Annotated in this window: 44 protein-coding genes; 20 read left to right on the top strand and 24 right to left on the bottom strand. The window is 53.9% G+C overall.

Translation table 11 applies throughout. The features are described from left to right. Positions 1-281: hypothetical protein (locus ABF287_RS12200; RefSeq protein WP_347185280.1), on the bottom strand; the 281-nt coding region annotated here is incomplete at its 3' end. Positions 282-571: 290 nt separating this feature from the next. Here ABF287_RS12200 and ABF287_RS12195 point away from each other — a divergent pair. From ABF287_RS12195 to ABF287_RS12185, 3 genes are all read left to right on the top strand, one after another. Then, positions 572-1,180, top strand: coding sequence for an aminodeoxychorismate/anthranilate synthase component II (locus tag ABF287_RS12195; protein ID WP_347185279.1), 609 nt, complete (start codon positions 572-574; stop codon positions 1,178-1,180). Further along, positions 1,177-2,208, top strand: a complete 1,032-nt coding sequence (gene trpD, locus ABF287_RS12190) for an anthranilate phosphoribosyltransferase (protein ID WP_347185278.1) — start codon at positions 1,177-1,179, stop codon at positions 2,206-2,208. Before ABF287_RS12195 ends, trpD begins: the two co-directional genes overlap by 4 nt. Before the next feature lie 147 nt (positions 2,209-2,355). Beyond that, positions 2,356-3,042, top strand: coding sequence for a hypothetical protein (locus ABF287_RS12185; protein ID WP_347185277.1), 687 nt, complete (start codon positions 2,356-2,358; stop codon positions 3,040-3,042). Positions 3,043-3,163: 121 nt separating this feature from the next. On the opposite strand, the gene ABF287_RS12180 is transcribed toward ABF287_RS12185, so the two are convergent. From ABF287_RS12180 to ABF287_RS12160, 5 genes are all read right to left on the bottom strand, one after another. Continuing rightward, the gene (locus ABF287_RS12180; protein WP_347185276.1) at positions 3,164-4,552 is read right to left on the bottom strand and encodes a TRAP transporter large permease; all 1,389 of its coding nucleotides are present in this window, start codon (positions 4,550-4,552) and stop codon (positions 3,164-3,166) included. Between the two features lie 5 nt (positions 4,553-4,557). Beyond that, positions 4,558-5,247: a TRAP transporter small permease gene (locus ABF287_RS12175; RefSeq protein WP_347185275.1), complete on the bottom strand. Its 690-nt coding sequence runs from the start codon at positions 5,245-5,247 to the stop codon at positions 4,558-4,560. Positions 5,248-5,409: 162 nt separating this feature from the next. Next, complete coding sequence (locus tag ABF287_RS12170) at positions 5,410-6,411, bottom strand: TRAP transporter substrate-binding protein (RefSeq protein WP_347185274.1); 1,002 nt, start codon at positions 6,409-6,411, stop codon at positions 5,410-5,412. Between the two features lie 286 nt (positions 6,412-6,697). Then, positions 6,698-7,939, bottom strand: coding sequence for a sigma-54 dependent transcriptional regulator (locus tag ABF287_RS12165; RefSeq protein ID WP_347185273.1), 1,242 nt, complete (start codon positions 7,937-7,939; stop codon positions 6,698-6,700). Further along, complete coding sequence (locus tag ABF287_RS12160; protein WP_347185272.1) at positions 7,936-9,750, bottom strand: ATP-binding protein; 1,815 nt, start codon at positions 9,748-9,750, stop codon at positions 7,936-7,938. The genes ABF287_RS12165 and ABF287_RS12160 overlap by 4 nt, the downstream gene beginning before the upstream one ends. Positions 9,751-9,852: 102 nt before the next feature. Here ABF287_RS12160 and ABF287_RS12155 point away from each other — a divergent pair, with 102 nt between their 5' ends. The 5 genes from ABF287_RS12155 (at position 9,853) to lexA (ending at position 14,676) form a co-directional block, all read left to right on the top strand. After that, positions 9,853-11,046, top strand: a complete 1,194-nt coding sequence (locus ABF287_RS12155; protein ID WP_347185271.1) for a cytochrome P450 — start codon at positions 9,853-9,855, stop codon at positions 11,044-11,046. A 59-nt stretch (positions 11,047-11,105) separates the two neighbouring features. After that, entirely contained in the window at positions 11,106-11,906 is an 801-nt protein-coding gene (trpC, locus tag ABF287_RS12150; protein ID WP_347185270.1) for an indole-3-glycerol phosphate synthase TrpC, read from the top strand. Between the two features lie 21 nt (positions 11,907-11,927). After that, a complete protein-coding gene (gene moaC / locus ABF287_RS12145; protein WP_347185269.1) occupies positions 11,928-12,416 on the top strand; it encodes a cyclic pyranopterin monophosphate synthase MoaC in 489 nt (162 codons plus the stop codon). After that, positions 12,413-13,582 carry a molybdopterin molybdotransferase MoeA gene (locus ABF287_RS12140; protein WP_347185268.1) on the top strand — a complete coding sequence of 390 codons (1,170 nt, stop codon included), beginning with the start codon at positions 12,413-12,415 and terminating at the stop codon, positions 13,580-13,582. Before moaC ends, ABF287_RS12140 begins: the two co-directional genes overlap by 4 nt. 383 nt (positions 13,583-13,965) lie before the next feature. Continuing rightward, a complete protein-coding gene (gene lexA, locus ABF287_RS12135) occupies positions 13,966-14,676 on the top strand; it encodes a transcriptional repressor LexA (protein WP_347185267.1) in 711 nt (236 codons plus the stop codon). Between the two features lie 128 nt (positions 14,677-14,804). Here the strand turns inward: lexA and ABF287_RS12130 are convergent, their stop codons facing one another. Then, positions 14,805-16,970 carry a ComEC/Rec2 family competence protein gene (locus ABF287_RS12130; protein WP_347185266.1) on the bottom strand — a complete coding sequence of 722 codons (2,166 nt, stop codon included), beginning with the start codon at positions 16,968-16,970 and terminating at the stop codon, positions 14,805-14,807. 202 nt (positions 16,971-17,172) lie between these two features. On the opposite strand from ABF287_RS12130, the gene gltX reads away from it, so the two are divergent. Together gltX and gltA are read left to right on the top strand one after the other, a co-directional pair. Then, positions 17,173-18,606 (top strand): glutamate--tRNA ligase, encoded by a 1,434-nt coding sequence (gltX, locus tag ABF287_RS12125; protein ID WP_347185265.1) that lies wholly within the window; start codon positions 17,173-17,175, stop codon positions 18,604-18,606. Positions 18,607-18,851: 245 nt separating this feature from the next. Then, complete coding sequence (gene gltA / locus ABF287_RS12120; protein ID WP_347185264.1) at positions 18,852-20,150, top strand: citrate synthase; 1,299 nt, start codon at positions 18,852-18,854, stop codon at positions 20,148-20,150. A gap of 127 nt (positions 20,151-20,277) precedes the next feature. On the opposite strand, the gene ABF287_RS12115 is transcribed toward gltA, so the two are convergent. The 12 genes from ABF287_RS12115 to ABF287_RS12060 all read right to left on the bottom strand — a co-directional run bounded on the left by ABF287_RS12115 (position 20,278) and on the right by ABF287_RS12060 (position 29,205). Further along, positions 20,278-21,054 (bottom strand): enoyl-CoA hydratase-related protein, encoded by a 777-nt coding sequence (locus ABF287_RS12115; RefSeq protein ID WP_347185263.1) that lies wholly within the window; start codon positions 21,052-21,054, stop codon positions 20,278-20,280. A 154-nt stretch (positions 21,055-21,208) separates the two neighbouring features. After that, positions 21,209-21,658 (bottom strand): cytochrome c-type biogenesis protein, encoded by a 450-nt coding sequence (locus ABF287_RS12110; RefSeq protein WP_347185262.1) that lies wholly within the window; start codon positions 21,656-21,658, stop codon positions 21,209-21,211. Further along, on the bottom strand, positions 21,655-23,625 hold the full coding sequence (locus ABF287_RS12105) for a heme lyase CcmF/NrfE family subunit (RefSeq protein ID WP_347185261.1): 1,971 nt from the start codon (positions 23,623-23,625) through the stop codon (positions 21,655-21,657). Before ABF287_RS12105 ends, ABF287_RS12110 begins: the two co-directional genes overlap by 4 nt. A 199-nt stretch (positions 23,626-23,824) precedes the next feature. After that, positions 23,825-24,247: a hypothetical protein gene (locus ABF287_RS12100; RefSeq protein WP_347185260.1), complete on the bottom strand. Its 423-nt coding sequence runs from the start codon at positions 24,245-24,247 to the stop codon at positions 23,825-23,827. Continuing rightward, positions 24,244-24,381: a hypothetical protein gene (locus ABF287_RS12095; protein WP_347185259.1), complete on the bottom strand. Its 138-nt coding sequence runs from the start codon at positions 24,379-24,381 to the stop codon at positions 24,244-24,246. The genes ABF287_RS12100 and ABF287_RS12095 overlap by 4 nt, the downstream gene beginning before the upstream one ends. Positions 24,382-24,387: 6 nt before the next feature. After that, entirely contained in the window at positions 24,388-24,570 is a 183-nt protein-coding gene (locus ABF287_RS12090; RefSeq protein WP_347185258.1) for a hypothetical protein, read from the bottom strand. Next, complete coding sequence (locus tag ABF287_RS12085; RefSeq protein WP_347185257.1) at positions 24,560-25,177, bottom strand: holin family protein; 618 nt, start codon at positions 25,175-25,177, stop codon at positions 24,560-24,562. The genes ABF287_RS12090 and ABF287_RS12085 overlap by 11 nt, the downstream gene beginning before the upstream one ends. Next, a complete protein-coding gene (locus ABF287_RS12080; protein WP_347185256.1) occupies positions 25,168-25,779 on the bottom strand; it encodes a holin-associated N-acetylmuramidase in 612 nt (203 codons plus the stop codon). The genes ABF287_RS12085 and ABF287_RS12080 overlap by 10 nt, the downstream gene beginning before the upstream one ends. Positions 25,780-25,852: 73 nt before the next feature. After that, positions 25,853-26,296, bottom strand: a complete 444-nt coding sequence (gene ccmE, locus ABF287_RS12075; protein ID WP_347185255.1) for a cytochrome c maturation protein CcmE — start codon at positions 26,294-26,296, stop codon at positions 25,853-25,855. A 28-nt stretch (positions 26,297-26,324) separates the two neighbouring features. After that, positions 26,325-27,353 (bottom strand): N-acetyl-gamma-glutamyl-phosphate reductase, encoded by a 1,029-nt coding sequence (gene argC, locus ABF287_RS12070; protein ID WP_347185254.1) that lies wholly within the window; start codon positions 27,351-27,353, stop codon positions 26,325-26,327. A 102-nt stretch (positions 27,354-27,455) separates the two neighbouring features. Further along, a complete protein-coding gene (locus ABF287_RS12065) occupies positions 27,456-28,268 on the bottom strand; it encodes an aspartate/glutamate racemase family protein (protein ID WP_347185253.1) in 813 nt (270 codons plus the stop codon). Between the two features lies 1 nt (position 28,269). Continuing rightward, complete coding sequence (locus ABF287_RS12060) at positions 28,270-29,205, bottom strand: lysophospholipid acyltransferase family protein (protein ID WP_347185252.1); 936 nt, start codon at positions 29,203-29,205, stop codon at positions 28,270-28,272. Positions 29,206-29,507: 302 nt separating this feature from the next. On the opposite strand from ABF287_RS12060, the gene ABF287_RS12055 reads away from it, so the two are divergent. The 5 genes from ABF287_RS12055 (at position 29,508) to grxD (ending at position 34,367) form a co-directional block, all read left to right on the top strand. Next, positions 29,508-30,407, top strand: coding sequence for a LysR family transcriptional regulator (locus tag ABF287_RS12055; protein ID WP_347185251.1), 900 nt, complete (start codon positions 29,508-29,510; stop codon positions 30,405-30,407). 490 nt (positions 30,408-30,897) lie between these two features. Continuing rightward, on the top strand, positions 30,898-33,057 hold the full coding sequence (gene purL, locus ABF287_RS12050) for a phosphoribosylformylglycinamidine synthase subunit PurL (protein ID WP_347185250.1): 2,160 nt from the start codon (positions 30,898-30,900) through the stop codon (positions 33,055-33,057). A gap of 97 nt (positions 33,058-33,154) precedes the next feature. Beyond that, entirely contained in the window at positions 33,155-33,640 is a 486-nt protein-coding gene (locus tag ABF287_RS12045) for a hypothetical protein (protein ID WP_347185249.1), read from the top strand. A 77-nt stretch (positions 33,641-33,717) separates the two neighbouring features. After that, complete coding sequence (locus ABF287_RS12040) at positions 33,718-33,948, top strand: BolA/IbaG family iron-sulfur metabolism protein (RefSeq protein ID WP_347185248.1); 231 nt, start codon at positions 33,718-33,720, stop codon at positions 33,946-33,948. A gap of 56 nt (positions 33,949-34,004) precedes the next feature. Beyond that, positions 34,005-34,367 carry a Grx4 family monothiol glutaredoxin gene (gene grxD / locus ABF287_RS12035; protein ID WP_347185247.1) on the top strand — a complete coding sequence of 121 codons (363 nt, stop codon included), beginning with the start codon at positions 34,005-34,007 and terminating at the stop codon, positions 34,365-34,367. 79 nt (positions 34,368-34,446) lie between these two features. On the opposite strand, the gene ABF287_RS12030 is transcribed toward grxD, so the two are convergent. Both ABF287_RS12030 and ABF287_RS12025 read right to left on the bottom strand, forming a co-directional pair. After that, positions 34,447-34,848, bottom strand: coding sequence for a cell division protein ZapA (locus tag ABF287_RS12030; RefSeq protein ID WP_347185246.1), 402 nt, complete (start codon positions 34,846-34,848; stop codon positions 34,447-34,449). Between the two features lie 2 nt (positions 34,849-34,850). Further along, on the bottom strand, positions 34,851-35,366 hold the full coding sequence (locus ABF287_RS12025) for a hypothetical protein (RefSeq protein ID WP_347185245.1): 516 nt from the start codon (positions 35,364-35,366) through the stop codon (positions 34,851-34,853). A gap of 358 nt (positions 35,367-35,724) precedes the next feature. On the opposite strand from ABF287_RS12025, the gene tkt reads away from it, so the two are divergent. From tkt to gap (ABF287_RS12005), 4 genes are all read left to right on the top strand, one after another. After that, on the top strand, positions 35,725-37,746 hold the full coding sequence (gene tkt, locus ABF287_RS12020) for a transketolase (RefSeq protein ID WP_347185244.1): 2,022 nt from the start codon (positions 35,725-35,727) through the stop codon (positions 37,744-37,746). A gap of 72 nt (positions 37,747-37,818) precedes the next feature. Beyond that, the gene (locus ABF287_RS12015) at positions 37,819-38,910 is read left to right on the top strand and encodes a hypothetical protein (protein ID WP_347185243.1); all 1,092 of its coding nucleotides are present in this window, start codon (positions 37,819-37,821) and stop codon (positions 38,908-38,910) included. A 230-nt stretch (positions 38,911-39,140) separates the two neighbouring features. Then, positions 39,141-40,142 carry a type I glyceraldehyde-3-phosphate dehydrogenase gene (gap, locus tag ABF287_RS12010; protein WP_347185242.1) on the top strand — a complete coding sequence of 334 codons (1,002 nt, stop codon included), beginning with the start codon at positions 39,141-39,143 and terminating at the stop codon, positions 40,140-40,142. Positions 40,143-40,554: 412 nt separating this feature from the next. After that, positions 40,555-41,556, top strand: coding sequence for a type I glyceraldehyde-3-phosphate dehydrogenase (gap, locus tag ABF287_RS12005; RefSeq protein ID WP_347185241.1), 1,002 nt, complete (start codon positions 40,555-40,557; stop codon positions 41,554-41,556). A 265-nt stretch (positions 41,557-41,821) separates the two neighbouring features. Here the strand turns inward: gap (ABF287_RS12005) and coaD are convergent, their stop codons facing one another. The 3 genes from coaD to ABF287_RS11990 form a co-directional block, all read right to left on the bottom strand. Further along, positions 41,822-42,319 (bottom strand): pantetheine-phosphate adenylyltransferase, encoded by a 498-nt coding sequence (gene coaD / locus ABF287_RS12000; RefSeq protein ID WP_347185240.1) that lies wholly within the window; start codon positions 42,317-42,319, stop codon positions 41,822-41,824. A gap of 150 nt (positions 42,320-42,469) precedes the next feature. Then, positions 42,470-42,904, bottom strand: a complete 435-nt coding sequence (locus ABF287_RS11995; protein ID WP_347185239.1) for a CBS domain-containing protein — start codon at positions 42,902-42,904, stop codon at positions 42,470-42,472. A gap of 60 nt (positions 42,905-42,964) precedes the next feature. Next, a complete protein-coding gene (locus tag ABF287_RS11990; protein ID WP_347185238.1) occupies positions 42,965-43,855 on the bottom strand; it encodes a LysR family transcriptional regulator in 891 nt (296 codons plus the stop codon). 152 nt (positions 43,856-44,007) lie between these two features. Between ABF287_RS11990 and mmsA the strand changes: the two genes are divergently transcribed. Beyond that, complete coding sequence (gene mmsA, locus ABF287_RS11985) at positions 44,008-45,300, top strand: CoA-acylating methylmalonate-semialdehyde dehydrogenase (protein WP_347185237.1); 1,293 nt, start codon at positions 44,008-44,010, stop codon at positions 45,298-45,300. The last annotated feature ends 34 nt before the right edge of the window (positions 45,301-45,334 follow it).

Below are 45,334 nucleotides of genomic sequence, written 5' to 3'. Positions count from 1 at the left end.
GGCTGAGGCTGAGGCTGAGGCTGAGGCTGAGGCTGAGGCTGAGGCTGAGGCTGAGGCTGAGGCTCAGGCTGAGGAATGAGCCCTCCAGGCGTCTTTGGCAAGCGGTCAGATACCTCTTCCGCAGGCATCAATGTTGGCTGGGTTCTTTTGTTTACTGCCGCACCAGAACCTTGCTGGACAGGCGACAAAGACACGGGGTCCAAAACCACATTGGCAATAGCCACCAAGCCCACGCTTGCAACAGAGCCCCAGAGCAACCCTGATAAAAATCCGCGTCCCATTCGTCGTCGCCTTTTACTTTTATGCGTGCACAATATTGCTTTCGACTGTCAGCACAGGCACGCGGTCGTGAAATTTGGCGCAAATGCGGCGCCAAAACGCTTAAGACACGACGAAAATCAAGTACCTACCCTTGACCCTTCGCCTGCCTTCGTGAACATGTATAGCGCGTGCTTGAACTGGGTTCATCCCCTTTTACGCATACAACGCACGATGGATCACGTTAGACCGCAATTTGGTCAAATCGAACCCAATCTTCGTGCTTTCGACAACCGTTTTGGAAAGACCTATCATGCTGCTCTTGATCGATAACTACGACAGTTTCACATACAACCTTGTGCATTACATCGGCGAGCTGGGCGTGACCTCAAAGGTTGTCCGCAACGATGATTTGACAGTGGAACAGGCCTTGGCGCTTAAGCCCTCTGGCATTTTGCTGTCCCCTGGTCCCAAAACACCGAAAGAGGCTGGTATTTGTGTGGATATGATCCATGCGGCAGCCGAAGCAAAGATTCCGCTCTTTGGCGTTTGCCTTGGGCACCAATCCATTGGCCACGCGTTCGGAGGCAATGTTGTGCGTTGCCACGAAATCGTCCACGGCAAAATGGGCAATATCCAACACGAAGGCAAAGGCGTGTTTGCAGGTCTGCCTTCGCCTTTGTTGGCCACGCGCTATCATTCTTTGGTCGTGGACCGCGCCACCCTACCCGATTGTTTGGAAATCACAGCCGAATTGGAAGATGGTACAATCATGGGTCTGCGTCACAAAACCCTGCCGATTGAAGGCGTGCAGTTTCACCCAGAAAGCATCCGGTCCGAACACGGCCACGAAATGCTGCGCACATTCTTGAACCAATTCGCCAATACCACCGAAGTCGCTTCTCAAAAGGTGTCCGCATGAGCGATCCAGTGCAGTTTGACGCAATGAAGCCCTTTATCGGTGCCGCTGCTGACCGCCCTTTGACCCGCGCGGAAGCTGATGAGGCCTTTGGCATTTTGTTTCGCAACGAGGCCTCTCCCGCACAAATCGCGGGACTTCTGGTGGCCTTGCGCACCCGCGGTGAAACTGTTGATGAAATCGCCGCCGCTGCCGCCACCATGCGCGCGCATTGCGTGGCTGTTTCCGCCCCTGCGGGCGCGATGGATATCGTCGGCACAGGCGGTACGGGCAAAGCGACCTTGCAAATTTCCACCGCGACCGCCTTTTGCACCGCAGGTGCTGGCGTGCCCGTGGCCAAACACGGCAATCGCAAACTGTCTTCGAACTCTGGTGCTGCTGACAGTTTGGGCGTCAATGGCATCAATGTCATGGTCGGCAAAGACATAGTTGAAAAAGCGATTAAAGAGATTGGCATCGGCTTTATGATGGCCCCGATGCATCACCCCGCAATGAAACACGTCATGCCCGTGCGCATTGATCTGGGCACCAGAACAGTTTTCAACATCCTAGGGCCGCTGACCAATCCGGCAGGCGTCAAACGCCAACTCACAGGCGCGTTTTCCCCTGATTTGATCAAACCCATGGCCGAAGTCCTCGGCGCGCTTGGATCAGAAAAAGCGTGGTTGGTGCATGGCTCTGACGGCACGGATGAAGTGACGATCACGGGCGAGACTTCTGTGGCGAAACTCGAGGGCGGCGTGGTCACCATGGGCACGCTGCATCCCGAAGACGCTGGCCTGCCCGTGTATGAATTCAAAGACATCGAAGGCGGCAGTCCAGAATCCAACGGCGCGCGGATGCGGGCTGTTCTGGCAGGTGAGGAAACCGGTGCCTACCGTGACGCTGTGCTGCTCAACACCGCTGCCGCTTTGGTAATTGCCGATAGGGTCAGTGATTTGAAAGCAGGCGTTGAAGTGGCGAAAGAGAGCATTGAAAGCGGTGCAGCATTGGCGAAACTCGAAGGCTTGGCGGCGTTGACGTCTGAATAGAGCATTTGTTGTATCGCTGCTGTCAGGTTTGAGGCCTATTTGCCTTTTCAACGCTGGTCTGATTTTGTCGCGTTGTAGGCGATTAAACATGTAAGTGCGAAGTTTTGAGAAATTAAGTTACCGTAAAGGGCACTGAGGTATCAATAGATGCTGAAGCTAGATGAAGAGTTGGAGGCGTTTGATCGCACTCTAGCTGAAATAAAAAGGGTGCTAGCATCACTCACCCCCCAAGACCTAAACCAAAAAAGCATCGCGTGGGTTTTTGCTATTTTGAAGCGCAGCCAAGATATGATCTATACGGCTGATGCGAGCATAAAGGTCGGACATTACGTTTCCGGGTGCCTATTGATCAGAGGCTTGATAGAAAATGCCGCAATATTGAATGGTTTCGAAAGACACTGCCGTCAAAAATTGGACTGCACTGAAACAAATGTTTACGTCGATGAAATTGCAATGAAATTTATCCTTTCGTCGCGAGCAAACACATCCCGCGAACAGGCGGTTAATATTCTTACACACCTAGACAAATATGCCAAAGAGACCAATCCGAGCATCCGAGCATCCGAGCATCCGAGCATCCGAGAAACTTACGACCATCTATCCAATTGGTGCCATCCTAATTTCGAGGGGACGTTCAATCCGTTCGTAGAAATTATCGACGGGCAAATGCGCCCAAATGATAAGCCATCAGTGCTAGATACAGTTTCTATTTCTTCGTGCCTTCCAATCTCCATTGCGTCAGTAAGAATTGAGTCGGTCAAAGCAATTGCAGCAACGCTCCCTAGCGACATAAGGCAAAAGATAGAGGCGGGTTACTCGAACCCCCAAGCCTGACAGAGACCTTCACAAGTCTAACGGCAGCTTCGTCCCACAGAGCAGATGTTTTACTCCAAAACCAAAAACGGCGCGCCCTGTTTCCGAGGCGCGCCGTTTTGGTTTTTCAATGCTCCAATCGCTAATTGGTTATGATCTCAGGTCCCATAAGCGAGTTCGGCAGGTAGGTCGAAATCATCGGTATGTAGGTGACCATGATCAAGAAGACGAACAAGATTGCGAGGAATGGCAGAGCAGCGCGCACAACCGCCATCATCGGCATGCCTGCGACACCTGAGGTCACGAAGAGGTTGAGCCCCACAGGCGGTGTGATCATGCCGATTTCCATGTTCACCACCATGATGATGCCGAGGTGGATCGGGTCAACGCCCAGTTCAATCGCAATCGGGAACACCAGTGGTGCGACGATGACGATCAGGCCTGAGGGCTCCATGAATTGCCCCCCGATGAGCAAGATCACATTGACCATCACGAGGAACATGATTTTGCCAAAACCAGCAGACAACATCGCTTCTGCGATTTTCTGCGGGATTTGTTCATCGGTCAAAACATGCTTCAAAATCAGCGCATTGGCGATGATGAACATCAACATGATGGTCAACTTGCCCGCTTCAAACAGCGTGTGGCGCGTGTCTTTGTGGAAAAACGCCGTCACGATGGCTTGTGGCTTTTTCAGCAAAGAAATGCTCTCGTTTGAGCCTTTGAGTGGGCCCATATCGCGGTAGACGAAAGAGGCGACAAAGAACGCGTAAACAGAGGCCACAGCGGCCGCTTCGGTGGGGGTAAAGATCGCGCCTGTGATGCCTGGCACGCCGTAGATGCCGACCATGATGATGACGATCAACATCAAGCCCCAGAAAGCGTCCTTGAACGAGGTAAAGATCTCGCCCCAGCCCTGCCATTCGCCTTTGGGAAGGTTTTTCACCCGCGCGATGACATAGATGGCGATCATCAACATGGAGCCCGCCAAAAGGCCTGGGATCACCCCTGCCAAGAACATGCGGCCGACAGAAACATCCGTGGCAGAGGCGTAAACAACCATCACGATGGACGGCGGGATCAAGATGCCAAGCGTACCAGCATTACAGATCACACCAGCGGCGAAGTCCTTGGTGTAGCCCACCTTTTTCATCGCAGCGATCACGATCGTCCCGATAGCAACAACAGTCGCAGGCGAAGAGCCAGACAAGGCCGCAAAGATCATACAGGCAAAGACACCCGCGATGGCCAGACCGCCATGCATGTGGCCGACACAGGCGATGGAAAAGCGCACGATGCGCGTCGCCACGCCGCCTGTGGACATGAAACTAGAGGCCAAGATGAAGAACGGGATCGCCAGCAACGTGTAGTGACCCGCCATGGCTTGGTACAAAGACTGCGCCACCGACGCGAGAGAGGTGTCTGAAAACATGAGCAAAAAGATCATGGACGACAGGCCAAGGGACACAGCAATCGGCGCACCGATCAACAAAAGGCCCAAGACCATGGTGAAAAGAAAGACGACATCCATTGGTACTATTCCTCGTATTCGCCGCGCGCTACGCGTTCGACTTCATCTTCTGCTTCATGGGACACGATCAGGCTGGATTGCTCGCCTTTGATGATGCGGATCGTCGCTTGGACAACGCGCAGCAAGATCAAGCCACAGCCAAAGGGAATGATGGTATAGGGCACAACGCGCGGCAGCTTGTCATACGCCTCGCCATAGTTGATCGCGTCCTCCAACCAGCGGAAAATCCCCAGCATCGGCACTTGGTCGGTGATGTAGAACGCGCGGTCGCGGGTGTTCTCGGTAAAACCGGTTGGGAACCAGCGGCCTTCGGTGGGTTGCAAGGCTGCGAATGGCGCCCAGTAATCCCACGCACCTTTCATCAGCAAAGCGGCATAAGCCAAACAGGCTAGCGCCGCGAGTATCGCCGCAACACGACGACCACGATTGGGCAACATATTGGTGATGGCATCGACGCCAAGGTGGGTGTTCTTTTTAAAGCCGTATGAAATGCCCAGCATGACGAGCCACGCGAACAAGATCAAAACGACCTCAAGACCCCAAATCAGGCTTTCGTTAAACACGTAACGCAGCACCACGTTGAAGAACGTGATCAGGGTCATCGCACCCAAAATGCCAGCGATAATGTTTTCTTCAAGCGCATCGAAAAAGCGCGCGACGGCGCTTTGCGGCTTATTGTCAGATTGATGTGACATCTGTGTCCCCCACATCCTCGAAAATTGATGGGCCTCATGCCACCGCTGCGACGCAAAGGTCGTGCGAGGTCTGTTATGTCGGCAACCGCTGAGGCCGAAACGGTGCCTATAAAAATGGCCCCAACACTTTGGTCGGGGCCAAGTTAGTGTCAGATCAAAGTCTTAGTGCTTTGCGTTAATCGCTTGTGCTTCGGCGATGTTTTCGGCGCCTACGTCGCCTTCAAACTGCGCCCAAACCGGCTTCATCACATCGACCCAAGCTTGACGTTGCTCAGCTGTCAGCTCGCGGATAACGCCGCCTGCATCCAGAACCGCTTGGCGGTTGTCTTTGTCGACTTCAGCAATCGCTGCGTTCCGCTCTTTGGTCACTTCGTCCATGATGGTCGCGAGCTGATCACGGATATCCGCGTCGAGGCCGTCCCACCAGTCAACAGATGTCACAACCATGTAGTCCAAAAGACCGTGGTTTGTTTCTGTTGTACCGTCTTGAACTTCAAAGAACTTTTTGCCGTAGATGTTGGACCAAGTGTTTTCTTGACCGTCCACAACACCCGTTTGCAACGCGCCGTATACTTCAGAGAAGGACATCGGTTGTGGAGAGGCGTCGAGCGCTTCCATTTGCGCGACCAAAACGTCAGATGGCTGTACGCGGAACTTGAGGCCAGCGGCGTCAGTTGGGTTGATCAAAGGCACATTCGCAGAGAATTGCTTCAGACCATTGTGCCAAAAGCCAAGACCCAAAAGACCACGACGCGTCATGGATTCTTTCATGGCCTGACCTGTTGCAGAGCTTTGGAACTCTTCAACTGCGTCCATGTTTTTGAACATGAATGGCAAGTCAAAGATACGGAACTGCTTGGTGAAAACTTCGAACTTGGACAAAGACGGTGCGGCCATTTGCACGTCGCCTTGCAGCATCGCTTCGAGCACTTGGTCATCGTTGTACAAAGTGGAGTTCGGGTAGACTTCAACACAAACCTTACCGTTCATTTCAGCGTTCACACGCTCCATGAACAAAGAGGCAGCGATGCCTTTAGGGTGTTTGTCAGTGTTGGTGACGTGGCTAAATTTAATAACCATTTCGCCAGCGTCACAAGCCGCGAATGCGGAAGTACCAGTGACTGTTAGAGCAAGTGCTGTTGCAGCTGTTGCGAGAAATTTCATGAATGTCCTCCCCAGACATAATGTCAAAATCTTTGGCCTGCCAAGTAACGCCGCCTTTGAATCGGGGCTTGGTAGGCTCGACATAGGAATGACAGCCGACACATCTAGGCGGCAAGGGGAAGAAATACTTTTGTGAAATAAATTGTAAAATCGTTATAAATCAAAACATTAAAGAACATTTGCGCGCACATCGGCGATGCTGCAATCGCATCGTGTGCGATTCTCCGCACTGCTGTTAGCGGAACATGTGCGAAATATCGCACACTCGGTTCTGCACATGCTGTGCCTAGCGATACAATTCAGCCTTCACTCCGTGCCGCGTGAGTTTGTCGTAGAACGTCTTGCGTGGCAGCTTTAGCCCACGCGCGGCCTCGGTGGCATTGCCCTTATGACGCTGCAAGGCCGCGATCAGCAAGGATCGTTCGACCTGTGCCATTTGCTCATTCAGCCCCAATTCGCTTTCTTGCGCGTCCCCGTCTGACAGCCCCATGGCAAAGCGCATGGCGGCATTCATCAGGCTGCGGGCATTGCCAGGCCAGTCTTGGGCCATCAACTTAGCAATGATGTCTGGGGTAATATCAGGCACGGGCAGATTGGTTTGCTCGCAGGCGATATCGACGTAGTGGCGAAACAACACGGGGATATCTTCGGGGCGTTCGCGCAAGGACGGGATACGGATCACGGCGGCCTCAAGGCGGTAAAACAGATCGGCCGAAAACGCGCCCTGTTTGGCCAAAACGGACAGGTCTGCATAAGACCCCGCAATCAAGCGCGGGCGATCATGGGTTTCCAGCAACTCCAACAAGGCAAACTGCGCATCCGACGGCAGGCCCGCCACCTCGTCAATGAACACAGACCCGCCAGTGGCATCTTGAAACGCGGTTACGATCGCTTCTGCAGACATCGCAGCGCCTGAGAACTTCAAGAAAGGCGCAAGAGAGCCAGCGGACAAAAGATGCACCACTTCGGCCATTTTCGCGGTACCAACGCCCGGTTCACCCGTGATCAAGACATCCGCGGCTGAACGTGCGACGGCGCGGGCTTCGTCGCGCAAACGCCGCGACAAATCCGACGTGCCCCGCAACAACCGCGCCGCTGCATCGCCCGCATCCACTTGGCGTTTCAAACGGCGGTTTTCCAGCACCAAAGCCCGCGTGCGCAGGGCTTTTTCCACCACCGCAAGCAATTCTTTGGGCGAGCAGGGTTTTTCCAGAAAATCGAACGCCCCGCTGGAAATGCCTTTCACCGCCATAGGGATATCGCCCTCGCCTGTGAGCAAAATCACTGGCAGTTCTGGATCGATGCTTTGGGCATATTCCAGCAACGCAAACCCGTCTTTGCCGGGCATCCGAATGTCGGTAACTACCACGCCCGCAAAGTCGCGGATGATGTGGTCCTTGGCCTCAATATAAGTGCCTGCCAAGGTGGGCGCCAAATCCGCAAGATCAAGCGTTTGCCCCAAAGCCTCGCGCACGGAAGCGTCGTCATCGACCAATAGCACGCGGTCTATGGCATTGGTGCGTTTCATTCGGCGGCCTCCTCAGGATGCTTGGCTTGGGCTTCAGCGCGGGGCAATTCGATCACAAATTCCGCACCACCGCCCGCAGGGTTGCTGCCGCGAATAGAGCCGCCAAAGCTTTGAATCAAGCCATAAGAAATCGACAGGCCCAACCCCATACCTTGGGCCGCGCCGACCTCTTTGGTGGTATAAAACGGCTCGAACATCTTGTCTGGATCGGCGATCCCGGCCCCAGAATCGCGAATACGCAACACCACAGGATCAGAATTTTCCAAGACAATACAAAGGGTTTTTGGATCATGCCCATGCATCGCATCCACAGCATTGGACACCAAGTTCATCACCACCTGCTGCAAACGCACATCGCCACCACGTACATAGGTCTTGGGCTGCGGCGTCCACTCGACAGAAACACCTGCACCGGAAATTTTGCCCATGGTCATTTCTAGTGCGGCATCGACGACAGCACTCAGATCGACATCTGAGATGGCCTCGTTTTCTTGGCGCGCGAAAGCCCGAAGATTTTTGATGATGCGCCCCATGCGCCGCGACAGCTCGGCAATGCGGCCCAGATTGTCGCCCGCTTTATCCGCATTGCCACGATCCAAAAACAACTGCGCGTTTTCGGAAAAGCTGCGGATGGCCATCAGCGGCTGATTGAGCTCATGTGATATCCCCGCAGACATTTCGCCCAGCGCAGTGAGTTTTCCGGCTTGCACCAGATCGGCCTGCGCGCGCCTGAGCCTTGCTTCAGCCTCTTCGCGCTCGGCCACTTCGCGCATCAAATCACGGTTGGCGATTTCCAAAGCGGCGGTGCGTTTGGCCACACGGGCCTCAAGGCGCATATTGGCTTCAGACAGGGTACGACGCCGTTCGGTCGCCAGAACTAAAAATGCGCCAAAGGCAAAGGCAATCGCCGCCGCCAGCCCCGCTTGCAGACGCGCAATTGAGCGCACGGGGGACAGATCATACAAAAGCTCGCCGGTCATATCGATGATAGGCAACGGCTGTTTGATGTGAAGGGCACTGGATGGAATATACGGACCTGCGGACATGTTCCAAACGTCATGACCACCAACAACGCGCTTGCGAACCACAGGGAAATCGCCTGCGCTGCCGCCTGCCAAAATCAATTCGGTGCGGTTGGATACGAAAATCACATCCGCTGTATCGGTGAAATAGACTGCGAAAGGATCTGCAGGCCAACCCCATTCGATCAGCTCCACATCGACGCTGACAATCACGGCCCCTTGTGCCGCCCCACCCGGTTCGAACACAGGGGCAGCATAGACGAAACGGCGATCTCCGCCGGTATCAACGAAATGCGCCACGCCCAGCGCACCGTCCATCGCCCGATCAAAAGCTATACGCGCGCCGATGGGCATCACATGTTCTTGCGAAGCGGCCAGCACCCTGCCCGTACGCGACACCAACATCAAAGACTGCGACCCTGTTTTATCGGCCATGCTTTGCAACAGATCGGCGCCTTTGTCTTGCAAGACGCGCAAGGCGCCTAGGTCACTATCCAGCTCTGTTTGTTGGAACACCAAGGACAAAACAGTCGGATGCTCGGCCAAGATCACCGCCAATTCGCGGTATCGCCCAAGTCCTGAACGCAAACGGTCCGTGGACAATGTCAGATCGGCCTTACCGCGTGCCGCGGCTTGGTCCAATTCAGACCGAAAGGCGAGTGTGTATGTCCCCAGCCCAACACAGGTCACAAGCAGCAACAAGCCCAGCGCCTCGGCCACACGTCGTTTCAGCGTGCCATCGGGCTGTTCAGCTATAGGCGTCGGTTTGGTATCAGGTGTCTGGGTCATATGGGGACAGTCTAGAAACTCCTGCTTGCAATGCAAAGCACCAAGCGGCAGGTTTGCCACGACATTATTGATCGCTATCCCTATCCCAGATGAGCCCAGCGCATGAAAACTCTGATTCAAGATCCCAAAAGCCCTGCCTTTGTTCAGAATCCCTATGGGTTTTACGACACCTTGCGCGCGTCTGGACCTATCGCGTTTTGGAAAGATCTGGAGTTGCCTGTGGTGTCTTCATACGACGGGGTACAGATGGGATTGAAAGATCGCCGTTTTGGGCGTGAGGCCCCTGAAGGGTTTAAGCCCCTGATCCCCGATCACTTGCGGCCGTTCTATGATGTGGATGATCATTCGATGCTGGAGCTTGAAGGCGATAGGCATAGGCGCTTGCGCGGGCTGGTGCTCAGGGCTTTTACCTCACGGCGGATCAAAGAGCTTGCCCCTGAGATCACCCAGACCTGTCATGATCTGATCGACGCCTTTCCAGATGGCCCAGCGCCGGATGGGTTTGATCTGCTCAAAGCCTATGCCACCCCCCTGCCCATTCGCATTATTTCCAATCTCTTGGGCGTGCCTGTTGAGATGGGCGATCAATTGCTGGCTTGGTCTAACGCTATGGTCGCGGTCTATACGCCCCTGTGCAGTCATGAGACCGAAGTGGCCGCAGCCGTTGCTGCCACCGCGTTTTCCGACTTTATGCGCTCCTATATAGACAAACGCCGCACAGACCCGCGTGACGATTTGATCACGCATCTGATTGCGGCTGAGGAAGATGGCGAGAAACTTACCACGCAAGAGTTGATCACCACCTGTATTTTGCTCTTGAACGCAGGCCATGAGGCGACTGTGCACTCTATCGGCCTCGCGGTGAAAACCCTGTTGGACCATAACACCCCTGTAGAGATGTTAGACGACACCCGTATTGATGGCACTGTCGAGGAGCTCTTGCGGTATGATCCCCCCCTGCATCTGTTCCAGCGCTGGGTGAATGAGGACACGGTGTTCCTTGGCCAAGAGTTCAAACGCGGTGATAAAATAGGCCTGTTGCTGGGCGCGGCCAATCGTGATGATGACGCGTGGGATGATCCGCATGTCTTTAATCCCAGCCGTAAGGTGAAACAAAACACTGCCTTTGGCGGCGGCATCCATTTCTGCGTTGGCGCACCCCTAGCACGGCTGGAAATGCGGATCGCTTTGCCTGTGCTGTTTGAACGCTGTCCCGAGTTACAACTCACCCAGCCCCCCCGCTTTGGCAATACGTGGCATTTTCATGGGCTAGAGACATTGATGGTCCGGCCATAAGCCTCTAACAAGATCCCCAACACTCTACAGCAGACACGATTAGATACTGGAAAACGCAAATGGCCACAGTGCTCGACAAGATCAAAGCCTATAAACTCGAAGAAGTGGCCGCCGCCAAACAGGCTGTGTCCCTGTCCGATCTTGAGGCACAGGCCGCAGCACAATCCGCCCCCCGTGGATTTGCCTCTGCGTTGCAGGCTGCCGCGACAACAGGCTATGGCTTGATTGCCGAGGTCAAAAAGGCCTCGCCCTCCAAAGGTCTGATCCGCGCTGATTTCAACCCGCCTGTTTTGGCCAAAGCCTATGAGGACGGTGGTGCGACTTGCCTCTCCGTGCTCACAGACACGCCATCTTTCCAAGGCGCGCCTGAGTTTTTGGTCGCGGCCCGCGCGGCCGTGTCCTTGCCCGTGCTGCGCAAAGACTTCATGTATGACACCTACCAAGTGACGGAAGCCCGCGCGTGGGGGGCCGATGCGATTTTGGTGATCATGGCGTCTGTATCGGACGCGCAAGCGCTCGAGCTTGAAGACGCCGCCATGGCGCAAGGCATGGATGTGCTGGTCGAAGTGCACGACGAAGAAGAACTCGAACGCGCTTTGGCGCTCAAATCGCCTTTGCTTGGCGTCAACAACCGCAATCTGAAAACCTTTGAGACCTCGCTCGACACCACTGTGCGCCTGTCCAAGATGGTGCCAGAGGGCAAGCTTTTGGTCTGTGAAAGCGGGTTGTCCAATGCGGATGATTTGGCCGCGATGGCCCCACATGGCGCGCGTACGTTCTTGATCGGCGAAAGCCTGATGCGCCAAGATGACGTAACCGAGGCCACGCGCACACTTTTGGCCAATCCCGTACCCGCATAACCCACACCTAAGGATCACAGCATGGCAGAGCTCACCCATTTCGACGACGGCGGCAACGCCCATATGGTGGATGTCTCTGGCAAGGCTGTGACCGACCGTTTGGCCACCGCCGAAGCTGCGATCAAAATGCGGCCCGAAACACTCGCGCATATCACGCAAGGTACTGCGAAAAAGGGCGATGTCTTGGGCGTGGCGCGGCTTGCGGGCATCATGGGGGCGAAAAAGACCTCTGATCTTATTCCTTTGTGTCATCCCCTGCCGATCACCAAGGTGACGCTGGATCTCGCCCCTGACGAGACATTGCCAGGCGTGCGCATCACCGCCACGGTGAAAACCTCCGGTCAGACTGGCGTGGAAATGGAAGCTCTGACAGCCGCCTCCACCGCCGCGCTCACCATCTACGACATGTTGAAAGCCGCAGAAAAAGGCATGGAGATCGTGTCCATTCGCCTCTTGCGCAAAGAAGGCGGCAAATCTGGCGTCTACACTGTGGACGAGACATCATCATGATTTCCGTCTCAGAGGCATTGGATCACGTCTTTTCGCTTTGCGAGGCTTTGGACACTGAAACAATCCCCCTGCGCGATGGCCTAAACCGTGTCCTCGCCACGGATGCCACAGCGACACGCAATCAACCGCCGTTTTCTGCCTCAATCATGGATGGCTACGCCCTGCGTGACGATGAAAGCAAAATCGGAGCAGAGTTTACCGTCATCGGCGAAGCCGCTGCAGGGCACGCTTATGCTGGCACAGTGGGTGCAGGCCAAGCCGTGCGTATTTTCACCGGTGCCCCCCTGCCCAAAGGCGCGTCCCGTGTGGTGATCCAAGAAAACGTCACGCGCACAGGCGACCAGATCACACAAATGGATGTCTCCAGCACCACCAATATTCGCGACATCGGCGCTGATTTCAAAGTGGGCGATACAGTCAAAGCCCCGCGCAGGCTCACTTCTCGCGATTTGGCTTTGCTCGCAGCAATGAATATCCCCGAGATCGCAGTCACCTGCAAACCCATCGTGGCTTTGATCGCCACAGGCGACGAATTGGTCATGCCGGGTGAAACGCCAAATGACGCTCAAATCATCGCGTCCAATTCATTTGGCTTGGCGGCCATGGTCGAGGCCGCAGGCGGCATCGCGCGTATGCTGCCGATTGCCCGCGATAATGAGGCCTCCCTACGCCAAACCCTCACCCTTGCCCAAGATGCTGATATGATCGTCACAATCGGTGGCGCCTCTGTCGGCGATCATGACATCGTCGGCAAAGTTGCGATGGATATGGGCCTCTCCCGCGCTTTCTACAAAGTCGCCATGCGCCCCGGCAAACCGCTTATGGCGGGTAAAATCAACGGCAAAATGATGCTCGGCCTTCCAGGCAACCCTGTGTCGTCCTTGGTGACAGCGCACCTGTTCATGCTGCCCGCCCTGCACAAAATGCTCGGGCTTGAAGCCACTGCCATTCCAACGACCCAAATGCCTTTGAGCACGGATATTCCATCCAACGGCCCACGCGCCCACTATATGCGCGCGACGATTGCGAACGGCATGGTGGCACCAATGTCCAGCCAAGACAGCGCCTTACTGCGTATCCTCTCAAATGCCGATACATTGATCGTACGCGCTCCCTTTGCACCTGCTGCCAAAGCGGGCGAGCATGTCGATATAATTTCTTTGTAAAAAGCGACCTCCGTACTCCCAAATTAACGATGAATTAATCAACTTCCCTTCTCCTAAACCCAATTGGAAAACAGTGACAAACCGGCACGACAGGCCGCATATCACAACATTGGGAGAGTATTGTTGACACATTTAGGGAACAGCGGTAGAACATTATCAGAACACGACACCCATGCCATCTGGCGACAAACGGACCACGGCGGTCCTGTGATGTTTAAAAGCGCCGCACAAAATGTGCCGCGCCTCATCAAACCGCGGCCTTCGGGCCAAAACGTTACCGCCACACGCGATTTGTCCACCAGACAGGCACAGCTGCCGGAGTAATCCGGCGATAACTTGATCGGCATGGGATCACCAAAACGCGACACGGCGGGAGCACAGACATGCTGACAAAGAAACAGCTTCAATTGTTGGAATTTATCAACACACGGATGCACAAAGACGGTGTCCCACCGTCTTTCGATGAAATGAAAGAAGCGCTGGATCTGCGCTCTAAGTCCGGCATCCACCGCCTGATCACCGCCTTGGAAGAACGTGGTTTCATTCGCCGCCTCGCACACCGTGCGCGTGCGATTGAAATCGTGAAATTGCCCGAAAGTCTGGGCGGGCAACCCACAGCACCAACTGCCGCAGGGTTTCAGCCCCGCGTGATCGAAGGTGATCGTCCAAATTCTCCGCCCCCTGCGCAAGCAATGGAAGTGGCGGTCTCTGCTTTTAACCTACCTATCATGGGCAAAATCGCCGCAGGCGTGCCGATTGAAGCCGTGGAAGATGGTGCGCTGAATGTTGCAGTCCCAGGTTCAATGCTCTCTGGACGCGGCAATCACTATGCTTTGGAAGTCAAAGGCGAATCCATGATCGACGCTGGGATCAATGATGGCGACATCGTTGTGATCCGCGAGACGTCGCAGGCCTCGAACGGTGATATCGTTGTGGCGATGGTCGAGGGCTATGAAACCACGCTCAAACGCTACATGCGCAGCGGCGACACAATCGCGTTGGAGGCAGCCAACCCAGCCTTTGAAACACGCATGTTTTCTGCGGACAAGATCGAAATCCAAGGCAAACTAGTGGGCCTCATTCGCAGCTACTAGATGTGAGGCTTATCCCCTCACCCAAAGCCCCTTTCATGTTTCATGTGAGGGGCTTTGTCGTTCGCGTTTGACCAGAGACGCGCCAATTGCACATTCAAATTCTTGTGCAAATTCTGGAAAGGCCAACATCAAGGTTCCGTCTGCCAGTGCAGAGTTCGACCATTTGACCCCTCAACATAAAAGCGTGCCCCAAAAATGGGACGATCTTTGCTTTGCTGTATCGCGCGCGCTGAGACAGCTGGATCGCGGCGCAGTTCTGGCGCGCTCCACAACCTCACACCTGTTTGGCCAAGTGAGGTTTTTAAAACAAATCCATTGTCGCGCGGATCAATGGCAAGGGCGCCACTTTCATCCAAAAACGATGCGTCAAAGATATAACAATTGTCAGGCCAGTCGGCATCCCAGCGTTTGTTGACAATAACAACGTCATGCAACGCACAAGACTGCACAACGGCCTTCTGCCATCCGCGCCCAGTCACATGCGCGAAAGTAATGCCCGACACATCAAGTGGTGGAAAATTTCGAAGGGCTGCCGCGTATTGATCGGGGTGATCCCCATCATTTTCGAGCCACGATTGCGCCGCAAATCCTGATCCGCTTGGCTTGCTCAACGCGCGTCCCTCTGCGGTCATGCGCCCGACGAGCCCGCCGTCCCCAGATACAAGTAAACTTGGCCGATCCACGCCAATCCAAAAAATGGCGCCCAACACCATTGGCACAAGTCCCAACACCCTGATGCGACCGTGCCATAAGACCAAAAACAAACCGCCAAGTGCCAGCAATGGAAGCGTTTGGACAGGTGGCGTGACGATGTGCGTCACCGCCCCTTCAATGTTGCCAACAGTTTGCGCCACAAACAAAATCCAGCGAATGGCCGGTTCCATCACAAGCAAAGCAAGCCCTTGCAACCCGATCAGTGTCAGCACCGCCGCGGCCACAGCTGCAGGCATCACCACGGCCCCCATGATCGGCACGGAAATCACATTGGCAATCAAACCAAGGTCGGCAATGCGATTAAAATGCGCTGCCGCCACAGGTGCGGTGGCGATACCCGCCACAGCAGACGACATCACCACAGTCATCACGCCGCGCAACCAACTTGGCCACCGCGCCATAAGCCTAAGGTGTCGCACCAGCGTAAACACCGCCACCAAAGCAACCGTGGCGGCAAAAGACATCTGGAAGCCCGGTTCAGGCAGAACTTCTGGGCGCAAGCTCAAGATCACCAGCGCCGCCATCGCCACAGCGCGCAGGGAAATAGCCCGCCGATCAAAAAGGACTGCCACAAACATCATCAATACCATGATGTAAGCGCGTTCGGTCGCGACATTCCATCCAGACAACGCCAAGTACAATGCGCCAGCCAGCATAGCGCAAATCGCGGCAATCTTTTTAATCGGAAGATGAAAAAACGCCGCAGGAACAAACGAAAGAGCCATTCGAATCGCCGCAAAAATTACTCCGGTCAAAAGCCCCATATGCAGACCGGATATGGCCAGCAAGTGCGACAGATTACTGGCGCGCAGGTTTTCCGCAGTCTCGGCGGTAATACCCGAGCGATCACCGGTTAAGATTGCTGCAGCGAAGGCGCCCGGTTGCCCCGCCATGCGCGCCTGAAGGCCTTGCGACACAGTTTGGCGCAAGCGGTGTATCAGCAAAGACGCCCCTTCATCCGTTGGCCCCGCGCGCAAAACAGGAACGCGCGTGTAACCAACCGCGCCAAGGCGGTCGAACCACGCCATGCGTTGAAAGTTGAAACCACCAGGGTCGGCGGCACTGGGCGGTGGGGACAAGTGGCCGGTCATCGCAACACGTAAGCCTGGAACGGGCGTGATGTAATTTTGCGCGCCATGAAGTGACACGCGCACGCGCGCAGGCGTGCGGTCTGGCGGCATGTTTTTCAGTGTTACCTGATCAAGCGTGAGCCGGATCGCTTCGCTTGCGGATCTGTCAATTTTGACGACCCGTCCCTCAACAGGGCCATAGTAGCGATAGTTTAGCACTGGTGCTGCCACCAAATGGGCCCGCGCACCAGCAATCAAAAAGCCAAGGGACACCACCAACAGCATTGATAACGGTGGAGCGAAATATGCAGGGATAAAACACAAAAAAGCGGCAACAAAGGCAGCAAAGGTTGCCACGTAGATAAATGTCGCGAGATCCGGCTCTAAAGGCGTTGCGAAATAAAGCGACACACCAATCCCAAGCAGCACAGGCAGCCACAAAAACAAGCGGCCACGTTGCCGGTCAAAAATGTCGAGAAACCAATACAGTGGGGTCAAAATCAAAGTCACTGCGCCGCCATTTCCTGTTCGCCATCGCCCACGTTCTATGCGCGGGACCGGCATCATTGCGCAGTTTTGGGCGGAGCAAGGCGCGCCGTCACTAGGCGCGGCGTTAAAAGCGATTTCCACTTTGGATGAAAATGCTCTAGACCTGCGCGCAACACTGCACTTCAAGCTACCGCCATCATAGTTACCAAAGAGTTAACCCCCCATGTCAAACGCCACTTCCGCTTCAAACGTTTCTGCCAAACCCGTTGTCACACGGATTGCGCCCTCTCCAACTGGGGACATGCACATTGGGACGGCCCGCACAGCACTTTTCAGCTGGCTCTACGCCCGCGCGCGTGGCGGCAAATTTTTGCTTCGGATCGAAGACACAGATCGCGCGCGTTCCACACCTGAAGCCACGCAAGGCATTTTGGACGGCATGGCTTGGCTTGGTTTGGATTACGACGGCGAAGCGGTCAGCCAGTTTGAGCAAGCCGAACGCCACGCTGAGGTAGCGCTTCAGATGCTAGCGGACGGCAATGCCTACAAATGTTTTGCCACTCAGGACGAGATCGAAGCCTTTCGCGAGGCAGCCCGCGCCAATAAAACCAGCACTTTGTACCAGTCCCCTTGGCGCGATGCTGATCCCAGCACCTACCCTGATGCGCCTTATGTGATCCGCATGAAAGCACCACGGGACGGCGTGACTGTGATCAAAGATCAGGTGCAAGGCGATGTGACGATCAAGAATGACCAGATCGATGACATGATTGTACTGCGCTCTGACGGCACGCCGACCTATATGCTGGCGGTTGTGGTGGACGATCACGACATGGGCGTCACCCATGTTATTCGCGGGGATGACCATTTGGCCAACTCCGCACGCCAGATGATGGTTTACGCAGCGATGGGATGGGATTTGCCGGTCTATGCGCATATCCCGCTTATTTTCGGCCCAGATGGCAAGAAGATGTCGAAACGCCACGGTGCAACGGGCGTGAAAGAATACCAAGCGATGGGATACCCTGCGCAAGGCATGCGCAACTACTTGGCGCGTTTGGGCTGGTCTCATGGCGATGACGAATTTTTCTCGGACGCGCAAGCGATGGAATGGTTCGATCTTGATGGAATCAACAAGGCACCAGCGCGCTTTGATACGAAAAAGCTTGATAATATTTGCGGTCAACATTTGGCCATCATGGATGATGCACAAATCGTAAGCGAAATTGAGGGTTACCTTGCTGCATCTGCACAGCCCCCCTTCACCAGCGCACAGAAAACACGCCTGCTTGAGGCGATGTATTGCCTCAAAGGATCGGCCAAAAACTACCCTCAACTCGTTGAAAAGGCGCGATTTGCACTTAATTCACGTCCCGTGGATGTTGATGAGAAGGCGCAAAAACATCTTAACTCGGTATCCTACGGTATACTGAAGGAATTGACGCCGCACCTGCAAAGTGATAGCTGGAACCGCGACGCATTAGAGGCGGCTGTTGGCCGCGTTATGGATGCGCAAGAAATCGGCTTTGGGAAAGTCGCGGGACCGCTACGTGCGGCCCTTGCAGGACGCGCCCAAACACCGAGCGTACTTGATATGATGTTTGTGCTGGGGCGCGAAGAAACCCTGGCGCGCATCGCGGACGTACTGCAAGAGTAACACTCTAAAAGCACCTATTGCAGGCGCATTTGGGGATATGCGGCCACGCTATCAATGGCCGTCACAAATTCTATCGCGACTGTCACAGTCCGGTAACATGGCACGCCGCTAATACCGGCAAAGCCCAGACCAAAGAGCGGCACCGGCCCTCTTTAGCCACAGAGGGCGTGCGGATATTCTTTTGCGCGCCTTCCCCGACCTCCAGCGGCGCCCATAAGGCACCGCTGCCAACCGAAGGAATGACCATGGCAGACACAAAAAAAACAGCGACTCTGACGCTGGACGGAAAAACTTTCGAGCTTCCAGTCCACTCTCCGACCGAAGGACCAGATGTTGTTGATATCCGCAAGCTCTATGGCCAGGCAGGCGTGTTCACTTACGATCCAGGCTTCACATCAACTGCAGCATGTGACAGCTCTATCACTTACATCGATGGCGGCGAAGGTGTGCTTTTGCACCGTGGCTACCCAATCGGCGAATTGGCTGCGAACTCCCACTATCTTGAAGTGTGTTACTTGTTGCTGAACGGCGAACTGCCGACAGCTGCTGAACTTGAAAAATTTGAAAGCCTCGTGACCAACCACACAATGGTGCACGAGCAAATGCACAAATTCTTCTCAGGCTTCCGCCGCGATGCGCACCCGATGGCCATTATGGTCGGTGTTGTGGGCGCGATGTCTGCGTTCTACCACGATTCCACTGACATCTCTGATCCACACCAGCGCGAAGTTGCGACGATCCGTTTGATCGCGAAGATGCCAACAATCGCTGCGATGGCGTACAAATATGTTGCAGGTCAACCGTTTGTATACCCACGCAACGATCTTGATTACGCGTCAAACTTCTTGCGTATGTGTTTCGCCGTACCTGCTGAAGAGTACGAAGTGAACCCGATCTTGGCACGCGCCATGGACCGTATTTTCACATTGCACGCCGACCACGAACAAAACGCATCTACATCTACAGTGCGTTTGGCCTCCTCTTCTGGCGCCAACCCGTTCGCCTGTATCGCGGCTGGTATCGCCTGTCTTTGGGGCCCATCACACGGTGGTGCAAACCAAGCATGTTTGGAAATGTTGCAAGAAATCGGTTCTGTTGACCGCATTCCTGAATTCATCGCCCGTGCGAAAGACAAGAACGATCCGTTCCGCCTGATGGGCTTCGGTCACCGCGTTTACAAAAACTTCGACCCACGCGCGACTGTGATGAAACAGTCTGCTGACGAAGTGCTTGAACTTTTGGGCGTTGATGACAACCCAATCTTGCAAGTGGCAAAAGAACTCGAAGCGGCTGCCTTGGCTGATCCATACTTCGCAGAGAAGAAACTCTTCCCGAACGTGGACTTCTACTCAGGCATCATCCTCGAAGCGATGGGTTTCCCAACATCTATGTTCACACCGATCTTCGCCCTGTCCCGCACAGTGGGTTGGATTTCACAGTGGAAAGAGATGATCGAAGATCCAGCAATGAAAATTGGTCGCCCACGTCAGCTTTACACTGGCGAAACACAGCGCGAATACACAAACGTCGAAGACCGCGGCTAAGTCGCTTCTACGTCGTACAAATGAACAAGGCCGCCCCAATCGGGCGGCCTTTTTGTCTTTCTGGGATGTCGCGTTGCCCGAGCTGCAAAGTCTAGGGGCGGCGTTTGCACCAGTGACCTAGAATGGCTTAGCGGCCTTCGAATTTCGCAGGGCGTTTTTCCAGAAACGCAGTGACGCCCTCACGGAAATCATGGGTCTTTCCACACCGCCCTTGCAGCCTCGCTTCCAGCGCCAACTGTTGCTCTAGGGTATTGGTGGCAGAGGCATGAAGCGCCTGCTTGATGCCGTTGTAAGATACCGTTGGACCCTGTGCCAAATGCTGTGCGCGGGCTTGCCAATGGGCGGCGAATTGGTCGTCTGGGAAGCTCTCGTAAATCATACCCCATTGCGCGGCCTTGGCCGCTGGAATGGCATCACCAAACAAGGAAGCCCCCAAGGCACGCGCCAAGCCCACTTGGCGGGGCAGCGCATAGGTGCCGCCTGCGTCAGGCATCAAACCAATGCGGGTGAAAGCTTGGATAAACAAAGCAGACTCTGCCGCGATCACCACATCAGTCGCAAGGGCCAATGACGCCCCCGCGCCTGCCGCAACGCCGTTCACGGCGGCAATCGTCGGAATTTTGCTGTCATGAATGGCGTGCAGCATCGGCTCATATTCTTCGTGCAACACACGTTCCACATCCAACGTCGCCGCACTAACGTTGCCGCCTAGATCTTGCCCAGAACAAAACGCACCCGTCGTGCCGGTGATGACCAAAACCCGTGCCTCATCACCCGCTGCAAGCACCGCATGGGTGATTTCCGCGCGCATCCGTGTGTTCAGAGCGTTTTTGACCTTGGGCCGATTGAGTGTAACGACAGCGACAGCGTCTTGAACGGCGTAAGTGATGGTTTCATACTGCATGTGCGGCTCTCCCTAAAAGCTCCACACAGATTAAGCCGCGCCCCTTAAAATGAAAGTGGCCCGATCTGCAAATTCACAGAAAACCTCTGCATTTTCCGCTCAAGACGCAGGGTTACTTTTTGGGAATTGGTCCGCGGTCAAATAGACCGACGCGCTATTCCTTTAGCAAAGCATCAAGACGCGCCGCCTCATCGTTAGACAAAGGATCGATCTCGGTCTCTTTTTGGCGACGTCGCACAAAACTGACGCCGATGCCAAGCGACAGCAAAAGCATCACAGGACCAGCAATCCACAGCAGCTTATTCGCGCCGCCTAAGGTCGGTTTGAGCAAGACATATTCACCGTAGCGGTCGACAACATAATCGACAACTTCGACATCGCTATCCCCCGCCAGCAACCGCTCACGCACCAGCAAACGCAGGTCCGTGGCCAATTGCGCATTGGATTCGTCGATGTTTTCATTGCGGCACACAAGACAGCGCAGACCCTTTGAAATGTCGCGTGCGCGGCTTTCCATCACAGGGTCTTGCAACACCTCTTGCGGCTGAACGGCATAGACTGGTGTGGCGACAAGCAGGCTCAAGGCCAAGAAAACCGTCTTCATTCTGCAGGCACTCCCTTTGGCACAAGACGCGCTTTGCGCGCGCCAGCCGCAACGCGGTAGCGCCGGTCCGTCAAAGACAGAAAACCGCCCAGACCCATAATGATCACGCCGCCCCAAATCCAGTTGGCGAGCGGCTTGATATAGGTGCGCACAGCCCAACCACCATTGGATTGCACATCGCCAATCACAACATAGACATCGCGCAAAAAGCCTGAATCAATACCGGCTTCGGTCGTGGGCATCTGCGCCACAGGATAGTTACGCTTTTCGGGATGCAACGTGGTCAGTTTTTGCGCGCCTTTGAACAACGTTATGTCGGCCATCGTGGTGATATAGTTGGGCCCCTGTTTGCGCTGCACATCATCCAAACTCAGAGTGTAGCCCGAAACTTCAAAGGTCTCGCCCACCTGCACAACGCGAATGTCTTCAACCGTCCAAGCCGTCAGGCCTGCAATACCGGCGATGGTGATCCCAAGACCTCCATGCGCCAACAAACGCCCCCAATCGGCGCGTGGAAGACGCAACAAGCGGGACAAATCGCGTTTGCGACCCAGTTTCGATGCAATGTCTTGAACAGCGCCTGAGATCAGCCAGACAGCAAGGCCAAGCCCAATCGGGCCAAGCAATGACTTTTGCGTTTGCACCACATAAACCAATGCCAGAACGGCAACCGCCAAGATCATGGACGGGATCAACTTACGCACTGCGACGCCTAGTTTCGCCCGCTTCCACGGCAACATCGTACCGATCGGCAAAACAATCGCGAGCACAGTGAAGAACGGAGTGAAGGCGGCATCAAAAAACGGCGCACCAACCGACAGTTTGCGATCCCAAAAGGCTTCGGCCACCAAGGGCCAAATCGTACCGATGAAGACCACAAAGGCCGCCACTGCGAGCAAAATATTGTTGATGATCAAAGCCGTTTCACGAGACGCCAAAGCAAACACGCCCTTGGCCTCCATCGCCGCAGCGCGCAGTGAAAACAACACAAGCGCGCCGCCCATGAACACCGCCAAAATCATCAAAATAAAGATGCCGCGCTCAGGGTCATTGGCAAAGGCGTGCACCGACGTGATCACGCCAGAGCGCACAAGGAACGTTCCAATTAACGAGAACCCAAAAGCAAGAATGGCCAAAAGGATAGTCCACGCTTTGAGTGTCTCGCGCTTTTCGACAACAATGGCAGAATGAAGCAATGCGGCGGCAAAAAGCCAAGGCATAAAGGACGCGTTTTCGACAGGATCCCAGAACCAAAATCCGCCCCAACCCAACTCATAATACGCCCACCAAGACCCAAGGCCGATGCCGATGGTCAAAAAGACCCAAGCGGCCAAGGTCCAAGGACGCACCCAGCGCCCCCAAGCGGCATCCACGCGCCCTTCAAGCAACGCGGCGACAGCAAAGGAAAACGTCATCGAAAGCCCAACATAGCCGAGGTACAAAAACGGCGGGTGAAACGCGAGGCCAGGGTCTTGCAGCAATGGATTAAGGTCATCGCCGTTCATCGGTGGCGAAGCGAGGCGCAAAAACGGGTTGGACGTGAACAAAATGAACGCCAAAAAGGCGACACCGATGGAGCCCTGAACTGCAATCACACGTGCTTTCAACGTCGTGGGCAAATTCGCGCCAAACAGCGCAGCCGCGGCGCCAAACAGCGCAAGGATCAACACCCATAACAGCATCGATCCCTCATGGTTGCCCCATACGCCCGAAATTTTGTAAAGCATCGGTTTCAGCGTGTGGGAGTTTTCAACAACCAACTTGAGAGAAAAGTCAGAGGTTACAAAGGCATACATCAAGGCACTAAAAGAAAAGGTGATCAACACCATATGCACAAGTGCCGCCGGCGCCGCCACATCCATCAAAGCGCGACGCCCCATCTGTGCCCCGATAAGCGGCAGCACTGTTTGAACACAGGCGACGAAGAAAGCGAGCACCAGCGCAAAATGACCAAGTTCAACCAGCATATAGATTCTCCCATTAAGGCGCTGTCACAGCACCGCCCTGTTGAGGTATGTTGTAGCTTGCTTAGACGCTGTCGCCAATGGGATGCGCGGTGATGTCGCAAGAAATTGAAGCGCGCCCTACGTGCCACCACGAAAAAGAGGGCCGAAGCCCCCTTTCCCACCTGTCTCGACCCACGTTGTGGGATCCGCAGCACGTGACTTACATCACCCACAAGACCCCTAGAGACAGAAGCAACGCACCGATCACGGGCGCAAGAAAACTCAAGCCTTGATAGCCAAATGAGCCCTGAATGACGGCAAAGTGCAGAATTGCACCTGCCATCAGCAACGACAGGAATGCGAATAGAAAGACGATGCTGCCTTGGCAGTCACCACTGGACTGGATTTGCATGAGCCACCACCACCCCAACGTCAGCCCCACGCCCGCCCAGCTAAAGGACATGCCCAAAGCAAGCGGCGTGGCACGCACTTGCCAGAGCCAAAAAAACGTCCCCGAAATGATCAACGCCATTACAGCGATCGCGCCGTAGCCCACCAGCATCATATGCGTGGTACCAATCAACGATATGCCCACAAGGGCGAGCGCGAATATCGCGCCATATAATATGAGTGCCTGTTTCATTGCTTCAACATCTCCTTCACGGCCGCATCCAATGCATGCGCGGCATCTCGGTTCCGTTTGATGGCTTGGGCCAGCGGTGCACCAGCAACCAAATCTGACAGCCAAACCAAAAGGGTTCTCAGGTGTGCTTTCATCCGATCTCACCCTCCTCTCGGCAAACGTTCGCGGATCATCGTCGTCATCTCGATGAGAATCTGCGAGTTCTTGTCCAGCACGGCTCGGGTGGCCTGATCTTTTTGCAAGTCTCTGTACAGCAAGAAAAAAACCATTATGGCCCATGGTCCGTGTTCGGACAGGGCTTTGATCAGCGCGTCACTCATCATGGCCAGACCTCCATGCAATAAGTGCTGGATTTTGCGCGTCAAACCCAGGAATGTCGGTGGTGTCTTGATACATCGGCGGCCCAGCCACATAGGGCGCCTGAGAGGCGGGATCAGACACGCCTTTGGCGCCCGCCTCCAATGCCCGAAGCGAATTCAAGGACCGAATATTGGCGGTCACAATCGGCGCTTGCGCCACCGTGGCCGCAATTGAACGCTGGAATTCTTGGCCCTTCACCTGATAGCGCGCACCAAAATAAAAGCTCACAATCGCACCCATCAGCCACCAAAGTGGCTCCGGCACCAAGGCGATCCCTTGCATCCTTGCTGCAAACCAAATGGGATTGACCATCGCGGTGATGCACAGCCCGATTGTTCCGAAAGCCATCAAAGGCCGCGGAACACGATTGAGCCCGTCCATAAACCGATCAAAGCGTCCGGTGCGTGCAACGGCGAATTCTTTGGCGAATTGATCCATAGCTGCAGAGCGCAGCCCCACATCACGAACTGAATCTTCTTCGGAATTTGTCATGAACACTTCTGCGGTCTCTTTCACCACATTGCGCCCACCGCCAAACAGGATTTCGGCCAACACTTGAATTACCCCCATGACGCCACCCGCGCGGAATGTTCGGCCAGTGTCAGGTGATATCGCTGGGAAATGAATTCTTCGGCGCGCAAAATCCAACCGCCTTTGCCGCCATTGCGCCGCATTGCGTATTTGCGGCTTTTGGGGCGTCGGTCAGCCAAGGCGTAATAGTAGTTGCGCCGCGCAATGCCAAAGGCATCCGCCAAGTGGTCCGGCGCAAGGCTTTGGGCAATATGACAGGCTTCGATAGTTTGCGGGCCTATGGTGCCATCCACGACAATGCTTTGGCCCATATCGACCAACAGCCGCTGCAAAATACGAACAGCGTTCGAGCCTGCGTTGACGTACATGTCAAACACACTCGCCTGCAAAACAGGCGGCAATTCGTCAATGCGAGGACCGCTAAAGTAGTGCTCGATGAAGATATCGCGGGCTTGCGTGCGGGTGATCCTGCGCACATCGTCAGATGTCACTCGCCCGTCGCCGTCGTTATCAATCCCAAGCCGACGCAAGGTTCCAATTGTGACACCAAACTTGGTTGCGCCACCGGGATCGTCGGGGTCGTTCACATAACCGCCCTCGCGAGCGATTATCTCATTTGCAATCTGCTGTACTGTTTTCATGTCCCAAACCCACCAATTTGATGAGTTCAGGCTGCCGCAAAATAGTTAACGCTGCCGGACTAGAGCGCGCGGATCACTCAGAGCTTTCTTGGAAAACACCTTGTTCTTTCAAGGCGTCAACCACTTCTTTGGGCATGTAGCTTTCGTCGTGTTTCGCCAGAATTTCAGAGGCGACGAACACGCCATCTTGCAACGTGCCAGTGCCAACCATCCCCTGATTTTCGCCGAACAGATCTGGCAAAACACCTGTGTAGCTCACGGGAACGATTGCATTGGTGTCCGTCACACTGAAGGTCACAGATGTGCCTTCGCCGCGTGTCAAACTGCCCTCAAGCACCAAGCCACCAATGCGAAACACTTCACCTTTGCGCGGCGGTTCTTCCACCACTTGCGTGGGCGAGCGAAACAGATTGATGCCATCTTTCATCGCATAGCCGATCAAAGCCGTGGACAGAGTGAGCGCGACAACAGCCACCGCAATAATTTGAATACGGCGTTGTTTTTTAAGACTCTTCATCGCGTTTCCTCCGTCAAATTGGTCGTATTTACGGGTACACTGGGGCCAATTGCAGCCCTGTGATCTCATCCAAGCCCAACATCAAATTCGCGTTTTGAATGGCTTGTCCGGATGATCCCTTTGTCAGGTTATCTAGGGCGCCGATCACGATTGTCCGCCCTGTGCGACGATCCGCCACCACACCGATGTGACAATAGTTTGAGGCCCGCACATGCTTGAGCGCAGGCACTTCGCCCATGGGAAGCATTTGAATAAAGGGCTCGTCTTTGTATTGATCCACAAGCGCAGCATAGACCGCATCAGCCTCGCCTTTGACATAGGCGGTGGCCAAGATACCGTGCGTCGCTGGGATCAAATGCGGGGTGAATTGGATTTCCACAGGACGTCCTGCGATCAAAGAAAACTCCTGATCGAATTCGCCCAAGTGACGGTGTTTGCCGCCGACAGAATAGCCAAAGGCATTGTCATGCAATTCGCCGAACAAAAACGGTTCTTTCAAAGACCGCCCTGCCCCGGACACACCCACCTTGAGGTCCAAGATGATGTCATCCAGATCGATCACGCCAGCCGCCACAAGGGGACGTAAAATGAATTGGCCCGTCGCCGCATTACAGCCCGTGCCAGCCACAAGACGCGCGTTTTTGATCTCATCGCGGTAAAATTCGGTGAGGCCGTATACCGCTTCTTTTTGCATCTCAACCGCAGAATGCGGTTGGCCGTACCATTTGGCGTAAGCTTCAGGATCGCGCAGACGGAAATCCGCGGACAGATCCACCACTTTGAGCGTCTTGGGCAATTTCGAAATCACCGCCTGAGAGGTCGCATGGGGCAACGCACAAAAGGCCAGATCAACACCTGCAAAATCGATGTCGTCAATCTTGCACAGCGCTGGCAAATCAAGATGACGCAGATGCGGATACACATCCGCCATCGCCATACCCGCTTTACGGTCACCCGACAGCGCCACGATGTCCATTTCAGGATGGGTGGCGATCAAGCGCACGAGCTCGGCACCAGTGTAACCAGAGGCGCCAAGGATGGCGATTTTGTAAGTCATAAGTCTCTCTTTGGTCTATAAACACGACAAAGTCGTTTAGGTTTTACCCTATGTAAGGACAGGCGTCACAAAGCGCAATTGCGGCAAATTGTTTTGCGGGACTCAAGCCTTTTGAAACTCGACTTTACGCTTCAAAAACTGTGTCGCACCGCGGCTGACCTTTTGCGGATCGCCTGTGGTCAAAAACACGCTTTGCGTGCCTGCCCCAATCATTTCAGGACGGCGATCCAAATAATCAGCCAAGCTTTCGGCCACCAAATTGGCTTGTGAAAACACTTTCACATCAGGGCCAAGGGCGTCTTGGAATTCGGCTTCCATAATCGGATAATGCGTGCAGCCCAAGATCGCAGCATCAGGATTTGGCAACTTGCGTTTCAAAGCATCCACATGCGAGCGCACCAAAGCATCGGCCAAAATCATATCGCCGTCTTCAATCGCATCGACAACACCGCCGCAGGCCTGTGCCTCAACATCAACTCCAATGGCACGAAACGCCAGTTCGCGTTGAAACGCGCGCGAGGCCACCGTGGCGGGTGTCGCAAAAAGTGCGACGCATTTCACGGAAACTTCGGTGGGCGGAGAATTATCGCCCCATTCACGTTCGGTCAGCGCCTCGATCAGCGGCACAAACACGCCCAAAACGCGTTTATCCTTGGGAATCCAGCTTTCTTGCATTCTACGCAGCGCCGCAGCAGAGGCCGTGTTGCAGGCCAAGATGACCAGATCACAACCCGCTTCCCACAGACGTTCGACAGCCGCAGTGGTCAAATCATAAATATCGTCGGCATCGCGCACCCCATAAGGCGCATGCGCGTTATCGCCAAAGTAAACCAAAGGTACGTCGGGCAAGCGTTTGCTCACCGCATCGTAAACCGTTAACCCACCAAGCCCGCTGTCAAAAATACCCACTGCCATGTCAATATCGGCCCTTTAGACCCCTACGCGGAGTCGTCTCCGCTGTTGTTTTATGCCTGTCTTCAAACTCATACCCCAAAGCGCGTTCGTCAAGGGGGTGTGGCGACAAGGCATATGTCCGTGCACGCAAAAAATCCATCATCTTTTTGGGGTCGCGTTGGTATGGGGCTAATTCTTGCGGTGCAATCGGCGCGCCAATAACAACGCGCACGGGAGCATTTATTTTGGCGCGAAACTCGCGGATCAAAAGCCCCATGCGCAAGGTGGTGTGCAAATGGCTGGCAAATTGGAACAACCGCGAATTGGTCCCATCAAAATAGATCGGCACGACTTGCGCGCCTGATTTGGCAATCATTTTCGCCGTGAACGCTCGCCACATTGGATCGCGCGGCGGCCCCATTGGCGTGGCGGACGTAGACACTGTGCCACCAGGGAAAATACCGACGCAGCCACCTTGCTGCAAATATTGCACGGCACTTTTGCGTGTTTGCAGGTTTAATTGCACAGCGTCTTTTGTTTCATCAAAAGAAACGGGCAAAATCACGCGATCAATATCTTCAGCCTGTTTGAACACCTCATGCGCCATGATGCGAAAATCACCGCGCGTTTTGGCCAAGATATGCCCGAGCATCAGGCCGTCCAAAATCCCGTAAGGATGATTTGACACCACAACCAGCGGCCCTGTGCGTGGAATGGCGTCAAGCTGACCACCGACAACATCGAGCTCAAGCCCATAGCGATCAATCATCACCTGCCAAATGTCACGCCCCTGCTCTAGATCGGCATGATATCCATTGGCTCTGCGAATAAGTCCGATGCGTCCCGTGATATTTTCGAGCAACCGGATCAGGACACGTCCTGCGCGGGTCTGCGCCGAATGGGCATAAGATATCCTGCGCGCGGTGTGTTGGTGTTCTTTGAAATTCGTGCTGCCCAAACGCCGTCCCTTTCCGTTTATTGCGTCGACCTTACTGCCTTTACGTCAACGCCTCCAAGCACTTATCCACGAACACCGTGTGCTGAGCTTACCCCTTTCCACCGCAGATTGTTTTCCTGTCGTTGTTGCACAGTCGTATCGCACAAACTTCGTGCAGGATCGTGAATTTTTCACGAAAACTCCATAAAATGCCCATTTGCGCCTTGCACAAAACCGCAAAAACACAAACACCCCACTCAAAAACCTCGCTTTGCTGGATTAGAGCTCTATGTTGTAAGCGTGCAATGACAAAAGGCATGACTATGGATTGGGATAAATTACGGATTTTTCACGCGGTCGCGGACGCAGGGTCTCTTACCCATGCGGGCGATACGCTGCATCTCAGTCAATCTGCTGTGTCGCGTCAAATTCGGTCACTCGAAGAATCGCTCAGTACAACATTGTTTCACCGCCATGCTCGCGGGCTGATCCTGACCGAACAAGGCGAGTTGCTGTTTGACGCCACCCGTTCAATGGCCAAGCGCCTAGATGCGGCCGCCGCGCGCATTAAGGACAGTAAAGAAGAAGTCTTTGGCGAATTGCGCGTCACCACAGCCACTGGGTTTGGCACGCTTTGGCTCGCGCCGCGCCTGTCTAAGCTTTATGAAAAATACCCTGACCTGACGATCGACCTCATGTTGGAAGAGCGCGTGCTTGATTTGCCAATGCGCGAAGCAGACGTCGCCATTCGCATGAAAGAGCCGTCCCAAGCCGATTTGATCCGCAAGCGCCTTATGAATATTCGCATGCGTTTATTTGCGACGCAAAAATATTTGGACGAGCACGGCGTGCCAGAGAATCTTGATGATCTGGGAAATCATCGTTTGATTTCGCAAAACCCGAATTCTGCTCAAGTTTCCGCAGGCGCGCGTCTGACCCAAGAGTTGAACGAACATGACCTGCAGTCGAAACTTTATGTGAACAACTATTTCGGCGTGCTGCAAGCCGTGCTGAATGACCTTGGGATCGGAATGCTGCCAGACTATCTGACCGACAGCTCAGACAAACTGGTTCGGGTTCTCGACGATATTGAAAGCACTGAAGTGCCCGTTTTCTTGGCCTATCCAGAAGAGTTGCGCCACTCAAAACGCATTCAGGTTTTCCGCGATTTTGTCACAACCGAGATCAATGAATACCGCAGGCGTCACCGCGACGACGCTTGATCAAATATTTCTACTGATTTTCCACAATGACCGTATTTGCGTAAAGGCGAATAGATTCAGTCTATTACGGCCAAATCACATTTCTGGTATGCACTAGATGCATAGCGGGTTTGCATAACATCGCAACAATAACCCTTGAACGATTCACAAAGCGCACATAAATCAATCATCGAAGCGGCTGATAGAGGAAACTCTTAGCAACTTCACCTCCCTGTTGGACTTGGGCCGAGCTTATGCTCGGCCTTTTTTTTGTTCTTTGATATCGCGCGCGAATCTTTCTCACCTACCTCTGAGCGTGGCTTTTGGACGTTTTGGACAAAGAAATGCATTTTCTACCTTAAAAATCAGATTTTCATTCGATTTCGGGTCGCCTGCCCTCTTTCCCAAAGCCCAGCGATAGCCTATGAGAACGCCAGACTGAGACATGCTTTTCGTGCAAGGCAATCACCGCGACGCACGCAGAGCCCTGATCACCTTCGAGGGGACTTCCATGACCGATCCGAAAATCACCGATGATCTCATTGCCGCACACGGCCTCAATGCCGAAGAATATGCGCGCATTCTAGAAATCATGGGCCGCGAGCCAACCTACACCGAGCTCGGTATTTTCTCGGCGATGTGGAACGAGCACTGTTCATACAAATCTTCCAAGAAGCACCTGCGCGGCCTACCCGTTGATGGTCCACAAGTGATCTGTGGCCCAGGCGAAAACGCCGGCATCGTCGACATCGGCGATGGCCAGTGCGTGGTCTTCAAAATGGAAAGCCACAACCACCCGTCCTACATCGAACCTTACCAAGGTGCTGCCACAGGCGTTGGCGGCATTCTGCGCGACGTGTTCACCATGGGTGCACGTCCGATTGCGGCGATGAACTCGTTGTCGTTTGGCGTCAAAGACCACCACAAGACAAAACAGCTGGTGCACGGCGTTGTTGAAGGTGTCGGCGGCTATGGCAACTGTTTCGGCGTGCCGACTGTAGGCGGTGAAGTGCGCTTCCACTCTGCTTATAACGGCAACTGCCTTGTGAACGCGTTCGCGGCAGGTTTGGCTGACACAGACAAGATCTTCTACTCTGCCGCGTCCGGCGTTGGCATGCCTGTTGTGTACCTTGGTGCAAAAACAGGCCGTGACGGTGTTGGCGGCGCGACGATGGCGTCTGCGGAATTTGATGACACTATCGAAGAAAAGCGCCCAACAGTGCAAGTTGGTGACCCGTTCACCGAAAAACGCCTCATGGAAGCCACACTCGAATTGATGGCCACTGGTGCTGTGATTTCGATCCAAGACATGGGCGCTGCTGGCCTCACGTGTTCTGCGGTTGAAATGGGCGACAAAGGCAAATTGGGCGTGCGTCTTGATCTTGAGAACGTGCCACAGCGCGAACTCAACATGACCGCATATGAAATGATGCTGTCGGAATCCCAAGAACGCATGTTGATGGTTCTTAAACCAGAACTCGAAGCGGAAGCCCGCGCCGTGTTTGAAAAATGGGACCTCGATTTCGCCATCGTTGGTGAAACCTTGGAAGAAGACCGTTTCTTGATCATGCACAACGGCGAAGTCAAAGGCGACCTGCCTTTGTCCACGCTGGCCTCTTCTGCGCCAGAATACGACCGCCCATGGGTGCCAACACCTGCGGCTGAGCCTTTGGCAGATGTGCCAAGCATTGATCCGATTGACGGCCTGAAAGCGCTACTGGCATCACCAAACTACGCGTCCAAATCTTGGGTTTACGAACAATACGACAGCCAAGTGATGGCCGACACAGTGCGTGCGCCTGGCATGGGTTCTGGCGTGATCCGCGTGCATGGCACAGAAAAAATGCTGGCCTTCACATCTGACGTGACACCGCGCTACGTGAAAGCCAACCCTGTGGAAGGCGGCAAGCAAGCTGTGGCAGAAGCCTACCGCAACTTGACCGCTGTTGGCGCGAAACCATTGGCAACCACCGACAACTTGAACTTCGGCAATCCTGAGAAGCCTGAAATCATGGGTCAGTTTGTTGGCGCGCTGCAAGGTATTGGCGAAGCTGTTAAATTCCTCGACATGCCCATCGTGTCCGGCAACGTGTCTTTGTACAATGAAACCGATGGCGTTGGTATTTTGCCGACCCCAACCATCGGCGCTGTGGGCTTGATCGCCAATGAAGACGAACTGATCTCTGGCCTTGCGCAAGCAGGCGACGTCGCACTGGTGATTGGCGCGACCGGTTCGCATCTTGGTCAATCCGCTTTGCTGGCAGAAGTGTTCAACCGTGAAGACGGCGACGCACCACATGTCGATCTGGCACAAGAACAAGCCAACGGTGAGTTCCTTAAAGCCAACCGCAAGCTGATCAATTCAGCCACGGACTTGTCTGATGGCGGCCTTGCACTGGCAGCGTTTGAATTGGCTGAAAAAGCAGGCCTCGGCCTGACGTTGGACAGCGGCGATACGGCTGAATTGTTCGGCGAAGACCAAGCGCGTTACCTCGTGTCTTGTACCTTTGATCAAGCCGAAGCACTGATGGCGGCTGCATCCCAAGCGGATGTGACCTTGACCACAGTCGGTAAATTTGGCGGCGACACTGTGAAGCTCGGCTCTGCTGAGGCACCACTCGCTGACCTGAGCGCGGTGTTCAACGGATCATTTGCCGAGACCTTCGCCTAAGATCCAAACGTGGACCGACGCATAATAGTTATGAGGGCCCGCCAAATTGCGCGGGCCTTTGTTTTACATCACTTTTTGCCGAACTGAGGACGAACGCATGGAACTTCCTGAACTCACCTCTGATTGCTCCAATTGCGCGGCGCTGTGCTGTCTGGGCATGTCGTTTCAAAAAGGCGATGACTTTGCCATCGACAAAGCCTCTGGCACACCCTGCCCCAATCTGGGATTTGATCATCGTTGCAAAATTCACAGCACGTTGAAAGACGACGGGTTTGAGGGCTGTATTAAGTTTGACTGTGCTGGCGCAGGCCAACGCGTCACTCAAATGCGATTCAACGGCGAAAGCTGGCAGGATTCGCCCGAACTGTTGTTCGCCATGATGCGCGATTTTGAAAACCTGCGCCCCTTGCACGAACGCATGGTGCAATTGGAAGAAGCGGGCAAACACGCCCTGCCCGAGGACTTGGAAACCGAGCGGCTAGCGCTTTTGACGCGTACGGCGCGCATTTGGGCAGATACTGATGCACTCAAACGGCGTTTCAACACATTTTTGACAGCTGTAGCAAAAGTCACCGCGCCTTAATCACCGCTGCGCCTTGCACAGGGCGCGCCCCCGCCCTACATTTTACCCAACACAAGACCACACCAAGGAGCGCCTAAATGGCCATCACCGCCGCTGAAATCGAAACCCTGATCAGAAAAGCCTTTCCTGAGGCCAATATCCTCGTGCAAGGCGACGATGGGCAACATTTTGCAGCCGAAGTCGTTGACGAAAGCTTTCGCGGCAAAAACCGCGTGCAACAACAACGCGCCGTAAACGCAGCACTGAAGACGGAAATCGACAGCGGCAAACTGCACGCTTTGGCTTTGTCCACACGCGCCCCTGAGTAAAAGAACACCGAATTCGCCGCCCAATCGCGGCCTCCAATAGTTGAAAGGTCGACACAATGTCCGACGCACAAGCCACAATCCAAAAAACCGTTGATGAAAACGACGTTGTCCTGTTCATGAAGGGCACAAAAATGATGCCGCAATGTGGGTTTTCTTCCCGCGTGGCTGGCGTTTTGAACTTTATGGGCGTGGAGTTTCACGACGAGAACGTGCTGGCGGACCAAGAGATCCGTCAAGGCATCAAAGACTTTTCCGATTGGCCAACCATTCCGCAGCTCTACGTCAAAGGCGAATTTGTTGGCGGTTGCGACATCATCACTGAGATGACCCTGTCTGGCGAGCTGGACACATTGTTCGAAGAAAACGGTGTGGCATTCGACAAAGAAAAAGCCGACCAAGTGCGCGCCGCAAACGCGTAAACACTTACGAATTCAGACAAAAACGGCGGCAAAGAGGATATCTTTGCCGCCGTTTGTATATCTGAATGCCAAAACGCGTTTAGCTTGAGACGTCCAAGCGCTCTTCAAGGGCTGCAGCCATCGCCTCAGTCCGTGCGGCAAGTTCAGCAAACGTATCGTGCACTTCGCGTGGCACAACAGGCACTTCAATGCGCTCAGGTTCAGGGGCCGGCGCAGACCGCAATTCTTCGATCAACGCTTCTTGTGCACCGAGTTTTGTCTCAAGGGCCCGCAATTGCTCTTCGAGGCCTGCTGTTTTATCCGCAAGCATCAAGCCAGACATCAACAACATGCGCGCTTCAGGCAAACGACCAATCTGGCTGGACAGGACTGTGGCCTCATTGTCGAGAAGCTTCGCGGCAGACTGCAAGAAATGCTCTTCGCCCGGCTGGCAAGCCACTTCGAATTCGCGCCCACCAATGGAAATTTTGGTTTCTGGCATGATTACGCCTCTTCTTTTTGGGCCGGTTGTACAAACGGCCTCAGGTCTGACAAAATTGCTTTCAGCTCAGCGGCCTCCGCCTCGCGCTCAACGTTGATCGCCTCGAGTTCCGCCTTCATCGCGGCATCAACCAATAGCGGATCCCCAACAGATTTTGCGTTCGCGGCACGCAATTCAGCGTTGTTCGCGCGCAGCTGCGCCGTAACACCACGTAGTTTTTGAACCTGCGCATCATGCGCGGCCAACTGTTCGCGCAACTGCGCGACATCTGCTTCAAGGGCTGTGACATGACTTTCTTGACGCTCGTGAATGGCCCGCACGCGTTCTTCCAGCTTAGCGTTTGTGTCACGCTCAGCTTCCAAAGCCTCGTTCAAATGCCCCATTTCGGCGGTCATTTCCTCAAGAGCGATCCCGCCCTGCGGACTGTCTGCATTTTTCTCTTCAGCGGCAACAACCGCATGACCGATACGTTCAAGGGCCGCCTTGATCCGTGTTTCAAATTCTGAAATCTCACTCATCGCCACATACCTGTCACTATTCTTACATTGGCCGCTACATCGACTTTTGTCTCAATGCTTTAAAGTGACCCAAATTGTCACTTTTCTCAATGCCGATCTAAAGAAATATTACACGTTGGCGACAGATTGCACAGGCCCCATTTCATGCCTTGTCGTTTCATCCGATAGGCCAATGTCCAAGCCAGCCCGCACAGACCAAACATCTATGACATCAAATGCGCGCTGAAACGCGCCAAAATGATGCGTCTGCCTTGCACTTCTGCGCAACATCGTTATCACCAGACGCGAATAGTTGCGCCGAATGACGCCTGTCCTTTGGCAAATGCAGCTGCTTTTAGACCAGCAAGGAGATTCACACGTGGACATCGCAAAATTGCGCGAAGCGCACCCTGATCACTGGATGCGTGCTGCTGCCATCCGCACTTTGACGCTTGATGCCGTTGCGGCCGCAAACTCTGGTCACTCTGGCATGCCAATGGGCATGGCCGATGTGGCGACGGTTTTGTTTGAAAAACACCTGAAGTTTGACGCCTCTGCCCCGCTTTGGGCCGACCGCGATCGCTTCATCTTGTCTGCGGGCCACGGCTCTATGTTGGTGTATTCTTTGTTGTACCTCACAGGCTACGATGAGATGCCACTCGAAGAAGTGAAAAACTTCCGCCAAATGAATGCGAAAACGGCGGGTCACCCTGAGAATTTCTTGCTCGACGGCGTTGAGACCACAACCGGTCCACTTGGCCAAGGCATTTCCAACGCTGTGGGTTTCGCCATGGCTGAAGAAGCTCTGCGTGCGCGTTTCGGCAAAAAGCTGCAAGACCACTACACATACTGTATCGCTGGCGACGGCTGTTTGATGGAAGGCGTCTCACACGAAGCCATCGCTTTGGCAGGTCGTCAAAAGCTCAGCAAATTGATCGTGTTCTGGGACAACAACAACATCACCATCGATGGCACCGTTGATCTGTCCGATCGCACTGACCAGCCACAGCGCTTCAAAGCGGCTGGCTGGCACGTGCAAGAAATCGACGGCCACGATCCAGAAGCGATTGATGCCGCGATTACAGCCGCGAAAGCTGCCGGCAAGCCTTCTATGATTGCTTGCAAAACGCACATTGCTTTGGGCCACGCTCAACAAGACACATCCAAAGGCCACGGCGCTTTGACGGATGCAGAGCAAATGAAAGCAGCAAAAGAAGGCTACGGCTGGACCGCCGCACCATTTGAAATCCCAGCTGACATCAAAGCCCAGTGGGAAGCCATCGGCTCACGCGGCCGCGAAGACCGTGCAGCTTGGGAAGCGCGTCTTGACGAGCAATCAGACCGCCGCAAGGCCGAGTTTGCCCGTACATTTGCAGGCGAAACACCAAACAAATTGTCTTCTGTCATCCGCGCGTTGAAAAAGAAGACATCAGAAGAATTGCCAAAGGTTGCCACACGTAAATCATCTGAAATGGTGTTGAGCGTTGTGAACCCTGTGTTGCCAGAAACCATTGGTGGCTCTGCCGACCTCACCGGTTCCAACAATACACTGACACCAGATTTGGGCGTGTTCGACGAAGACAACCGCAAAGGCCGCTACGTCTACTACGGCATCCGCGAGCACGGCATGGCCGCTGCGATGAACGGCATGGCGTTGCACGGCGGTGTGCGCCCTTACGGTGGCACATTCTTCTGTTTCACAGACTACGCCCGCCCTGCGATGCGCCTGTCTGCTTTGATGCAAGTGCCTGTCACTTACGTGATGACCCACGACTCTATCGGTCTTGGCGAAGACGGCCCAACACACCAACCTGTTGAGCACTTGGCCATTTGCCGCGCCACACCAAACACATTGACCATCCGTCCATGTGACACTGTGGAAACGGCTGAAGCGTGGGAAATCGCGCTGACATCACAAAAGACACCGACCGTTTTGGCGCTCACCCGCCAAGGTTTGCCAACTTTGCGCAAAGACCACAAAGTGAAAAACTTGGTCGCACAAGGCGGCTATGTGTTGGCTGACTCAGACGGCAAACGCCAAGCGATCTTGATTGCGACAGGGTCTGAAGTTGCGATTGCAATGGCCGCACGCGACATCTTGCAAGAGGCCGGTATCGGAACACGCGTTGTGTCCATGCCGTGTATGGAATTGTTCGCAGAACAAGACCTACAATACCGTCGCAAGGTTCTGCCAGCAGGTCCAGTTCGTGTCGGCGTAGAAGCTGGCGCACGCGCTGGTGGTTGGGACAAATTGCTCTTGGGCGAACGCGGTCGTGAACAAAAACAAGCCTTTGTTGGCTTGGACCGCTTCGGTGCCTCCGCGCCAATCGATGAGCTCTACGAAAAGTTCGGCATCACTGCTGAAAACGTTGTGGCGCAAGTCAAAGCACTTTTGGGTTAAGTATTCCGGAAAGCATCAAATTCCAAGAGGGTCCTCTTTTGAGGGCCCTCTTTTTGGATTAGCGAGATTGACATGGATACAGCACTAAATTTCCCGACTCTTTCGCCTGTTGTCTTGGCAAAAGACAGCACCGTTCTTCGGGATTTTCCATTGGCAAAGGGCCGACGCTCTGCAAAATATGAAGATGCTTTTGATCGACATACGCTAATTTACGATGTGTTTCGATTTGACGAGCATCACATTTGCTGCATTTGCCCTAGACTTCTCAACCTCAAGGCGGCCTTTATCAAGAGCCTCCAGGTGAATGGGACTTCAGCGACGATACGCCGACACAAAAAGTCGCTGAGATACGAAATGTTCATTGTAAAATGCTCCAAACAACAAAGCCTTAGTGTCAATTTTTTAGGTCAAATCACGCAGATCGAGGTCCAACAGCAAGCCGATACATTTGACGGCATGAATGTAGCGATGACAATGGTAAAGGACACGCCTCCTGAGTGGATTGTCGACTGGGCAAAGTATCATGTTTCAGCACATGGACTTGAAGGCTTACTGTTATTCGACAATGGGTCAACTGAATACGAGCCAATTTCATTGGGCAAACGTCTGCGTGACGAATCCGGATTGAAAGCGGTTTCAATCGTATCTGCGCCATTTCGCTATGGCGGCCGAGCTGGAGGTAAATTTGTAGCCCCAGCAATGTACTTACAAGTTAGCTTGATGCACATTGCGCGCCATCGTTTTCTGAACGCATCAAAAGCTGTATTAAGCCTTGATATTGATGAATTGGTGGCTCCCCTAAAAGGGAAAACAATATTTGAAGCAGCAATGACATCTCGTTTTGGATTCGCTCATATTGCCGGTCAATGGGTTTATCCTGTGACGAATGGCGACAGCCAACCACATAAAAGCCACGCCGGAACAAACCCAAACGACAAACCTTGTGCTCCGAAGTGGTGTATGGCTCGCGGAGGACTTGCTGACCGTTTTGATTGGGCGGTCCATCGTCCCGCTGGCCCACTTTATGCGTTTTCCAAAGAGTGCGGTAAATTTTGGCACTTTCGAGCAACATCAAAAAGTTGGTTCGGCGACCGCAGTTCTGTGCCTTCGACCGTTGTTCCAAATAGGGCTTTGGAAGAAGCTCTAGAGGTTTACTTGCCCTAGAGAAACTCAAAATATTGTTTTGAGTCTTTTTCCAGGATTAAAATGCGCAGCGTTAGCGCAATCACCGCATGTTTACGCTAACATGTTGGCGCTAAACGTCTTTTTTTGAAAACACATCTCCCCTATACGGACCGAGACGCGCAGCGGGCGGCCCCCTGCAGCGTGTCACGAGATCGCATAAATCTGAGCGGTGACCCACGTCGCCGAAGAGAGCACCAGGAGAGACGCATATGACCATTCGCCTAGGGATCAACGGTTTCGGCCGCATCGGACGCTGCACATTGGCGCACATTGCTGAAGCAGCCCGCAACGATGTCGAAGTTGTCAAAATCAACGCGACAGGCCCGATTGAGACAAATGCACACCTCTTGAAATACGATTCAGTGCACGGTCGTTTTGGCGGCAACATCCGCGTTGATGGTGACACGATGGATTTGGGCCGCGGCCCGATCAAAGTGATGTCCACATACGAGCCCAAAGAACTGGATTGGGAAGGTGTTGATGTTGTTTTGGAATGCACAGGCAAATTCAACGATGGTTTGAAATCAGCAGTGCACCTTGAGCGCGGCGCGAAGAAAGTTCTGATCTCTGCCCCGGCAACGAACGTCGACCGCACTGTAGTTTACGGCGTGAACCACCGCGACATGTTGGCAGATGAACGCATGATCTCTAACGGCTCTTGCACCACGAACTGCCTTGCACCTTTGGCCAAAGTGTTGAACGACGCTGTGGGCATCGAGAGCGGCATCATGACCACGATCCATTCCTACACAGGCGACCAGCCTACGCTGGACCGCCGCCACTCTGACCTCTACCGCGCGCGTGCTGCGGCCATGGCGATGATTCCGACCTCAACAGGCGCGGCCAAAGCTTTGGGTCTGGTTTTGCCAGAACTGGCAGGCAAATTGGACGGCACCTCTATGCGCGTCCCGACACCGAATGTGTCCGCTGTGGACCTAACATTCCAAGCTGGCAAAGACGTCACCGTCGAAGACATCAACGAAATCGTACGCGATGCGGCCAACGGCTACATGGGCATGGTGATGAGCTACGACGCGGAAGCCAAAGTCTCTATCGACTTCAACCACACCAATGAGAGCTCGATCTTCGCACCTGACCAAACCAAAGTGGTCGGTCGCACAGTGCGTGTCTTGGCATGGTACGACAACGAATGGGGCTTTTCATCCCGCATGGCCGATGTGGCCGGCGCGATGGGGCGCTTGATGCACTAATTTCGACACCATCTTCATCTAAATTTAACCGCCCAGTGATCCAAACGAGAGAGCTGGGCGGTTTTGTGTTGCCCGCACTCTTTTATTCAAAGGTTGCATAAGCCATTGTATAAAAAACGCTGGGAACAAAATGTCGCTATGAATCTTCCGTCCACAGTCATTGCTTTGCTCATTTGCCTCGCGATTGCTTTAGATTTCTTTTTGAATCAGGGGCAGGCGTCCCTTTTCCTTGCAAAAAAATTCGTTGATCTGATCGGCTTAGTCGCCTTTTGGCGATAATTTCGCCTTAGACGGTTGACCTTTTGTCTCAGATGGCGATGTTAGCGTTAACGACGCACAGGTGAACCGTCACCTTTTGCGCCCAAACGGGCAGCGGGTCTGCCCATATTTCTAGCGTCAAGGAGTTGCTGAAATGGCGGTAAAAGTCGCAATCAATGGATTTGGTCGTATCGGTCGCAATGTTTTGCGAGCTATTATTGAATCAGGTCGCACAGACATCGAAGTGATCGCAATCAACGATCTGGGCCCAGTGGCCACCAACGCACACTTGCTGCAATACGATTCTGTTCATGGTCGCTTCCCTCAGGAAGTCACACACACAGAAGACACAATTGATGTGGGCCGTGGTCCAATCAAAGTGACAGCCATCCGCAACCCTGCGGATCTGCCATGGTCTGACGTTGATGTTGTCATGGAATGTACAGGTATCTTTACATCCAAAGAAGCTTGCCAAGCGCACCTCGACAACGGTTCTAGCCGCGTTCTGATCTCTGCCCCAGGCAAAGATGCAGACAAAACCATCGTGTTCGGCGTGAACGACGACACATTGACAGCCGACGACATCGTGGTGTCCAACGCCTCTTGCACAACCAACTGTTTGTCCCCTGTGGCCAAAGTGCTGAACGACGAAATCGGCATCGTCAAAGGCTTCATGACAACGATCCACTCCTACACTGGCGACCAGCCAACGTTGGACACCATGCACAAAGACCTCTACCGCGCACGTGCGGCGGCTTTGTCCATGATCCCAACATCCACTGGTGCCGCGAAAGCTGTTGGCCTTGTATTGCCAGAACTGAACGGAAAATTGGACGGCGTGTCTATTCGCGTTCCAACACCGAACGTTTCTGTTGTGGACCTCACATTTGAAGCAAAACGCGACACAACAGTCGAAGAAGTAAACCAGCTTATCCGTGATGCGGCAAACGGCCCGCTCAAAGGCGTGCTCGGCTTCACAGATGCGCAGCTCGTGTCCTCAGACTTCAACCACGACCCGCACTCTTCCATCTTCCACACAGACCAAACCAAGGTCATGGAAGGCACAATGGTGCGTATTTTGACGTGGTACGACAACGAGTGGGGCTTCTCTAACCGTATGAGCGACACAGCCGTTGCTATGGGTAAATTCCTGTAAAGACTGACGGAAATAGTGTGGAAGCCCTGCACATGTGCAGGACTTTCTAAACCGTATGTCAGATACAGCCGCAGCTCATGGGCAAGTTCCTGTAAAGACTGACGGAAATGATCTTTTAAAAAGCCCTGCCTTGTACGGGGCTTTTTTGTCGCCGTATGTCAGGGACTAGATCGGCCTCGATTGAAACTCTGAAACAAAGCTCAGATGCAAAAAGGCCCGCAGGATCTGATGTCTGCGGGCCTTTTGTATGAACTGCAATCAAGTTTTAGGTGCGACCGAGCTTTTCGTACAAACGACCTTGGATTTCTGGTGTCACAAACTTTGACACATCCCCACCAAGGCGCGCGATTTCTTTGACCAGTTTCGACGCAATGGCCTGATGACGTGCTTCAGCCATCATGAAAACAGTCTCGATGCTGTCATCAAGCGCCCTGTTCATGCCGACCATTTGATATTCGTATTCGAAATCCGCCACAGCACGAAGGCCACGCACAATGATCGTTGCGCCAACATCTTCGGCGCATTGGATCAACAGATTTTCGAAAGGATGCACAACGACTTCACAGCCTGTGTCCGCAGTGAGCTGCGCGCAAATCGGTTCGAGCATTGCAACACGTTCTTCAAGCGAGAACATCGGCCCCTTATCGCGATTGATAGCAACGCCAATCACCAGTCGATCGACCAAGGCACAACTGCGCCGAATGATATCCAAATGACCGAGAGTGACGGGATCGAAAGTCCCTGGATATAGACCAGTGCGCATAGAAGTCTCCTTTAGCTGCACGCACGCAACAATATTGCTCAAACAAATGCAAGCCCTAGACCGCGCAAAAAGATATCGAAATTTGAGTGTCGCAAGCGCACACCAAAAAGCCACCATTTAGGCTGTTGGAGTGCGCAGTGATCGCTGGAATCAGCGACCCATAATCATGCCTTCAAGGGCTGAGTTTTCCATCGCCAATTGCGCCAAGCGGGCTTGCACAACATCGCCAATAGACACCAACCCGATCAACCGCGCGCCATCCATAACTGGCATGTGACGGAAACGGCCGTGGCTCATACGTTCAAGAACAGACAAGGCCGTATCATCTGGTGAACACACCTCGAGTTTTTCGGTCATGATGTCTGACACTGGGCACGTCAGACACGCAGAACCGGCAACGCCAAGTTCGCGCACGACGTCACGCTCGGATAAGATACCATCATAGGTCTCAGCTTTGGTCTGGACGATGACAGCACCGATTTTCTTGGCAGACAGCAATGATGCCGCATCTGCAATCGATGTTGTCGGGGTGACTGTCACAATATCCGCGATGACTTTATCTTTTAGAATCTGACCAACTAACATGGTTCCTCCTTATTATTTTCCGCGCTCCCACTTTCAGGGTCGGATAGACTGCCCGTCCTGTCAAGCGCGACCTTCGAGAGTTTCCACCACACTCTTCATTTCTGCGACCAATAAGTCCGCAAATCGCGTAAGACGTTCGACTTTGCGGTCATCCGCATGCCGAATGAGATAAAAAGATCGCTTGAGGCGGAATTGGTCCTGCAAAATACGATTCAGCTCAGGCACATGCGGCAAGCAAAAATCATGAATAACGCCGATTCCAAGTCCAGCCTTGATCATATTCAGCTGGACCGACACAGTGTTTGAGGAAAAATCAACTGCGCCCCCACCAATGCTGTCTAAGTAGTCCAATTCTTTATCGAAAATCAGGTCAGGCACATAGCCAACAACCTTGTGGTTTTTCACATCGCCAAGGGTTTTAACCGTATCGTGATCGCGCAGATACCAATTCATCGCAGCAAGCGACAAATGATAGTCGGTGATTTTTTGCACCAGCATACGTCCGGTTTGCGGCGCACTGACAGAAATGACCAAATCCGCCTCTCGTTTCGACATGCTGATCACCCGCGGCAAGGCAACCACTTGCACCTGAAGGTCCGGATGCACTGCGGCAATACGCGCCAACACTTTGGGCAACACGAAATTTGCGCAGCCATCAGGTGCGCCGAGCCGGATCACGCCACTCAACGTGTCACCATCGCCTTCCAAGTCCGCCGCCCCAAGGGTCATGGCCTTTTCAGCCTCTTCGGCATGCGCCAGCAAGCGCGCGCCATCACGGCTTAGATCATAGCCCTGCGGCGTTTTCGCAAACAACGTCACACCCAAGCCCTGTTCCAACCGAGCAACACGACGGCCCACTGTGGCAGGGTCCATCTTCAGCGTGCGCCCTGCCCCAGACAGGCTTTCGGTTCGCGCAACCGCCAAGAACACCCGTATATCGTCCCAATTCATGTTTTGACCTTTCTCCTACCCCAAGCGCGACACTCCCTACACCAAATGCGGCGCAGCAGTCTTTGCATTTTTGCATTTCCTTTTTGAGATATTATCCCTTTGTCTAGCGTTTTCGCAATGGTATCTTTGATCAAATTCCCAAGGAGGATTCCATGAAAGAACTTACTCATTACGTCAACGGCGCACACGTGGCCGGCACATCTGGTCGCTTTGCAGACGCCTACAACCCAGCGACTGGCGAAGTTGTGGCCCGCGTTCCGCTTGCGACACCTGCAGAAATCGACGCCATTGTTGAAAAAGCGGCTGTTGCACAAGAAGCTTGGGCCAAAGTAAACCCACAGCGCCGCGCACGCGTCATGATGAAGTTCGGCGCCTTGATCAACGATCACATGGACGAGTTGTCAGAAATCGTTTCGCGCGAGCACGGCAAAACATTGCCAGATGCACGCGGCGATGTTCAGCGTGGCTTGGAAGTTGTTGAAGTCTGCATGGGCGCGCCTTCACTTTTGAAAGGCGAATACATGGGCGACGCGGGTCCAGGCATCGACCTGATGTCTATGCGCCAAGCCTTGGGCGTTGTGGCTGGCATCACGCCATTCAACTTCCCTGCGATGATCCCACTTTGGAAAATGGCCCCTGCGATTGCCTGTGGTAACGCTATGATCCTAAAACCATCCGAACGCGCGCCTCACACGGCTTTGCGTTTGGCTGAATTGTTCTCAGAAGCCGGTCTCCCAGACGGTGTTTTGCAAGTTGTGAATGGCGACAAAGAAGCCGTTGATTCACTGCTCGATAATGACACAATTCAAGCAGTTGGCTTTGTGGGCTCCACCCCAATCGCGCAATACATCTACGGTCGTGCGGCAGCCAACGGCAAACGCGCACAATGTTTCGGTGGTGCGAAAAACCACATGATCATTATGCCTGATGCGGACCTCGACAAAGCGTCTGACGCTTTGATCGGTGCTGGTTTCGGCGCGGCTGGCGAACGCTGCATGGCGATTTCTGTAGCTGTACCTGTTGGCAAAGAAACAGCTGACAAATTGGCTGCAAAACTGATGCCAAAAATCGAAGCACTCAAAGTAGCGCCTTACACAGCTGGCGACGACGTTGACTACGGTCCCGTCATTACAGCGGCGTCTAAAGAACGCATCATCGGCCTCATCAACTCAGGTATTGAGCAAGGCGCAACTTTGAAAACTGACGGTCGTGACTTTTCTTTGCAAGGCTATGAGGACGGCTACTTTGTTGGCCCGACATTCTTTGATGACGTGACCCCAGACATGGACATCTACAAAGAAGAGATCTTTGGCCCAGTTCTGACCCAAGTGCGCACCGAAAACTACGAAGAAGGCTGTTTGTCGATCCCTGAGCAATATGCCGATGTCACTCGTCCAGCCGAGGTAGAGGTGGCTTGGATTGATCTTGATGGTGCGGAGCAATAAGAAGTGTTCGATGGGCTTTGGGCGACATGCGTTC

The organism is Pacificibacter sp., from assembly GCF_039769035.1.
Lineage (GTDB): Bacteria > Pseudomonadota > Alphaproteobacteria > Rhodobacterales > Rhodobacteraceae > Celeribacter.
The sequence above is the reverse complement of the archived record's forward strand: the minus strand, read 5'-3'. Positions and strand labels throughout refer to the sequence as shown.

Excerpts from the sequence above, each read along its gene's own strand:
- ABF287_RS12175 (WP_347185275.1), bottom strand. The coding sequence starts at position 5,247 with ATGTCACATCAATCTGACAATAAGCCGCAAAGCGCCGTCGCGCGCTTT.
- lexA (WP_347185267.1), top strand. The coding sequence starts at position 13,966 with ATGCTGACAAAGAAACAGCTTCAATTGTTGGAATTTATCAACACACGG.
- ABF287_RS12110 (WP_347185262.1), bottom strand. The coding sequence starts at position 21,658 with ATGAAGACGGTTTTCTTGGCCTTGAGCCTGCTTGTCGCCACACCAGTC.
- grxD (WP_347185247.1), top strand. The coding sequence starts at position 34,005 with ATGTCCGACGCACAAGCCACAATCCAAAAAACCGTTGATGAAAACGAC.
- ABF287_RS12015 (WP_347185243.1), top strand. The coding sequence starts at position 37,819 with ATGGATACAGCACTAAATTTCCCGACTCTTTCGCCTGTTGTCTTGGCA.
- ABF287_RS12100 (WP_347185260.1), bottom strand. The coding sequence starts at position 24,247 with ATGAAACAGGCACTCATATTATATGGCGCGATATTCGCGCTCGCCCTT.
- coaD (WP_347185240.1), bottom strand. The coding sequence starts at position 42,319 with ATGCGCACTGGTCTATATCCAGGGACTTTCGATCCCGTCACTCTCGGT.
- ABF287_RS12055 (WP_347185251.1), top strand. The coding sequence starts at position 29,508 with ATGGATTGGGATAAATTACGGATTTTTCACGCGGTCGCGGACGCAGGG.
- ABF287_RS12030 (WP_347185246.1), bottom strand. The coding sequence starts at position 34,848 with ATGCCAGAAACCAAAATTTCCATTGGTGGGCGCGAATTCGAAGTGGCT.
- mmsA (WP_347185237.1), top strand. The coding sequence starts at position 44,008 with ATGAAAGAACTTACTCATTACGTCAACGGCGCACACGTGGCCGGCACA.
- ABF287_RS12140 (WP_347185268.1), top strand. The coding sequence starts at position 12,413 with ATGATTTCCGTCTCAGAGGCATTGGATCACGTCTTTTCGCTTTGCGAG.
- ABF287_RS12155 (WP_347185271.1), top strand. The coding sequence starts at position 9,853 with ATGAAAACTCTGATTCAAGATCCCAAAAGCCCTGCCTTTGTTCAGAAT.
- ABF287_RS12165 (WP_347185273.1), bottom strand. The coding sequence starts at position 7,939 with ATGAAACGCACCAATGCCATAGACCGCGTGCTATTGGTCGATGACGAC.
- trpD (WP_347185278.1), top strand. The coding sequence starts at position 1,177 with ATGAGCGATCCAGTGCAGTTTGACGCAATGAAGCCCTTTATCGGTGCC.
- ABF287_RS11995 (WP_347185239.1), bottom strand. The coding sequence starts at position 42,904 with ATGTTAGTTGGTCAGATTCTAAAAGATAAAGTCATCGCGGATATTGTG.
- ABF287_RS11990 (WP_347185238.1), bottom strand. The coding sequence starts at position 43,855 with ATGAATTGGGACGATATACGGGTGTTCTTGGCGGTTGCGCGAACCGAA.
- ABF287_RS12115 (WP_347185263.1), bottom strand. The coding sequence starts at position 21,054 with ATGCAGTATGAAACCATCACTTACGCCGTTCAAGACGCTGTCGCTGTC.
- ABF287_RS12185 (WP_347185277.1), top strand. The coding sequence starts at position 2,356 with ATGCTGAAGCTAGATGAAGAGTTGGAGGCGTTTGATCGCACTCTAGCT.
- ABF287_RS12180 (WP_347185276.1), bottom strand. The coding sequence starts at position 4,552 with ATGGATGTCGTCTTTCTTTTCACCATGGTCTTGGGCCTTTTGTTGATC.
- argC (WP_347185254.1), bottom strand. The coding sequence starts at position 27,353 with ATGACTTACAAAATCGCCATCCTTGGCGCCTCTGGTTACACTGGTGCC.
- gltA (WP_347185264.1), top strand. The coding sequence starts at position 18,852 with ATGGCAGACACAAAAAAAACAGCGACTCTGACGCTGGACGGAAAAACT.
- ABF287_RS12085 (WP_347185257.1), bottom strand. The coding sequence starts at position 25,177 with ATGGGGGTAATTCAAGTGTTGGCCGAAATCCTGTTTGGCGGTGGGCGC.
- gap (WP_347185242.1), top strand. The coding sequence starts at position 39,141 with ATGACCATTCGCCTAGGGATCAACGGTTTCGGCCGCATCGGACGCTGC.
- ABF287_RS12045 (WP_347185249.1), top strand. The coding sequence starts at position 33,155 with ATGGAACTTCCTGAACTCACCTCTGATTGCTCCAATTGCGCGGCGCTG.
- gap (WP_347185241.1), top strand. The coding sequence starts at position 40,555 with ATGGCGGTAAAAGTCGCAATCAATGGATTTGGTCGTATCGGTCGCAAT.
- ccmE (WP_347185255.1), bottom strand. The coding sequence starts at position 26,296 with ATGAAGAGTCTTAAAAAACAACGCCGTATTCAAATTATTGCGGTGGCT.
- purL (WP_347185250.1), top strand. The coding sequence starts at position 30,898 with ATGACCGATCCGAAAATCACCGATGATCTCATTGCCGCACACGGCCTC.
- ABF287_RS12090 (WP_347185258.1), bottom strand. The coding sequence starts at position 24,570 with ATGATGAGTGACGCGCTGATCAAAGCCCTGTCCGAACACGGACCATGG.
- moaC (WP_347185269.1), top strand. The coding sequence starts at position 11,928 with ATGGCAGAGCTCACCCATTTCGACGACGGCGGCAACGCCCATATGGTG.
- ABF287_RS12080 (WP_347185256.1), bottom strand. The coding sequence starts at position 25,779 with ATGAAAACAGTACAGCAGATTGCAAATGAGATAATCGCTCGCGAGGGC.
- ABF287_RS12095 (WP_347185259.1), bottom strand. The coding sequence starts at position 24,381 with ATGAAAGCACACCTGAGAACCCTTTTGGTTTGGCTGTCAGATTTGGTT.
- ABF287_RS12170 (WP_347185274.1), bottom strand. The coding sequence starts at position 6,411 with ATGAAATTTCTCGCAACAGCTGCAACAGCACTTGCTCTAACAGTCACT.
- ABF287_RS12040 (WP_347185248.1), top strand. The coding sequence starts at position 33,718 with ATGGCCATCACCGCCGCTGAAATCGAAACCCTGATCAGAAAAGCCTTT.
- ABF287_RS12195 (WP_347185279.1), top strand. The coding sequence starts at position 572 with ATGCTGCTCTTGATCGATAACTACGACAGTTTCACATACAACCTTGTG.
- ABF287_RS12065 (WP_347185253.1), bottom strand. The coding sequence starts at position 28,268 with ATGGCAGTGGGTATTTTTGACAGCGGGCTTGGTGGGTTAACGGTTTAC.
- gltX (WP_347185265.1), top strand. The coding sequence starts at position 17,173 with ATGTCAAACGCCACTTCCGCTTCAAACGTTTCTGCCAAACCCGTTGTC.
- ABF287_RS12160 (WP_347185272.1), bottom strand. The coding sequence starts at position 9,750 with ATGACCCAGACACCTGATACCAAACCGACGCCTATAGCTGAACAGCCC.
- ABF287_RS12105 (WP_347185261.1), bottom strand. The coding sequence starts at position 23,625 with ATGCTGGTTGAACTTGGTCATTTTGCGCTGGTGCTCGCTTTCTTCGTC.
- trpC (WP_347185270.1), top strand. The coding sequence starts at position 11,106 with ATGGCCACAGTGCTCGACAAGATCAAAGCCTATAAACTCGAAGAAGTG.
- ABF287_RS12025 (WP_347185245.1), bottom strand. The coding sequence starts at position 35,366 with ATGAGTGAGATTTCAGAATTTGAAACACGGATCAAGGCGGCCCTTGAA.